Source organism: Acinetobacter sp. ANC 4169 (assembly GCF_002135355.1).
GTDB lineage: Bacteria > Pseudomonadota > Gammaproteobacteria > Pseudomonadales > Moraxellaceae > Acinetobacter.
On the sequence record NZ_NEGE01000020.1, the window covers coordinates 1 to 44,166 of the forward strand.

At 40.6% G+C, this 44,166-nt stretch carries 45 protein-coding genes and 1 rRNA gene; 22 read left to right on the forward strand and 24 right to left on the reverse strand.

Annotated features, from left to right (window positions below; all coding sequences use genetic code 11):
• Nucleotides 1–464: 464 nt before the first annotated feature.
• From B9T26_RS14145 to def, 3 genes are all read right to left on the reverse strand, one after another.
• On the reverse strand, nt 465–2,528 hold the full coding sequence (locus tag B9T26_RS14145) for a TonB-dependent copper receptor (RefSeq protein WP_086200302.1): 2,064 nt from the start codon (nt 2,526–2,528) through the stop codon (nt 465–467).
• 91 nt (nt 2,529–2,619) lie between these two features.
• Nucleotides 2,620–3,054 (reverse strand): DUF2946 family protein, encoded by a 435-nt coding sequence (locus B9T26_RS14150; RefSeq protein WP_086200303.1) that lies wholly within the window; start codon nt 3,052–3,054, stop codon nt 2,620–2,622.
• A 93-nt stretch (nt 3,055–3,147) separates the two neighbouring features.
• Nucleotides 3,148–3,678: a peptide deformylase gene (gene def, locus B9T26_RS14155; protein ID WP_086200304.1), complete on the reverse strand. Its 531-nt coding sequence runs from the start codon at nt 3,676–3,678 to the stop codon at nt 3,148–3,150.
• 119 nt (nt 3,679–3,797) lie between these two features.
• On the opposite strand from def, the gene B9T26_RS14160 reads away from it, so the two are divergent.
• The 3 genes from B9T26_RS14160 to B9T26_RS14170 all read left to right on the forward strand — a co-directional run bounded on the left by B9T26_RS14160 (nt 3,798) and on the right by B9T26_RS14170 (nt 6,794).
• Complete coding sequence (locus B9T26_RS14160; RefSeq protein WP_086200305.1) at nt 3,798–4,952, forward strand: LysM peptidoglycan-binding domain-containing protein; 1,155 nt, start codon at nt 3,798–3,800, stop codon at nt 4,950–4,952.
• A gap of 82 nt (nt 4,953–5,034) precedes the next feature.
• Nucleotides 5,035–6,180 (forward strand): DNA-processing protein DprA, encoded by a 1,146-nt coding sequence (dprA, locus tag B9T26_RS14165; protein ID WP_086200306.1) that lies wholly within the window; start codon nt 5,035–5,037, stop codon nt 6,178–6,180.
• A 44-nt stretch (nt 6,181–6,224) separates the two neighbouring features.
• Nucleotides 6,225–6,794 (forward strand): L-threonylcarbamoyladenylate synthase, encoded by a 570-nt coding sequence (locus tag B9T26_RS14170; protein ID WP_086176459.1) that lies wholly within the window; start codon nt 6,225–6,227, stop codon nt 6,792–6,794.
• Between the two features lie 421 nt (nt 6,795–7,215).
• Here B9T26_RS14170 and B9T26_RS14175 read toward each other — a convergent pair whose 3' ends face one another.
• Nucleotides 7,216–8,130: a DMT family transporter gene (locus B9T26_RS14175; protein WP_086200307.1), complete on the reverse strand. Its 915-nt coding sequence runs from the start codon at nt 8,128–8,130 to the stop codon at nt 7,216–7,218.
• A 186-nt stretch (nt 8,131–8,316) separates the two neighbouring features.
• Between B9T26_RS14175 and B9T26_RS14180 the strand changes: the two genes are divergently transcribed.
• The 5 genes from B9T26_RS14180 to B9T26_RS14200 all read left to right on the forward strand — a co-directional run bounded on the left by B9T26_RS14180 (nt 8,317) and on the right by B9T26_RS14200 (nt 11,885).
• On the forward strand, nt 8,317–9,069 hold the full coding sequence (locus B9T26_RS14180) for a helix-turn-helix transcriptional regulator (protein WP_086200308.1): 753 nt from the start codon (nt 8,317–8,319) through the stop codon (nt 9,067–9,069).
• A gap of 201 nt (nt 9,070–9,270) precedes the next feature.
• Nucleotides 9,271–9,831, forward strand: coding sequence for a hypothetical protein (locus tag B9T26_RS14185; RefSeq protein WP_086200309.1), 561 nt, complete (start codon nt 9,271–9,273; stop codon nt 9,829–9,831).
• A gap of 156 nt (nt 9,832–9,987) precedes the next feature.
• The gene (locus B9T26_RS14190) at nt 9,988–10,533 is read left to right on the forward strand and encodes a glutathione peroxidase (RefSeq protein ID WP_086200310.1); all 546 of its coding nucleotides are present in this window, start codon (nt 9,988–9,990) and stop codon (nt 10,531–10,533) included.
• Between the two features lie 248 nt (nt 10,534–10,781).
• Nucleotides 10,782–11,138: an RcnB family protein gene (locus B9T26_RS14195; RefSeq protein WP_086200311.1), complete on the forward strand. Its 357-nt coding sequence runs from the start codon at nt 10,782–10,784 to the stop codon at nt 11,136–11,138.
• A 144-nt stretch (nt 11,139–11,282) separates the two neighbouring features.
• Entirely contained in the window at nt 11,283–11,885 is a 603-nt protein-coding gene (locus B9T26_RS14200; RefSeq protein WP_086200312.1) for a hypothetical protein, read from the forward strand.
• Nucleotides 11,886–11,959: 74 nt separating this feature from the next.
• Here B9T26_RS14200 and adhP read toward each other — a convergent pair whose 3' ends face one another.
• Nucleotides 11,960–12,994: an alcohol dehydrogenase AdhP gene (gene adhP, locus B9T26_RS14205; protein ID WP_086200313.1), complete on the reverse strand. Its 1,035-nt coding sequence runs from the start codon at nt 12,992–12,994 to the stop codon at nt 11,960–11,962.
• A 232-nt stretch (nt 12,995–13,226) separates the two neighbouring features.
• On the opposite strand from adhP, the gene B9T26_RS14210 reads away from it, so the two are divergent.
• Nucleotides 13,227–14,231 carry a pirin family protein gene (locus B9T26_RS14210; RefSeq protein ID WP_086200314.1) on the forward strand — a complete coding sequence of 335 codons (1,005 nt, stop codon included), beginning with the start codon at nt 13,227–13,229 and terminating at the stop codon, nt 14,229–14,231.
• Nucleotides 14,232–14,267: 36 nt separating this feature from the next.
• Nucleotides 14,268–14,711, forward strand: coding sequence for an AAA family ATPase (locus tag B9T26_RS14215; RefSeq protein WP_086200315.1), 444 nt, complete (start codon nt 14,268–14,270; stop codon nt 14,709–14,711).
• Nucleotides 14,712–14,716: 5 nt separating this feature from the next.
• Here the strand turns inward: B9T26_RS14215 and B9T26_RS14220 are convergent, their stop codons facing one another.
• Entirely contained in the window at nt 14,717–15,022 is a 306-nt protein-coding gene (locus B9T26_RS14220; RefSeq protein ID WP_086200316.1) for a hypothetical protein, read from the reverse strand.
• A 287-nt stretch (nt 15,023–15,309) separates the two neighbouring features.
• On the opposite strand from B9T26_RS14220, the gene B9T26_RS14225 reads away from it, so the two are divergent.
• Entirely contained in the window at nt 15,310–16,254 is a 945-nt protein-coding gene (locus tag B9T26_RS14225) for a hypothetical protein (protein WP_086200317.1), read from the forward strand.
• Between the two features lie 101 nt (nt 16,255–16,355).
• Here the strand turns inward: B9T26_RS14225 and B9T26_RS14230 are convergent, their stop codons facing one another.
• From B9T26_RS14230 to B9T26_RS14280, 11 genes are all read right to left on the reverse strand, one after another.
• On the reverse strand, nt 16,356–17,267 hold the full coding sequence (locus B9T26_RS14230; RefSeq protein WP_086200318.1) for an Abi family protein: 912 nt from the start codon (nt 17,265–17,267) through the stop codon (nt 16,356–16,358).
• Nucleotides 17,268–17,480: 213 nt separating this feature from the next.
• Nucleotides 17,481–17,900 carry a F0F1 ATP synthase subunit epsilon gene (locus B9T26_RS14235; protein WP_086200319.1) on the reverse strand — a complete coding sequence of 140 codons (420 nt, stop codon included), beginning with the start codon at nt 17,898–17,900 and terminating at the stop codon, nt 17,481–17,483.
• Between the two features lie 26 nt (nt 17,901–17,926).
• Nucleotides 17,927–19,321, reverse strand: a complete 1,395-nt coding sequence (atpD, locus tag B9T26_RS14240; RefSeq protein WP_086176471.1) for a F0F1 ATP synthase subunit beta — start codon at nt 19,319–19,321, stop codon at nt 17,927–17,929.
• 29 nt (nt 19,322–19,350) lie between these two features.
• Nucleotides 19,351–20,220, reverse strand: coding sequence for a F0F1 ATP synthase subunit gamma (atpG, locus tag B9T26_RS14245; protein ID WP_086200320.1), 870 nt, complete (start codon nt 20,218–20,220; stop codon nt 19,351–19,353).
• Between the two features lie 88 nt (nt 20,221–20,308).
• Nucleotides 20,309–21,853: a F0F1 ATP synthase subunit alpha gene (atpA, locus tag B9T26_RS14250; protein WP_086200321.1), complete on the reverse strand. Its 1,545-nt coding sequence runs from the start codon at nt 21,851–21,853 to the stop codon at nt 20,309–20,311.
• A gap of 63 nt (nt 21,854–21,916) precedes the next feature.
• Nucleotides 21,917–22,453 (reverse strand): F0F1 ATP synthase subunit delta, encoded by a 537-nt coding sequence (locus B9T26_RS14255; RefSeq protein WP_086200322.1) that lies wholly within the window; start codon nt 22,451–22,453, stop codon nt 21,917–21,919.
• Between the two features lie 12 nt (nt 22,454–22,465).
• Complete coding sequence (locus B9T26_RS14260) at nt 22,466–22,936, reverse strand: F0F1 ATP synthase subunit B (RefSeq protein ID WP_086200323.1); 471 nt, start codon at nt 22,934–22,936, stop codon at nt 22,466–22,468.
• A gap of 38 nt (nt 22,937–22,974) precedes the next feature.
• The gene (gene atpE, locus B9T26_RS14265) at nt 22,975–23,220 is read right to left on the reverse strand and encodes a F0F1 ATP synthase subunit C (RefSeq protein WP_000424060.1); all 246 of its coding nucleotides are present in this window, start codon (nt 23,218–23,220) and stop codon (nt 22,975–22,977) included.
• 82 nt (nt 23,221–23,302) lie between these two features.
• Complete coding sequence (gene atpB / locus B9T26_RS14270) at nt 23,303–24,178, reverse strand: F0F1 ATP synthase subunit A (RefSeq protein ID WP_086176476.1); 876 nt, start codon at nt 24,176–24,178, stop codon at nt 23,303–23,305.
• A gap of 111 nt (nt 24,179–24,289) precedes the next feature.
• Nucleotides 24,290–24,682 carry an ATP synthase subunit I gene (locus tag B9T26_RS14275; protein WP_086176477.1) on the reverse strand — a complete coding sequence of 131 codons (393 nt, stop codon included), beginning with the start codon at nt 24,680–24,682 and terminating at the stop codon, nt 24,290–24,292.
• Between the two features lie 171 nt (nt 24,683–24,853).
• Nucleotides 24,854–25,693 (reverse strand): metal ABC transporter solute-binding protein, Zn/Mn family, encoded by an 840-nt coding sequence (locus B9T26_RS14280; protein ID WP_086200324.1) that lies wholly within the window; start codon nt 25,691–25,693, stop codon nt 24,854–24,856.
• Nucleotides 25,694–25,835: 142 nt separating this feature from the next.
• Between B9T26_RS14280 and B9T26_RS14285 the strand changes: the two genes are divergently transcribed.
• From B9T26_RS14285 to B9T26_RS14300, 4 genes are all read left to right on the forward strand, one after another.
• Nucleotides 25,836–26,333 (forward strand): transcriptional repressor, encoded by a 498-nt coding sequence (locus B9T26_RS14285; protein WP_086200325.1) that lies wholly within the window; start codon nt 25,836–25,838, stop codon nt 26,331–26,333.
• Nucleotides 26,306–27,097: a zinc ABC transporter ATP-binding protein ZnuC gene (gene znuC / locus B9T26_RS14290; RefSeq protein ID WP_086200326.1), complete on the forward strand. Its 792-nt coding sequence runs from the start codon at nt 26,306–26,308 to the stop codon at nt 27,095–27,097. Before B9T26_RS14285 ends, znuC begins: the two co-directional genes overlap by 28 nt.
• 3 nt (nt 27,098–27,100) lie before the next feature.
• Nucleotides 27,101–27,901, forward strand: coding sequence for a zinc ABC transporter permease subunit ZnuB (gene znuB / locus B9T26_RS14295; protein ID WP_086200327.1), 801 nt, complete (start codon nt 27,101–27,103; stop codon nt 27,899–27,901).
• Between the two features lie 269 nt (nt 27,902–28,170).
• Nucleotides 28,171–28,869 carry a hypothetical protein gene (locus B9T26_RS14300; RefSeq protein ID WP_086200328.1) on the forward strand — a complete coding sequence of 233 codons (699 nt, stop codon included), beginning with the start codon at nt 28,171–28,173 and terminating at the stop codon, nt 28,867–28,869.
• Between the two features lie 47 nt (nt 28,870–28,916).
• Here the strand turns inward: B9T26_RS14300 and B9T26_RS14305 are convergent, their stop codons facing one another.
• On the reverse strand, nt 28,917–29,537 hold the full coding sequence (locus tag B9T26_RS14305; RefSeq protein ID WP_086200329.1) for a LysE family transporter: 621 nt from the start codon (nt 29,535–29,537) through the stop codon (nt 28,917–28,919).
• Between the two features lie 163 nt (nt 29,538–29,700).
• Here B9T26_RS14305 and B9T26_RS14310 point away from each other — a divergent pair, with 163 nt between their 5' ends.
• Nucleotides 29,701–30,621: a Dyp-type peroxidase gene (locus B9T26_RS14310; protein ID WP_086200330.1), complete on the forward strand. Its 921-nt coding sequence runs from the start codon at nt 29,701–29,703 to the stop codon at nt 30,619–30,621.
• Nucleotides 30,622–30,649: 28 nt separating this feature from the next.
• Here the strand turns inward: B9T26_RS14310 and B9T26_RS14315 are convergent, their stop codons facing one another.
• From B9T26_RS14315 to B9T26_RS14330, 4 genes are read right to left on the reverse strand one after another with little or no spacing between them, the layout of a single operon-like run.
• Nucleotides 30,650–30,997, reverse strand: coding sequence for a hypothetical protein (locus tag B9T26_RS14315; protein ID WP_227518818.1), 348 nt, complete (start codon nt 30,995–30,997; stop codon nt 30,650–30,652).
• Nucleotides 30,998–31,007: 10 nt separating this feature from the next.
• Nucleotides 31,008–31,727 (reverse strand): toxin-antitoxin system YwqK family antitoxin, encoded by a 720-nt coding sequence (locus B9T26_RS14320; protein WP_086200332.1) that lies wholly within the window; start codon nt 31,725–31,727, stop codon nt 31,008–31,010.
• A 2-nt stretch (nt 31,728–31,729) separates the two neighbouring features.
• A complete protein-coding gene (locus tag B9T26_RS14325; protein ID WP_086200333.1) occupies nt 31,730–33,562 on the reverse strand; it encodes a LysM peptidoglycan-binding domain-containing protein in 1,833 nt (610 codons plus the stop codon).
• Between the two features lie 6 nt (nt 33,563–33,568).
• Nucleotides 33,569–36,478, reverse strand: coding sequence for a type VI secretion system Vgr family protein (locus tag B9T26_RS14330; protein ID WP_086200334.1), 2,910 nt, complete (start codon nt 36,476–36,478; stop codon nt 33,569–33,571).
• 265 nt (nt 36,479–36,743) lie between these two features.
• Between B9T26_RS14330 and B9T26_RS14335 the strand changes: the two genes are divergently transcribed.
• The 6 genes from B9T26_RS14335 (at nt 36,744) to B9T26_RS14360 (ending at nt 43,178) form a co-directional block, all read left to right on the forward strand.
• Nucleotides 36,744–38,117, forward strand: coding sequence for an ABC1 kinase family protein (locus B9T26_RS14335; RefSeq protein WP_086200335.1), 1,374 nt, complete (start codon nt 36,744–36,746; stop codon nt 38,115–38,117).
• A 233-nt stretch (nt 38,118–38,350) separates the two neighbouring features.
• A complete protein-coding gene (locus tag B9T26_RS14340; RefSeq protein WP_171263016.1) occupies nt 38,351–39,637 on the forward strand; it encodes an acyl-CoA dehydrogenase family protein in 1,287 nt (428 codons plus the stop codon).
• 24 nt (nt 39,638–39,661) lie between these two features.
• Nucleotides 39,662–40,861 (forward strand): acyl-CoA dehydrogenase family protein, encoded by a 1,200-nt coding sequence (locus B9T26_RS14345; protein ID WP_086200337.1) that lies wholly within the window; start codon nt 39,662–39,664, stop codon nt 40,859–40,861.
• Nucleotides 40,862–40,954: 93 nt separating this feature from the next.
• Nucleotides 40,955–41,440: a GNAT family N-acetyltransferase gene (locus B9T26_RS14350; protein ID WP_086200338.1), complete on the forward strand. Its 486-nt coding sequence runs from the start codon at nt 40,955–40,957 to the stop codon at nt 41,438–41,440.
• Nucleotides 41,441–41,833: 393 nt separating this feature from the next.
• Nucleotides 41,834–42,376 carry a type 1 glutamine amidotransferase domain-containing protein gene (locus tag B9T26_RS14355; RefSeq protein WP_086200339.1) on the forward strand — a complete coding sequence of 181 codons (543 nt, stop codon included), beginning with the start codon at nt 41,834–41,836 and terminating at the stop codon, nt 42,374–42,376.
• A gap of 310 nt (nt 42,377–42,686) precedes the next feature.
• Entirely contained in the window at nt 42,687–43,178 is a 492-nt protein-coding gene (locus tag B9T26_RS14360) for a lytic transglycosylase domain-containing protein (RefSeq protein ID WP_086200340.1), read from the forward strand.
• A 70-nt stretch (nt 43,179–43,248) separates the two neighbouring features.
• Here the strand turns inward: B9T26_RS14360 and B9T26_RS14365 are convergent, their stop codons facing one another.
• Both B9T26_RS14365 and rrf read right to left on the reverse strand, forming a co-directional pair.
• Nucleotides 43,249–43,824, reverse strand: a complete 576-nt coding sequence (locus tag B9T26_RS14365; RefSeq protein WP_086200341.1) for a DUF4256 domain-containing protein — start codon at nt 43,822–43,824, stop codon at nt 43,249–43,251.
• Between the two features lie 190 nt (nt 43,825–44,014).
• A 5S ribosomal RNA gene (rrf, locus tag B9T26_RS14370) occupies nt 44,015–44,129 on the reverse strand.
• Nucleotides 44,130–44,166: the final 37 nt, after the last annotated feature.

Below are 44,166 nucleotides of genomic sequence, written 5' to 3' on the forward strand. Positions count from 1 at the left end.
AGTAAAAATCCACACAAGTTGTTCTTCATAATCTCTTAATGATCTTCTTGCTGGTTCGTCACCAGCAAGCTAGGTCGGCTATATTACTCTTTATTTCTAAAGAGTCAACCGGTAATTCAAATTATTTTTAAACTTTCTTTCTAAAACCCAACCCAATCAATTTTAACTAAGTTGCTGTTTTATCATAAGTTTTAATCTTCATCACCGCCGATGGATGTGCATTCTACAGTATTTCAGGGTGCTTGCAACCCCTTTTTTAAATGAGTTGAATTGCTTGTTTATTTTATAAACCATACAATTTATAAGTAATTGTTTTATATTATTAAATTATTTTAAGAAAAATGTTCATTATTTTCTTTCGAAATATTAAAAATTATCAAATTATTGATATTTATATATTTTTAATATTTAAAACCGCAAAAAGCAGAGTCTAAACTCTGCTTTTTGCATTAAATCTAACCGAATTAGAATTTCATGCTGAGTCTAGCCCAATAATTACGGCCAATATTATTGAATTGCTCATCTGCGGCAAAACCAAAGCCAGCACTGCCTGCCTTGTTTAAATGTTCGCTATAGGTTTTATCAAACACATTGTCTACGCCCACAGACAAATCAACACCCTCACGAATATAGTAAGTACCATTCAAGGATAAGGTTGCAAAACCGCCACTTTCGCCCAAGTCATAACCCACGATGTTGCCCTGATCTAGACTGATACGGTTTTGTGCAGCCACTACTCGCCATAAAGCACCGAGTGTATATTTATCCTGAATATAACGAAGATTGACTCGACCCTCCAAAGGTGCAATTTGTGGCAAGGCTTTATCGTCGGTGATGTTTTTACCCCAGGCATACATCGCGCTGACATCGGCTTGCAGATGATCGGTAAATTGGTAACCCACTCCTGCTTCCGCACCGGCAATGGTGGCATCGACATTTTTAGCACCTGCAGTTTTGCCATGACTCATCATGCCTGGCATTGCATGAACGTGATAACTCATCAATACATAATCATTAATTAAGCCCGTATAAGCAGAAACCCAAGAATTGAGTGCGCCATGCTGATGCTGATATCCCATATCCAGCTGTAAGGTTTTTTCAGTATCGACGCCATTAAAGGCATTCACCGTACCGGGATTACCATGTGCAGTACTGAACAATTCCCAGTAATCCGGCATGCGCTCGACATAGCCTAAACCAATATAAGTTTTGGCATTATGCTCTGAATGCTGATTTTCCAAACGGATAAATGCGCTCGGCAATGTTTTATCCAGCTCTCGATTATAGCCTTTCTCTACAGATTCAGAACGTAAATCTTTGACATTGACCTGATCGAGACGAACCCCGCCTACCCATTTATTTTGCTCACTCAGTTGATAACTTAACTCACCAAAAGCGCCATAAGAGCGGAATTTCATATCCTTTGTACGCGCTTGATCTTGATATGGCGCCATTAAACTGCCGCTGCGCTTGGAGTGTTGGTTATTTTGACTATCAATACCACTAATCAACTGCAATTTATCCCATTGCTGAGTTACAGCCAGACGGGTATTTAAGGTTTCTCGCGCCACGTTGGAGGCCATAGGCATAGTCATCATGCCGTCCGGTTTAAATTCACGTAAACTAAAGTTGTCCATGACATGATCATTAAAGCTATAGTTCACCTGCGCTTCGATTTTCTTGATCACATCGGTGACATTTTTCTTTTCCACCCGCAGTCCCAGACTTTCACGGGCAAACTGCGAGCCATCCATCGAACGTCCAGCGTAGACTGCTTCGCCATCCGCCTTGCCGCCAGTCAGTTCCACCCAGGTGTTTTCATCCGGTGTCCAACCGAGTGCAACATCCGCATTCCAGCGTTTCCAATCGGAAGGAATAGTTTGACCTGCCCCATTTTGATAACTGTCTGAAACAGAACGATTAGCATTCAGACGGATATATTTCTGCTCATCCCCTACTGCGGCTTCAACATTATGATCAAGGCGACCATATGAGCCCATCAAGACACTGGCTTGACCACGGTAATTTTTATCTTCACTGAACTGTTCAGGACGGCGCTCAAAGATGACTGTGGCAGCTGAACCAGTATTGGCATATTGCACCGTTTGCGGTCCTTTAATCACCGAAATACGGTCATAGCTTTCCGGTGAAATATACGAAGTCGGTGAATCCATACGGTTTGGACAGGCACCGAGGTTTTCCGTACCATCGGTTAATATTTTAATTCGCGAACCGAACATGCCACGGAAAGTCACATCGCCATTGGTGCCGCCATTTTTAATCGAACTGAATCCCATAATGCTTTGCAGATAGTCTGCGCCATCACTGGCTGGAATCGGCTGGATAGGCTGTTTGGGATCGGCATGCACAATCAAACCATTGGCATCATTGCCCTGATGCGCAGTTGCAACAATGGGCGCTAAAGTTTGCACTGTTGCCATTTGCTGCTCAGCAAAGGCTGAAGCTGAATAACAGGCAACACAAATCGCAGCCGTAAGAGGCTGTAAATAAAATTTAGGCTGAGCCATTTTTTATCTCACTAATACATAAATACCGAGCTGCGGTTAAAGCAGCGCAAGGCTGGAGTCATCCAAGACCCAGACATTTCAAATGGTGGATTTATGCAAATAGTGGCGGGGCTCGCCCTTGAGGAATGAGAAAGAGCCGTTGTAAGACAAACCAGACATGACCAAAGGTCTTTTGGAATGCCAGTAAACGGACTTGAATACGGTCTAAAACTTCCTTGAGTTCAAGCTCAGGTGGCAACACCAGATTGCCATAGACTGTGCAGTACTGACATTGATGATTGGCATCATGATGGTCATGTTCTGCATGCTGTTGATGTTGATGATCTTGATGAAGCTGATGGTGAGCAGAATGAACTGTAGAAGCTTGAGTCGAAATTTGTGGTGTAGCGCTTTGCAATAATGCACGGGTAATAGTTTCACAGACCGGAGCAATCTGATATTGCTTCGGTAGCAAGGGCTGTAAAAATACAGCAATCTGTAAAAGCACTGCTGCAATTGACAGCAGCAAACCACCACGTAACAACACAGGCAAATCCTAAAATTTGTCGGAAGCAAGTATAACAAAGCCCAATCTAAATTGGGCTTTGTTTAAAACAATTTAATCCATAAATTTTAGGAATCAGCGTTTCACTGCCACTTTTTCTTTTTGGCGCTGACGCACCAATTTTTCTACTTTTTCACGTGCACGTTGACGTTTTAAAGGCGATAAATAATCGACAAATAATTTGCCATTTAAGTGATCCATTTCATGTTGAATACAAACAGCGAGAAGTTCGTCTACTTCCATCTCAAAGGATTGACCATCAAGGTTAATTGCCTCGATTTTTACACGTGACGGACGCTCAACTTTATCGTATATTTGAGGCACAGATAGACAGCCTTCTTCATAAGGCTGAGTTTCTTCAGTTAATGGAGTAACTTTGGGGTTAATAAATACCATGGGTTGATCTTTATTTTCAGATAAATCCATGACAATCAGCTGAATATGATGATCCACCTGTGTGGCAGCCAAACCGATACCTGGGGCTTCATACATGGTTTCAAACATATCGGCTGCGAGCTGACGAATTTCATCAGTGACTTCTTCGACTGGTTTAGCAATGGTACGAAGACGGGGATCCGGGAAACTTAAAATAGGTAATAAGGCCATACGGTGTCCTCACTTATGCCATTGATCAAAAAACAAAATGAAGGAATGCTTCATCAAAAAAATGTGTGTAATATCGTTATTATAACGCAACTACATACATAATTTTAGGAATTATGATAATGAAAAAGGTTTTGAAGGGCATGCCAACTTTTAGTGCCTTGGGGTTTAAAAAACAATTATTGGCACTTGCCGTATGTGTAAGTGTTGGAGCCGGAATGGTGAGTATTGCTGAAGCAGCACCTGTCCGCAACGTCAATCCACCTGCATTAAAAGCCGGAGCACCGCAAGTTTATGTGGTGAAAAAAGGCGATACTTTATGGGATATTTCCAAAAGATTTTTGAAAAATCCGGTGCGTTGGCCTGAAATTTGGGCCAGCAATAAGCATGTGAAAAATCCACACTGGATTTTTCCGGGCGACCGCCTGCTCATGTGTTCCTATAATGGCAAACCGCTGATTGGTAAAGATGAAGGTGATGGCTGTGAAGGCATTATCCGTCGTTATACTGGTGGCACCAAGTTACAACCTCAGGTTCGGGTGGAATCATTAAACAATGCCATTCCTGTGATTCCACTGGAATACATCAAGCAATGGCTAGAACGCAGCACTATTGTGGCACCTGAGTCAGTTACAGGTACGCCTTATATTGTAGGAACTGCTGACCAACGCGTTCTGGCTGCTCAAGGTCAAACCGTTTATGCACGTGGCAATGGCCTGGAAGTCGGTCAACGCTATGCCGTTTACCGTGAAGGTGAACCGTATATGTTTACCGATGCAAAAGGCAAAAAATATAATGCTGGTCTTGAATTGACTCAGGTTGCATCTGGTGTTGCGGTACGTGGCGAAAATGACATTACTACGCTTGAACTGACAGATACCTATAATGCTGAAGTTCGTCGTGGCGACCGTGTGCTACCTGAATATGATCCAATGCTGCCAACCTTGTTCTACCCGACCAATGCTGAAGATGTGGTTGCCGGTGGTCAGGTTGTTCGCGTGATGGGTTCAATTGGTACCGCTGCAAAACACAGCGTTGTCACCATTGACCGTGGTAGCTTGCAGGGTGTTCAAACCGGACAGGTATTGTCGGTAACCCAAAAAGGTGAAGTGGTTACTGATCCAAAAACCAAAGAACGCGTTCAGCTCCCTGGACAACGCATTGGTAATGTCATGGTATTCAAAAGCTTTGATAACTTAAGCTATGCTTATGTACTGGATAGCGAATTACCGATTAAAGTCGGTGCTGGAATTCAGCCGCCACTGATGGATGAATAATTCCTAAATCTAAAAATGAGGCTGAAATTCAGCCTCATTTTATTTTACCCCATTAAAAGAAGACATATTTAAAGGTCTCGTTATGCTCAACTCATTAAGCTCCTTGCAGCTGGATTACATTCGTCTGTGGTTTCTGGTGCAACACTCGATCACCAGCTTTTATAAAATCAAGCAACACTATACCCATCTAGCCGAGGCAACACAGCCTGATCAAATTGAGACGTGGCAAAAGCTTGGCATTCACAAAAACCATATTCAGCGCCTGCAAGATTTTCATCTTCCTGAATCACAGCTACAATTCCAGCATTGTATTGCCCTGATTCAAAAACATAGCGATTTTATCCTCACATTCGACCATCCTGACTACCCCACCCAACTGCTGCCTTATTCCAACAAGCCACCGATTCTGTTTGGTCAAGGAGATGCCCAAGCCCTGCTGCAACCACAAATTGCCATCGTTGGCAGTCGTAAACCCAGTAACCACGGACGCCAGGTCGCCTATGACTTTGCTTATTATCTTAGTGAAAAAGGCTTTTATATTAATAGTGGCTTGGCGCAAGGCATTGATGAAGCCGCCCATCAGGGGGCTTTGCAGCACAATCACACCATTGCGGTGATGGGAACCGGACTAGACCAGACCTATCCCAGTCAACATCAGCAATTACGCCAACAGATCCTTGACCATTCAGGCACCATCATTAGCGAATTTTTACCCGGAACCTCGCCTTTGCAGCAACATTTTCCACGGCGCAACCGTATTGTCAGTGCCTTAAGCCTCGGCGTCATTGTTGCAGAAGCGGCACTGAAAAGTGGTTCTTTAATCACGGCGAAATGGGCAGCCGAACAGGGTAAATCTATCTTTGCCATTCCCGGTCATATTTATAGTGAGCACCACCAAGGCTGCCACCAGCTGATCCGTGAAGGTGCCATTTTAGTGGATCATCCTGAACAGGTGATTGAAGATCTGGCTCTACCGACTCAATGGCAAACTCAACAGCATAGCGAACAAGCCCAAAAGCCCACGCCTTTGGATGCACAGCCCGCACTGCCAGCGCATTTAAGCATTCTGTATAACCAGTTGGACTGGATGGGACAACATCTGGATGAGCTGGTTATTCAACAACAGTTAGATATTGCCACACTAACCAGCCAACTGATGGAACTGGAGCTGCTTGGCTTGTGTACCCAACAGGCAGGGCTGTATCTACGTTGTCGTCCAGGCAAATAAGGTTCACAATAGCCCTTTAACAAATATGAAGGGAAAAAAATCTGATGATTACCACCTCTGTTGCCGAAGCTGCTCAATGTTTAAAACAAGGACATGTTTTAGCATATCCCACAGAGGCAGTTTGGGGCTTAGGCTGTGATCCTTTTAACGAACAAGCGTTCTTAGAAATTTTACGTTTAAAGCAACGTCCCATTGAAAAAGGGGTTATTTTACTGGCAGCGCAAATTGCGCAAGTAGAACATCTGTTAGAACCACTCACTGCAGAAATGCGTCAAAAGGTGATTGATTCCTGGAGTCATCGCTCTCCCACTGAACGCGCAACCACTTGGTTGTTACCGGCAGGCGATCATATTCCTGCATGGATTAAAGGCAACCATCCCAAAGTGGCGGTACGGGTAACCACACATCCTTTATGCGTCGCACTATGCAATGCTTTTAACGGTTTTATTGTCTCCACCAGTGCCAACCCTGCCGGGGAGAATCCTGCCCGCTCCTTGCAAGAAGCCAGCCAATATTTTTCCAGTCAGGTCAATTATTTGAATGGTGATTTGGGTCTAAGCAAAGAACCCAGCCGTATTATTGATGCTGAAACAGGTGAAGTGATCCGCGCTTAATGCGGGTCATTGCCATGTAATAAATAAGGGACTGAGCTGATTTTCAGGCAAAAAAAAGCTCAACCATATAGGGACGGTTGAGCATAAAAAGGATGTGTATAAATCACATCCAGAGGGTCTGTAAATCTGATTGCGAAAATTTAAATATTATGAAGAATAACTTAAATATTCACGATATAAGTATTATGTAATAACTCTTTCCTTTATACAAATATATTATTTATCTTAAAATACAGTTAAAAACTATGATGTGGTGAGTGTATTTTTATAAAAGTTTAAATTATCTCACTATTTTTTAATTATCTTTTAGCTAAACAATCATTTTAGATGCTTTTTGAAACCATCATCCAGACTTTATTTCCATAAAAAATGATTATTCAAAACCAGTTCACTTGTCTTTTTTTTAACCTATTGTTCACACTTATGCATTCAACTTGGCTGTTTTGATGATGCCCTCTTTTTTCTGGGCCAATAAAATTCCCGATAAAATGACCAGTCCGCCAATACTGTGGTAAATCGTCCATGCTTCACCTAACCAGAGCTTGGCAATAATGGCGGTACAGACCGGCATTAAATTCATGAAAATACTGGTACGGTTCGGTCCAAGCCATTGTACCGCCATCATCCACACTAAGGGCGCGATCAACGAAGGAAAAATACCGGCATACAGCACACTGCCCAGATTCTTTGAATTAATGCCATCCAAGCCCAGCCATAACACAAAGGGTAAATGGTAAAGCAAAGCAAAAATAATCTGCACATACAGGCTAATCAGCAAGGGAATCTGGAGTTGCCATTTTTTCAGGAAAACCCCATAAAACGCATAAAAGAAGACCGCCAACACCATCATGACATCGCCCAGATGTCCACCCGATTGCACTAAATGACTAAAATTTCCTTGCGCCATGACATAGAGCAAACCGATAAAAGATAAAATGCTGCCCACCACTGCAAAACGGTTGGGAATATCCTTTAGCATCAGCATGGAAACAAAAATGGTAAATACCGGAATAAAAGCATTGATAATGCCCATATTGGTGGCGGTGGTATAATGCGCTGCGCTATAACCTAGACCTTGATACAGCACCATTCCAAAAGCACCAAGAACGGCCAGCTGTTTCCAGTGTGCCAAAACCAGCTGCCGCTCACGCCAGACTTTGTGCAACATAAACGGGGTTAAGACCACAAAAGCCACCAGCCAGCGGTAAAAACTGATACTGACGGGTGAAATATAGTCGGCTACATAGCGGGTTACGGTAATGTTCATCGACCAGATTAAGACGGCCAGCAAGGGCAAAGCGATTGCCCACCAGACTGTTTTATTTTGCTGTGTCATGCCCTTTCCCGCGCCTGAATATCCAGTATTCATTTTTACCGAAGTCTGAAATAATTAGAATATCGAATTTCAGACATCAGTATTGAGCTACAGACACTGACTACCAGATTGTGACTATTCAAATGACGTTCCAAGTCTTTCAATGATCACTCTACCAATAAAAAAAATGCACACAAGGATATTCATATGCTGAAGCATATTGAGCACTATATAGAAGTGAATGATTTCTTTTATCAAAAAGATGAAATTGTGGCCCCACACAGTTCTTTATGGGGTGATTTTAATTTTAGCCTGAACGGTATTCTGAAATCTGAAATAGAAGGACAAAGGTATCTGTCGCCTCCCAACTATGGTCTGTGGCTTCCTCCACAAACCGCACATGCCTCGATCGCACTGGATGAACAAATTACACATTATGTCTGTATTCGTGTGCATCCTTGCCTCTGTGAGCATTTTGCTGCTTGCACCAAAACTTTAAGCATTCGCCCCTTTCTTCGGCATCTGGTACATGAAATCCTGGAACAAAAAAAGCAAGGCATAAGCACGCTGCATTATCGGAATTTATTACAGGTGTTATTCGATCAACTGAAAACTGCACCTGCCTATGAGCATTATTTACCGCAAACCCATCATGTTTTGTTGCAGCCCCTATTACAGCAATTGGCCAATCCAGCACTATTTCAGAAAAGCTTGCAACAACTCCTCAGAGACTCATCCATCAGCGAAAGACATTTACTGCGTTTAAGCCAGCAGGAATTACAATTGAGTTTATCTGAATGGCGCAATCGGGCTAAAATTTTGTATGCGATCACCCAGATTCGCCAAGGCAAAACAGTGAAAAAACTGGCCTATGAATTGGGATATCAGCACAGTTCCAGTTTTATTGAATTCTTTAAGCGTTATACCGAACAAACCCCTGCACAACTGCGCGATATTTAATCCTTCATGTTATTAAATAAATAACTCTTTTTGCAATTTGCAGCAGCTTAACAACAAAAACGCCCTAGTCACCAGTCAAGGTCCTATGCCATTTTGATCACAGCACTCTGTTGAATCGAGTCTAAACTATATTTTTAACGTTTTTAATGTTTGTTTTAATATTTAGATCTGATGTTTTCATTGGATCTATAAGGATGCGATATGAAAAAATCATTACTGGCTTCACTGTGTGTGGTGGCTCTGGCATTAACGGCCTGTGATAAAAAAACAAATGAGGCACCCGCATCATCAGCAACCAGCACAGCAACCACTCCCACCACCACTCCACCGGTCACAGCTAGCCTCAGCTCAAACAATACAGCTGATATTAAAAGTGATTTAGATCAAATCCAGATGCTCTCCAACAGGAACTCCCAAGAAGCTACGGATCTGCAAAATAAAGCCAATCAGGCAGCGCAAAAAGGTGACAAAGCTGCGTTAACTAGCACTGTGGCACAGATGAAAACCTATATTAATAAATTTAATCAAGAACTTGATGCCTTAAAACTGAAAAGTAGCGAAGTGAATGCTGTGCGTGACAAAATCAAAGAATCCAATAATTTAGGCATAGCACTGGCAGAAACCACTCTTGAAAGCTCACCGGATAAGCAAAAAGTGACTGAATTACAGAACCGTGCCGCTCAATTGCAGAAAGAATTGATGACTGAAATGCAGGCACTGCAAAACCAGGTCAAAACTGCCCCAGCCAAAACAGCCCCATAAGCTCTGCCGAATACCCCAAAACAGGTCGATTGACCTATTTTTTAATTCGGCTAAGAATGAATATTGATATCTTCATATCAATAAAGACTTGTCAGCATGCAGAATAAGCTTTAAAACAAAGCAGTAGTTCACATTCAAATATTTAAGGACTTTTTCATGAGCCAATCTGTTTATGACATTCCCGTCAAAACCATTGCCGGACAGGACACCACGTTAAATCAATATGCAGGCAAAGTATTGCTGTTGGTGAATGTGGCATCTAAATGCGGATTAACTCCACAATATGAAGGCCTACAAAAGCTGTATCAAGAAAAGAAAGACCAAGGACTGGAGATTTTAGGTTTTCCTGCCAATAACTTCTTGGCACAGGAACCGGGTTCTGATGAGGAAATTCAAGAGTTCTGCTCTTTAAATTATCAGGTTGATTTTCCGCTATTTGCTAAAATCTCAGTGGCCGGTGAAGATAAACACCCGCTTTACCAAACCTTGACCCAAGCCATTCCTGAACGTATTGGTGAAGGTCCCTGGTGGGAAGACCTGGTCGATTATGGCTTAACACCTAACCCTAAACCTGAAGTACTGTGGAACTTTGAAAAATTCCTGATTAATAAAAAAGGTGAAGTGATTGCCCGCTTTGCGCCAGACATCAAGGCAGATGATCCGCGTATTGTTGAGGCGATTAATGCTGAACTTGGCAAATAATTATTTATAACCCCTTATAACTCTGCATAATTTCGGTTTGCTGTAACAGTAATGTAAGTATTCAACTCTTATTGAATACTTACATTATTTAAATTAAATCAAAAACTTATACCAAAATTCATTAAAATAAAAAACCTTCATGATTTGCCCATGATTTTTATATTTCAACTACATTCCTTCCACTATTTATCAATGGCTTAGCACTATGATGAATTCATAAACCAACCGCCATGAATAAAAGGTGAAGTATGAATACTTTAGTAAAAGCAATCGTTTTATCATTATCTACTGCTTTGGTTGCTGCACCTGCAATGGCTGCTCCACAAGATCATCACGGTCAATCTCATCAGGTTCAAAATAACCATAAAGCACCTGTTCAGCAGCACTATAATGCTGTACATAAAAAAGCGGTAAATCCATCGCATGACTGGAGAGTGGGTCAAAAAGTACCAAGTCATTACTTTGGTCAAAGCTATAAAGTAGACCATAAAAAGTTTAAAAAATTGAGCAAACCCGGTAAAAACCAGCAATGGCTTAAAGTAAATGGCGACTATGTGTTAACCAATGTGGCGAGCCATAACATTATCAAAATCATTCGCGGTTAATGATTAGGGTCTATGAAAAAAGAGTGCTTCGGCACTCTTTTTTAATGCCTGCAAATAAATTTGTTATCGCTTTGCAACAATCAGTTTTTTCTACACATTTCAGCCTTATATTCATCTTTACTGAAATAAAGATCTAAATTGGTTATGAAAAAATTCATCCAAAATGTGGTTTCTCCTTTTGTGATGTTTAGTGCGGGCCTTTTATTGATTGGTTGTGAGCAAGCCAATACTCCTGACTCAACAGAAACCCAAACTTCACAATCAAGCGAAGTATCTGGACAGGACGCTCAGGAATTAACCACCGAATCAACAGCAACGCCAAAAGCCGAACTGAAAAGCGGCAACATGTTTTATATCGTTCGTGATGTGGCCGATATGCAGTTGAAAGCGGGTGATTATGTAGAACAGCTCAAACAAACCCAGACTGATTTACAAACTGCCATTGAGGATAAAGATCAGGCACAGCTTCAAGACAGTGCCGATACCTTGAAACAGCAACTGACCGGATTTAATCAGGCACTGGGTAGCCTGACTTTAAAAAGTCAGGAAATTGAGTCCATTCGTCAAGATTTGCTGCAGGCCAATCAGCAAGTACTCGCAACCCCCTTGCTCAATGGAGAAATCAACTTGGCTCAGGTCGATTTCAAGAAAATTGAAAAACAGATGGGTAATATCCAGCTGGAAATGGTCAAGCTTGCCAGCATGATGATTCCTGACAGTCAGGATAAAGATGCTCAAGAAAGCTAATCTCTACCCAAAGATAGATGCATCAGAGACAGACCACTTCAGTTGTGCTGAACTGGTCTGATTCTGTTGGAAGATTAAAGTTTCATATCAATCACAATACGACCGTCAATTTTGCCATGCTCCATGCGGTCAAAAATATCATTAATATTTTCTAGCGGTTCTACACTGATATGGGCTTTGACCTTGCCACGAGCAGCAATATCCAGTGCTTCTTTCAGGTCTAAACGTGTTCCGACGATCGAGCCACGTACGGTAATACCTTCCAGCACCATATTAAAAATAGACAAGTCGAATGTTCCAGGTGGCAAACCATTCAAGACCATAGTTCCGCCACGTCGGACGATGGCAACGGCTTGTTCAAAGGCTTTCGGAGAGACGGCGGTGACTAAAACTCCATGACAGCCCTCACCAGCAGTGGCTTTCAATACTTGTTCTTTCACATCGACTTTAAGCGCATTTAATCCAACATCTGCACCCAAGCTTTTTGCCAAATCAAGCTTAGTGTCATCTACATCAATCGCCACCACATTAAAGCCCATGGTTTTGGCATATTGAACGGCTACATGCCCTAGCCCACCAATACCGGAAATGGCCATCCAGTCCCCGGTTTTGGCTTCAGTCATTTTCAAGCCTTTATAGACCGTTACACCCGCGCATAGAATCGGGGCGATTTCCAGCAGATCGACACCTTCAGGAATGACCCCGACATAATCACCATCTGCCAGACAATATTCGGCAAAACTTCCATTGACTGAATAACCTGAATTTTGCTGTTTCTTGCACAGGGTTTCCCAACCTGCATAACAATGATCACAATGCCCACAAGCTGAATACAGCCATGGAACACCGACAATATCACCGACCTTTAAATGCTCAATGCCCTCACCTACTTCGATGACTTCACCTACACCTTCATGTCCAGGAATAAAAGGTAAAGTCGGTTTCACTGGCCAATCCCCATGCATGGCATGCAGATCGGTATGACAGACACCTGTAGCAATAATCTTCACTAGCACTTTGCCGGGACTAATTTTAGGAATTTCAACATCTTGTATTTGCAGCGGCTGACCAAATGCAGTCACCACTGCTGCTTTCATTGTTGTTGCCATATTTACTCTCTCCATATGACACATATTGAGATCGCTTTTTTAACAAGCTGGTTCTACTATAAGGAAGAATAAATAAACCCATAGTTGCGAATTTGTAGGAAATTCACTTATGTTGATGCACCTTACAGTTCAGCTATAGACCATTTTTCAGCCCAGCTTTAAAGTCATAAAATAAGTTGCTTATTCATCTATTGTTCATAAAAACAAAAAACTTGATTTCAGGATATCGCGCATGAATGACTTGCCCATACTCTCGATTGTTCCGGTTGAATTCCGTCTTGACCTGAAAGATCCGTTTATCTTTACTGCCCATCATATTGATCATTTTCCAGCAGCGAATGCCGAGATGGGGCCACAAACTGCGGCAAAAAATAAAGAATTCAATATGTACTATGGCGATGTCGTGCCCGGTTTTCCGGAACATCCGCATACCGGTTTTGAAACTATTACTCTGGTCGAGCAAGGCTATGTCGATCATTTCGACTCGCAGGGAAATGCTGGACGTTATGCGGCCGGTGATGTGCAATGGCTCAGTACCGGGAATGGTATTGAACACTGTGAAATGTTTCCTTTATTGCATGAAAATCAAGAGAATCCTTTTGAGCTGTTTCAGATCTGGTTTAATTCCTCCCCTGAACAAAAACAGCAAGATGCCAACTATAAAATGATGTGGCGTGAACATATCCCCCATGTGATTGAAAGCGATCTGGCAGGTCATAAATCAGATATTCGGGTCATTTCAGGCAGTTTTAAATCAACCGATGCGATTGCTCGCCCGCCACATTCCTGGGCCGCAGCCAGTGAAAATAAGGTGAATATTTATTTGATTACGTTAGAGCCACACGCAGAACTCACTATTCCTGCAAGCTCTGCGACTGCGACCCGGTTTGCCTATTTTTATCAGGGTAATAAATTGTGGATTGAAGATCAGGAAATTCAATTTAAACATCTGGTTGAGCTCAAACCGGATCAGGCAATCCAGTTAAAAGCAGGTGGACTGGAAGCACGGATTTTATGGCTGGAAGGTGAACCAATTGCTAAACCTGTTGCTATGCGTGGGCCTTTTGTCCTCAACACACAACAGGAACTAGATGATGCCTTCAAGCGCTATCGGGAAACCCATTTTGGTAGCTGGCCTTGGGATAGTGCTGCCCCAGTGTTTAAACGGACACAACCTCGCTTTGCCAGTTATGAAGGCGGCAAGCGAGAAGAATATCCTGAAACGGACGATTTATGATTTAATAAAACCTGACTTCAAGATGTAGCACCTATCATGCAACTGATTATTTTTACAGGCATTCAGGCTTCAGGTAAATCCAGCTTTTACCTGCTGAATCTGCACCATAGTCATTTGCGCATTAATCTGGATATGCTGAAAACCCGGCATCGGGAAAATATGATTTTTGAAGCAGGCCTCGCCTCTAAAACCAAGATGGTGATTGATAACACCAACCCGACTCAAGATGATCGTGCCCGATATATTCAACGCGCCAAAGCTGCTGGCTTTGAAGTGATTTGCTATTATTTTGAGACGGACTTGCACAGCACCTTAGAACGGAATAGCCTCCGGGTAGGTAAAGCCAATATTCCTGAAGTGGGTGTACGTGCCACCCATAAAAAGCTTGAAGTACCCAATTTGAATGAAGGTTTTGACGAAATTTTTAAGATAAGAATTATCGGCAATGGTGAGTTTTCCATGCTCCCCCTTTCCGAATAAATCGCTTAGTCTGCTTTTTGACTATTCTGCCACGTTTTAAATGCTGCCTGCATGGCTTGGCGCTCATAGGGTTTCACTGCCCGGCGCTCCATTTGTGAAAAATCGCCTTTATAGACCGAAGCCACCAGAGATTTTGCCAATTCCTGAATGCTGGCATGGCCGCGGTGTTCGTAGCCTTGGATTTCGTCTTGGCTTATTCTCAAGTCCCAGCAGGACACGACTGAACTCATATCCACAGCAATACTTAAGTAATAATGAGTGTCGTCGCGATAGAGTTCCCAAAAGTGCGGTTCATAGGCAATCAGGTTCATAAATTCTAAGCCAGCAAATGATTTGCTTTAGATTAAGAAAATGTCCGGATAAAATATATGCAACTTTAGATATTGTTGACCACCCATTTTCAAACATCCAAAAGCATTGAGAAAAAGAAACCTTGTTTAAGCAAAACTTTCATTAGATTTTTAAGCTAAACATTCTAATTAATAGTGAGTTTTCCATTTTCATAAAATATTTAATATTTTTATAGAAAAACATTAACCAGTTCTCATTTTTACGATAGGATGTACAAATAATAAATAGAAAGAAAACATTTTATATAATGAAAAAAATTGTTCTAGTGGTGGTCTGTTTAGTAACCCTGGCATATGGCGTATTCCATTTCATCATGCCTGAAAAAACTACACCCCGCTTAAATCAATTTTTTTCTCAACAAATAAAAGATGTTCAACTGATTCAAGACTGGCTCAAATACCGTCAACAGCAGCAATTGTTATTGGTTGATGTCATTCAACCGGTTAGCCAAAAACCGGCAGGCCCTTATGTTGAATACATCAAGCAACGAATTGAATTCAACCAGCAAAATATCCAACGTCTTAAGCTTAGTCACTATCGAAGCAAGGCATTTAAAGAAATTCAGCAACTTGAAATTCATGCTTTGCAGCAATGGAATAGTGTCCATCAAAGCAATATTGTGGATGCTTTTGAACAGCAACAACGCTTTCTAGAGCTTCCTATTACAGAGTTGGAACAACTTGATACTGAAGCACGTTATGTGCTTCAACAAAAAGAAATGAGCGTATTGCAACGACTTCAACAGTTGATCCAGCAAGACAGCGATTATGTTGCAGATATTGACCACAGCCTGCTTGGTGACTGGCTTGACTACCATTTGATGCAACATGAAATTCATCCCATCATTGTCGAATGGCAAAGTCCTTCCTCAACTGCACCACGTAGCCGTTCAGAAGCGTTTCAAGATTTACAACTGTATAAAAGTTTCTATCCAAATACAGATGAATATAAATACATTATGGCGCTTTCAACTCAGCTTTGGCATGTTGAATATCCCGCTTCATCCAATTTGGTCACAGCAAATCCTCGACCTATTTCATATGCTGACCAATCTGGAGAAGAAACTATCGTTCCGGAAGATGCACCCAAAGCTGAAAAATTAAAGCAACTGATTAAGCTACAAGATGACAAGGTGAGTGATCTGTTATTGGGTCAACTCAGACAGGCTTTCTTCAAAGATAACAAAAACTAGACTTTTGATTTAAGAAAATAGGTCAAACAGTTTTGATGAGATGTTTAAAGTGAATATTTTAAGGAATGGAGAATTTTCAATTATTCCCCCGATTTAATCATTTAAACATGAGAAGGCAAGATTAAACCTGCTGACTCTTCATACTTGAATGAGACCACTCTGTTGGTAGTATGCATATCTTGGACTAGCCCAGCAAAATCTTCAATTTTACGAATTTGAAAGATTTCTATTTTAGCTAAAAATCTTCTTAATTCATGATTGGTCAAACATAATTTTATACGGGAATCAAAACCCATCTTTACAATAAATAACTTCAGTTGAGGAGAAATCCAGTAAGCTAATTCCATAATATTTTTATATTTTTCTTCTAAGTATCCAAAAACTTCTTCAGAACAATTTACTTCAGATGCTCTCCATATAGGCTCGTTATGCGAGAGACGATTTCTGAAATTTCGAACTTCTTCTATCCTTCTACGAATTATATCCCTCTGATGAAACATTGGATTAGTACCTTCATACCTAGGAGGTTTAGTAAAAACTTTATAAAATCTACTTGGCCATAAAAAACTCTTATTACCACCATCATAAAACCCTTTGTCAAGTATATATTCCCAAGTAGAAAAATCCGTTTGAGCTATAATTTGATCTATATTTGGCTCTACATCTAATCCTTTATCCTTTAAGATCTTTTTTGCTTTCTTCTTTGCTGATTTTACATTCTCTTTAAATTTTCCAACCATCTCCGTATCTTTGAGATTACCATCCTGATCTAGTTCAGGTTTTGAGGGTAATGCATCAAACCATGGCGTTGCTGAGTAAGCCTGTAACCCTTGATTATTAATGGCATTACGTAATGCCACTTCAATAAGTTGAACTAATGGATAAAAGTTAGAAACAACATTTAAATGCCAAGCATAAGCGGCTAAAAGATCTTCAGACTCAATTCCTAATGATCTACTATAAGTAACTAATCGAGGATTAGAAATTAATTCGTGTACTTTAGAAAAATCCATATATTTGACAAAACCCTATGCATTCATTAATATGTATCTAACAGCTAGTATAAAGTTCTTCTCCCACAATCGGTGGTGCTAGGCGTTATACATCAAGCTAAAGTATTCAAAAAGGTTCTAGGTATTTATATCTAGAACCTTTTTTTGATTAAAAATTGATTATACATAAAAAAAACCACCCTTTCGGGTGGTTTTTCAATCTCGAACCGTCTCTTATTGAGCGCGGTTTTTGATTTTGCGGATCGTTTCCAACTGTGCAGCAGTTTCTGCAAGAGCAGCCAAAGCAGCAGCAGAGTCCAAGTCGCTCTTTTGATTTGCTAACAATTGTTCAGCATTTTTACGTGCTTCAACAATTGCAGCTTCATCCAAGTTTTCTGCACGGACTGCAGTATCTGCAAGAACCGTAACAACATGCGGTTGAACTTCTAAAACACCACCAGATACATAGATTAATTCTTCTGTACCGTTTTCAAGCAGAACGCGGATTGCGCCCGGCTTGAGCAAAGTTACTAGCGGAGCATGGCCAGGCATAATACCCAACTCACCGCCAGCACCTTTAGCAATTAGCATAGTTACAGTGCCTGAGTACAAAGACTCTTTAACACTTACAACGTCACATTGCATAGTTGACATGAGAATCTCCTAAATTAGGTAACTAATTAAAGTTTCTCAGCTTTAGCAATAACTTCGTCAATACCACCAACCATGTAGAACGCTTGTTCTGGAATGTGGTCGTATTCACCAGCTAGAAGACCTTTAAAGCCACGAATTGTTTCTTTAAGCGGTACAAGTTTACCAGGAGCACCAGTAAACACTTCAGCTACGTGGAACGGTTGAGAGAAGAAACGTTGGATCTTACGTGCACGGTATACAGTAAGTTTGTCTTCTTCTGCCAATTCGTCCATACCAAGAATCGCGATAATGTCTTTCAATTCTTTGTAACGTTGAAGAACGTTTTGAACTGAACGAGCAATTTCGTAATGCTCAGTACCAACTACAAGAGGATCTAGCTGACGTGAAGTAGAGTCAAGTGGATCGATCGCTGGGTAAATACCAGAAGATGCGATGTCACGGCTCAATACAACAGTCGCGTCCAAGTGAGCGAAGGTAGTAGCAGGCGATGGATCTGTTAAGTCATCGGCAGGTACGTATACCGCTTGGATTGACGTAATAGAACCAGACTTAGTAGATGTAATACGTTCTTGAAGAACACCCATCTCTTCTGCAAGAGTCGGTTGGTAACCTACTGCAGATGGCATACGACCTAGAAGTGCAGATACTTCGGTACCAGCCAATGTGTAACGGTAAATGTTGTCTACGAACAACAATACGTCACGGCCTTTACCGTTTTCATCTTTTTCGTCACGGAAGTATTCAGCCATGGTCAAACCAGTTAACGCTACGCGTAAACGGTTACCCGGTGGCTCATTCATCTGACCGTAGACCATTGCTACTTTGTCAAGAACGTTAGAATCTTTCATCTCGTGATAGAAGTCATTACCTTCACGAGTACGTTCACCAACACCAGCAAACACAGATAAACCTGAGTGAGCTTTAGCGATGTTGTTGATCAATTCCATCATGTTTACAGTTTTACCAACACCGGCACCACCGAACAGACCAACTTTACCACCTTTAGCAAACGGGCAAAGTAAGTCAATTACTTTAATACCAGTTTCTAAAAGGTCAGTAGAAGCTGCTTGTTCAGCATAAGAAGGTGCTTGACGGTGAATCGGCAAACGCGCTTCAGTCGCAACTGGACCAGCTTCGTCGATAGGGCGACCAAGAACGTCCATGATACGACCTAAACATGCTGTACCTACAGGTACAGAGATAGGTGCGCCAGTGTTAGTTACGTTAAGACCACGTTTAAGGCCTTCAGTAGAACCCATTGCGATGGTACGAACTACACCATCACCAAGTTGTTGCTGAACTTCTAAAGTAGTTTCAGTACCGTCAACTTGGAGAGCGTCATAGATCTTAGGAACGCTATTACGTTCAAACTCGACGTCGATAACCGCGCCGATGATCTGAATGATACGACCGCTACTCATTGCTGTCTCCTCAATTCAAACTAATAATGTTAAACGGCAGCGGCACCACCAACGATCTCAGAAATTTCCTGAGTAATCGCGGCTTGACGCAGCTTGTTATAAATAAGTTGTAGGCTCTTGATGAGGTCGCCTGCGTTGTCAGTTGCAGCTTTCATTGCAACCATACGAGCAGACTGCTCACACGCGATGTTTTCAATCACGCCTTGATAAACCATAGACTCGATGTAACGAACCAATAAGCCATTTAACAGCTCTTCAGCTTCTGGCTCATAGATGTAGTCCCAACCGTATTGACGGTTTAGACCATCGTTTTCTTCAGCAGCTGCTAAAGGAACAAGTTGTTCGATCTTTTGATTTTGAGTCATGGCGTTAACAAAGCCGTTTGACACTAGATAAATACGATCTAACTCGCCTTTATCATAAGCATCCAACATCACCTGTACAGAACCAGTTAACTGTTCAAGACTCGGCGCATCACCTACACTTGTAGTCGCACCCAGCACTTTACCGCCGTAGTTTTTAAAAAACGAAACCGCTTTTTGACCAATTAAAGCAAATTGAACTTCAATTGACTGCTCTTGTTGCTGTTGAACGTGTTTTACCACTTTCTTGAACAGGTTAATGTTCAAACCACCAGCAAGGCCACGATCTGAAGACACAATGATATAGCCAACGCGCTTAACAGGACGTTCAACCATATAACGGTGTTTGTATTCAGGGTTCGCTTGTACCAAATGAGCAATTACACGGTGCATATTTTCGGCATACGGACGGCCTTGAGCCATGCGCTCTTGCGCACGACGCATCTTAGAAGCTGCTACCATTTGCATCGCGCGAGTAATCTTTTGCGTGCTCTTGATACTAGCTACTTTGGCGCGAATTTCTTTTAAATTTGCCATACGCTTAACCTAGTATTCGAAAGCTCTTTCGAGCTTCCGAAGGTTGATCCGTGAACCAAACCAACACTAAATTCAACAAAGTTGAAACTTAGTAAGTTTGAGTCGCTTTAAAGCTTTCAATACCTGCTTTGAATGCTGCTTCGATATCTTTATCCCAAGCACCAGTCTCGTCAATTTTTTGCATTAACGCAGCTTGTTCTGAACGGAAGTAAGAAACTAACGCGGCATCAAATGCAACGATTTTCTTCACTTCTACGTCAGCCATGTAGCCTTCGTTAGATGCGTAAATTGAAACAGCTTGGTCAGCGATTGAATATGGAGCATATTGTTTTTGCTTCATTAACTCAGTTACGCGTTGACCGTGTTCAAGTTGCTTACGAGTTGCTTCGTCAAGGTCAGAAGCAAACTGAGCGAACGCTGCAAGTTCACGATATTGAGCCAAAGCGGTACGGATACCACCAGACAATTTTTTGATGATCTTAGTTTGAGCAGAACCACCAACACGAGATACAGAGATACCCGCGTTCACAGCAGGACGAATACCCGCGTTGAATAATGATGTTTCAAGGAAGATCTGACCATCAGTAATCGAAATTACGTTCGTTGGTACGAATGCAGATACGTCACCCGCTTGAGTTTCAATAATCGGCAATGCAGTTAATGAACCAGTTTGGCCTTTAACTTCACCGTTAGTGAATTTCTCAACGTAGTCAGCAGATACACGAGAAGCACGTTCAAGTAGACGACTATGAAGATAGAATACGTCACCTGGATACGCTTCACGACCTGGTGGACGGCGTAAAAGCAATGAAATTTGACGATACGCAACAGCTTGTTTAGACAAGTCATCATAAATGATAAGCGCGTCTTCACCACGGTCACGGAAGTATTCACCCATTGTACAGCCAGAGTACGGAGCTAGATACAGCATTGCTGCTGGATCAGCTGCAGCTGCTGCTACAACAGTTGTATACGCCATAGCGCCAGTTTCTTCCAGCTTGCGTACTACGTTAGCGATAGTCGATTGTTTTTGACCAATTGCTACGTATACACATTTAATGCCAGAGTTTTTCTGAGCGATGATCGCATCGATCGCCATTGCTGTTTTACCAGTTTGACGGTCACCAATGATCAACTCACGTTGACCACGGCCTACTGGGATCATTGTATCTACTGATTTATAACCAGTTTGTACAGGTTGATCCACTGATTGACGCCAAATTACGCCTGGTGCTACTTTTTCAACAGCATCAGTTAATTTTGCATCAATAGGGCCTTTACCATCAATCGGGTTACCCAAAGCATCTACTACACGGCCTAAAAGTTCTGGACCAACCGGAACTTCTAATACACGACCTGTGCAACGAGCTTTTTGACCTTCTTGAAGGCTTAAGTAGTTACCTAAAACAACGACGCCCACTGAATCCTGTTCTAGGTTCAGTGCCATACCAAATAAGCCGCCGTCGAATTCGATCATTTCACCGTACATTGCATCAGCAAGGCCGTGAATACGCACAATACCGTCGGAAACCATAACAATGGTCCCTTCGTTCTTAGCGGTCGCGCTGGTGTCCAGATCGCCGATACGCTGTTTAATGAGCGCACTGATCTCGGATGGATTCAGTTGTTGCATTGCGCTATACCTCAATCTTTTTAAAGTTCAGTCTTCTTTTACGCAGTAATTTTTTATCAATAATTACGCAAGAAGACGAGTCCGCATTTTTTCAAGCTTGTTAAGCGCAGAATCATCTATCACTTGGTCGCCTGCACGAATAACTACACCAGCAATTAGTTCTGGTTTAACTTCTACAGAAACATTTACCGCAGCGTTAAAGCGTTTTTTCAACGCATCTGCAAGTACTTGTTCTTGTGTAGAAGACAATGGGAATGCAGATTCAATCACTACATCCACAGTGTTGTTATTCTGTGATTTGAGCTGTTCGTATTCAGCTTCAATTTCAGGAAGAAGAGTCAAACGGTCATTTTCAGCAAGCAATGTCAAAAAGTTTGACACTGCTGCGGTTTGATCTTCACCTAAAACTTTGGCAAAAACACTTACCTGCTCTGCAGGAGTAAGCTCAGGGCGATTTAAGTAAGCTGAAAATGCTTCGTCTTGCACCGCAGCACTGAGCAAATTCAATGCATTTGACCAAAAGTCAGTTGCATTTTGCTCAGAAGCGTAAGCAAATGCTGCTTTAGCGTATGGGCGTGCCAACGTCAAGAGTTCAGCCATAATCCGCCTCTCTTAAAGTTTAGCAGCCAGCTGAGTCAGCATGGCATTGTGAGCTTCTGCGTCAACTTGCTGGGTCAGAATTTTTTCTGCACCAGTAACTGCAAGAGCAGCAACTTGTTGACGTAATTCTTCGCGGGCAGCATTGATTTCAGTATCAACAGCTTCTTTAGCCTGTTGACGAATACGCTCACCTTCAGCAGCTGCTTGAGTACGCGCTTCTTCTACCAGTTGCGCACCGCGACGGTTCGCTTGTTCGATCAATTGAGCCGCTTGTGCTTTAGCTGCATCTAATTCAGCTTTCACTTGAGCTTGCGCATCGGCAAGGTCAGCTTTCGCTTTTTCAGCAGCGTTTAAGCCATCAGCGATTTTACGCTGACGCTCACTAATCGCATTGATTAGTGGTGGCCATACAAACTTCATGCAGAATGCGACGAAAATCGCAAATGCAATCGCTTGGCCAATCAATGTGAGGTTGATATTCATTGCTATTCCTCAATGGTTTAATTTAGGAATTAAGCTGATTAACCTACAAATGGATTAGCGAAGATGAAGAACAAGCCAATACCAACACCGATCATAGGCACAGCATCAAGAAGACCCGCGATTAAGAACATACGAGTTTGAAGTTGTGGAGCCAATTCTGGTTGACGAGCTACAGCTTCAAGGAAACGGCCGCCTAAAAGACCAAAACCAATCGCAGTACCTAAAGCACCAAAAGCGATCAAGATAGCAGATGCAATTGCAACTAGACCTAAAGTGAGTTCCATGATAATTCCTCAGAGGTTAGGTATATACCAAATTAAAGTAAAAAATTAAGCCCAACCATCGGTTGATAGTCAGGCAATACCATTAATGTTTTTCGCTAGCCATACTCAAGTATACGATAGTCAGCATCATGAAAATGAATGCTTGTAACGTAATAACAAGAATGTGGAAGATCGCCCAAGGCACAGACAACGCCCACTGGATCCAGAACGGTAATAACGCGATCAGGATGAAGATTAACTCACCTGCATACATGTTACCGAAAAGTCGTAGAGCCAATGAAACTGGACGTGCAAGGAATGTTACGAGTTCCAGAATCAAGTTCACTGGAATGAGCAACGCTTTTGCAACTGGGTTACTTGGGTTAAATGGGTTGAGTGCTAACTCGCCGACGAAACCGCCGATGCCCTTTTCACGAATGCTATAGAACAAGATAAGTACAAATACAGACAATGACATACCAAGGGTAACGTTAGGGTCAGTAGATGGAACGATCTTGAAGTAAACGTGGTGCGGGTCCATACCAAATACGTTTGAACCAATAATTCCTGCAAGATGCGGGATGAAATCTACCGGAAGTAAATCCATCGCGTTCATGAGGAAAATCCACACAAAAATTGTGAGGGCTAAAGGCGCAATTAAGCGTGATTTGCCATGGAAAGTGTCGCGGACACTTGAGTCAACAAACTCGATGATCATTTCGATTGCAGACTGGAACTTGGTAGGAACACCAGCATTTGCAGCTTTCGCTACTAACCAGAACAACAAACAGAAAACCACACCGAGAGTGATAGACCAACCCATTGAATCCAAGTGAATAGCAGTGAACCCCATCTGTTGAGCTTCATCAGCAGTCTCAGCCAATTTCCAAGAACCATCAGGCATTTTGCCATAGGTTAAATTGGTCAAGTGATGCTTGATGTACTCGGTCGAAGTAAGGGCATGTTCTTCAGCAGCCATAAATCACACCTGGTCAATGTCAAATACTAAATAGAGAGAACGAACATCGCGTGCTGCCTGATATCTCGTTCTTCTCCTAAAAAACTTTTCAATTTTTTGTTGTGTTTAAACTCATTTCTGGAGTCGTGACGCCCAAAAAGGTGCGACCCACGTCATCGTCTGAACAAGTATAAATCCACAAAACAATGCCACCGCTGACAACGGTTTGACATTGCTTAAAATTAAAATGAAACCAACAATCACAATTGCAAATTTGCCCATTAAGCCTCTATACATGTTCGACAGAACCTGTTTTGAAGCTCGCGCACCTGCTGCTCGAAACGATTGCCAAGAAAAATAACAACTTGCAAGCCAACACACCAACGCACCAAGTGCGGCACTGTAGGCTGCAGTTGAGTCTTTCACGACCCACGCAATCAAGGCTGAAACAGGAATCATGCATGCTTGTAAAATGACTAAAGCTTTCGCTAATCGTCGATCAATCATGCGACTAGTTCGGCTCATTATTTATTCACTCACAGCATTCATGCTTGACAAATTTAGCTGATGATCGTTTTTAATCGCAGGCATTATAGAGTTACACCCCTGAACATGCAATCTTTTCCCGACCTAAGTCGGATTTTTTTCATTGCATAAATCGCTTTTGAACTCATCAATTGTTGCTTAATTTTTGCATCATTTTCGTGCGTTTTGTACACATTTATAGCTTTGATCGGCCAGTTTCTTCCACGCCAGCACAAAGTCCCCTTCCCTGCCCATGCTTTCATCGACCGCCTGAAAGGTAACCGGATTCAATTTTTGGTACTGGTTTTTGCTGGCATGACCTTCTGCCAAAAGGCACATATTGCGCGCTGGACGGCTGTCATTTAAGTATTTAATTTGGGCCAGTGTAGGTGCCACATGGGGATCATCAGTCAATGCACCGGCAAACTTCAGGTTTAAAGCACGTTCCAGATACTGATACGCATCATGATATGACCAGTAAGGTTTGGCTGTAGCCTGGCTATTGTATTGTTGTGCGCTGAGCAACATCTCTTGTGCAAAGCGTTTGGCATTGGCCCAGTAAGCGTCTTTATGTTCAGGGAATTGTTGAGAACGCAGTGCTGCTATAAAAAAGCCGATGCGCACCGCATTGTTGGGATCGAGCCAAACGTGGGTATCTACCGTATTGTTCAACGCCACACCACGGGTAGTACGCTGAGGCAGCGTTTGCACAATACCAGAATCTAAAATCGCAATCGCTTTGGGAGTATCGGACAACAGTTTATTCAATGGGGCTTCATGTGCCTTACCTAGCCAGATCACCAAAGAGGCATCCAGAATGGCTTTGCGATGCGCTGGAGTCAGGGTAATGTCATGTCCAGACTGATCTCCCAACAAAAGCACAGGCTTCTCCACGCCCTGAGTCACTTCCTGAGCAATCAGATAAATTGGATGCGTAGAAACCACCAGACTTTGTGTCCAGCCAAAGCTACTGAATAAGGCTAGCGCACAAAATGCAAAGAAACGGGACATAGAAGAAAATCACCAAATACTCAATAAGTGTTATAATATAACAAATCGACAAAAATACCTATGCCTGATCGAAACTGTAGGTGCTTCATGTTAAGATTTAATGTCCTTTGATTTTTATAAATTTCGTACTTGAGGTTTTGCTATGAGCTTATGTTCGCACGAACATCACAATGCATTACATGGCGTACATGACCATCATAATATAGCAACACGTCTTGCTGAAGCAGAAAGTCTCTGTACCTCTGCAGGTGCACGTTTAACCCCATTACGTAAAGAAGTGCTGGAACTGATTTTAAATGCCACTGGCCCCATGGGCGCCTATGACTTGCTGGCCAAAATCAAGAGCGAGTCTGACCGTCCTGCTGCACCGCCAACGGTGTATCGTACTTTGGACTTTTTACTGGAAAAAGGTTTAATCCATCGTTTAACTTCGATTAATGCCTATATACCCTGTTGTCATCCGCGCGAAGGACATCAAGCGGCATTTTTAATCTGTACGGCTTGCAAGAAAGTAAAAGAAGCCTCGGCTCAGGGTTTATTAACACAATTAGATGAACTTTCAGCCTCCGATCAATTTACTGCACATCACAGTATCATTGAAATTTCTGGGATATGTCAGCAGTGCCGCAACAAACAGTAACTACCAATCCTCTGATTGCTTTAGACAAAATCAGTGTTCGGATTGACGAACGTGACATCTTAAAGAATGTAGATTTCGCCTTGCATGAGCGAGAAATTGTCACGCTGATCGGTCCGAACGGTGCGGGCAAATCTACCCTGATTAAAGTGCTTTTGGGAATTGTGAAAGCCAATTCAGGTAAAATTCATAGCCATAAAAAACTCAAATTCTCTTATGTACCGCAAAAGTTTAATCCATCGCATAGCCTACCTTTACGGGTGCAGGATTTATTGGCCTTAGAACACTGCGATGCGGATATCAAAGCAGAAATTATTCGTGATACCGGTATTACCAAATTACAGGATTGTAAAGTTCAGCAGCTTTCAGGCGGTGAACGACAACGGGTGTTATTGGCACGCGCTTTACTGCGCCAGCCCGATGTACTGGTACTGGATGAACCGATGCAAGGCTTGGACATTCAGTCTGAAGCAGAATTGTATGAATATGTCAGAAGCTTGCCGATCAAGTATGGCTGTGCCGTGTTGATGGTATCGCATGACTTGCAATGGGTCATGCAAGGCACCCATCGCGTGGTGTGTCTGAACAAGCACATCTGCTGTAGCGGCTTGCCGGAAAGCGTGCAGCAGCATCCGGAATATCAGGCCATTTTTGGCACCAACCGCGTGTTTTATCAACATCATCATGACCATTGCGCACATGGTGATAGTGCGGCTCCGTGTCAGCACGATGCTCGTCCACATATTCACCCTGAACCGGAAGCTTAAGCCATGATGGAATGGTTACAACTCTTGTTACCTGCATGGACCATGGGAACGCTATTGGTGTTTCTGACTGCTCCGCTGGGCTGTTTGATGTTATGGCGACGGATGTCCTTTTTTGCCGATACCATGGCGCATGGCACTCTATTGGGTGTTGCTATTGCCGGAGCTTTGAGTTTGCCTTTGTGGTTAGGCGTGAGCTTTTTAGCTTTTTTATTGGTAGCCATTTTATGGGTATTGCATGATCCACGCTTGCCCAACGATGCCTTGCTGGCTTTATGTTCAGCAACCCTGCTCTGCTCAGGCTTGCTGTTTATTCAGCATATTCCAAGCTTAAGACCGGAACTGCTCAGTTACCTGTTTGGTGATCTGCTGCAAATTTCCTGGTCAGACTTGCCGATGTTTGCCATCGTCATTATTGCGGCTTTGGCGGTGTTGTATAAAAACTGGAAAGCACAGATTCAAATCGCGATTGATCCGGACATGGCAGTCAGTGAAGGTGTAAACGCAAAATGGCAACGCTTGGTGTTTATGCTGCTGCTGGCACTCTTTACCGTATTGGCTTTACGTGCCGTCGGTTCTTTGCTGATGGGTGCTTTACTGGTGATTCCTGCGTTAACAGCGCGGCTCTTAGCGAATTCACCTAAACAGATGGTGGTGTGGGCTTTTGTGATTGCACAATGTGGCATCAGTGTCGGTTTATGGTCCAGTGCAGGTTTAGATACTTCCACCGGTTTAACCATTGTACTGACCATGGCAATTTTGTTTGCTGTGATTTTTGCAGTGCAGAAAGTGAAGAAGATGGCTTAAATTTAGATTTCATAAAAAACTGCCCATAGGTAGTTTTTTATGAACTCAAAAATCGATATAAGCCTACAAATTTAAAAATAAAAAGTTACGATATGGATATTTCTGATTTTAAATTATTCGCACCCTATAACCTTTGGGCTACACAGAAACTGATAGCACATTTGGCTCAAGTATCTGATGAAGATTTTTTTAAAGATTGCCTTAGAATAAAATTTATTGATACACAAAGCTTCATCCAGCTCATACAAATGAATTAAAAGGAAATATGGATGCGTTTATTAATAATTCTTTTAGGATTAATCACTGCATTATGGGGCTTAACTCAATATCTTGTGCAAAGAAAATTAGATCAATTTGTACTATTACAACCAGTCAAACAAAACGATTTAATCGAATATGAAAAAATAAAAAAGTTAAATATTGGATTAACCAGTCTGCCAAATGATGATATAGAAGATGGCGTTCGTAATTTACTAAGATACTATTTGCGCAATAAAATCTCTGGGGCAAATGATGAAGGCCAACGTTTATGGGCAGCCTCTCTAGTACAACAATTACAAGATGCTAAAGCCAAAGGAAATTGTGAGGCTATTGCATATTATGACGAGCAGCTAGCAGACAGTAAAACAATTCAGTCACTATTAACACCGATGACACAGCAACAAGCGGCACATGCTATTTCATACATTATTACCCATAAAAAAGAAAATAACAGTACTTGCCCTTATGGGACTTGCACTGTTCAACAACCTAAAGAATGGGAAATTGTAGAAAGAAGGATGATTGAAGAATTTGGACCTGATGTAAGATTATTCAATCAAGGACTGAATGAAAAAAACAAAAATAAACAATGTGATTTAAAAATTCGTCTTTTTGAGAATATCTTAGCTTTACCACTAAAACAGCGTGCTGCAGTTCTGCATTGGTTCTTTGTCAACTCAACGGCAAATAGAGTTGCAATATTTTAAATAAAATATTGCGTAAATAACCATTAAAGAAGGCTCGATTTTTAAAGTTACTGATGCACCAGACTCAGTAATCCCGCGGCACAGCTAAACAACACGGCAAAAGTCCGGTTCATATATTTTTGCTGTTTCGGCGATTTTAATAAACGTAAAACCTTGGCGGCAAATCCGGTATAGCCCGCCATCACGATCAGATCAATGGTGATCATGGTTGCAGCCATCACCACATACTGAATCCACTGCGGTTTAGACAGGTCCAAAAACTGAGGTAATACCGCAAGTAAAAACACAATCGCTTTTGGATTACTCATATTGACTAAAAAGCCATGCAAAACCAGTTTAGGAATCGATTTATTCGGTTGTTCCTGCTGAATCTCAATCGACTGAGTCGGTGCTTTCCATTGCAAATAAGCCAAATACAATAAATAACCCACACCAAACCATTTCACCAGCAGAAAAGCCCAAGGTGTCGTTGCAAAAAGCACCCCTACCCCAGCAGCCACAATTCCGATTTGTAGCAATAATGCGAGTTGTAAACCTAAAGCATTCCAGTAGCCACGGCGGAAGCCATAATTCAAACCACTGGACATGGATGCAATCGCCCCTGCACCCGGTGAAATACTGATGACCCAACAAGCCAGCATATACGCCAGCCAAACCTGGTAAGACATAAAATACAAGGAGATAAAAAGACCGGCTCATTATATGACTTTTCACACTTATAAAGCGTTAAAAATCCACGATCAAAATAAAACTTTGGACTATTCACCCAAGCAGTGATGAGGCACAATAAAGCCAGCCACGTATTTTATAAAAAATTGTTAGGAGCCATGTATGACTGCCCAATCTGTAATTTTACCGTTACCTTCAGATCATGCCCGGTTTATTGTTTTACGTTTAAAAGATTTAACGATTGAAGAGTTAAAAGAAAAACTTGAAGATTTATTTACTACACGTGATCGTTTAATCACCCAGCATCCCAATGCCCAGATTAAAATAGGGGTAGCTTTTGGTCCTGAACTTTGGGCAAAAATCTATAATCAAATTCCTGCTGGCTTTAAACAGTTAGAACCGATCCAAGGTTCATTTCAAATGCCTGTTGTTCCAGCCGATCTTCTGATTCATATTGCCAGTGCTCGTGCCGACATTTGCTTTGCTTTAAGTCAATCTTTCTTTGAAGGGATTCAAGATAAAGTTGAAGTGCTGGATGAACGGGTATGTTTCCGTTATTTCGATGGGCGTGACATTACCGGTTTTATCGATGGTACTGAAAATCCGCAATTCCCGGATGACCGTGCCGAAGTTGCTTTACTGGGTGAAGATGCCGGCATTTTTGCAGATGGCTCTTTTGTCTTTGCGCAGCGCTATGCACATAACCTGGAAAAATGGAAAAAATTAAAAGTAGATGCGCAAGAAAATGTAATGGGTCGAACCAAGTTAGAGTCTATTGAACTGGATGATGAAGTTAAACCTGAAAATGCCCATATTGCTCGTGTTGTAATTGAGGATGAAGAAGGCGAAGAAATGGAAATTTTACGTCATTCTCTTCCTTATGGTGAAGGTCGGGGTGACCAAGGTTTATTCTTTATTGCCTATACCAAAAACTTAAGCATTATCGATCATATGTTGGAACATATGTTTGGCACAGCTGGTGACGGTATTCATGACCGCTTGCTTCACTTTGTAACACCAATGGATGGGGCTTATTACTTTGCGCCGAGTGAAGAGTTATTGGAAGAGGTTTTGGAAGGGTAAAATAAAAAAGCCGACGAGAGTCGGCCTTTTATTTGTATAGTATTTTATCAACTATACAAATGACATCAGTATAGTGATAAATAGAATCTGCTGAATATAAGTCTTTACAAATAATTTTAGCAGGTTTTTTATATACAATCTTAAACTTTCTATCCATATAATTTAATTGAATCTTTTTTATATTTTTTAAATTTAGGTCTTCATCTGGAATATAAATATTTTGAGGATTTTTTAAACTTATTACATCATATTTTATAGTTTTATTTTGTTCATTCTCAAATTTTTCAACTTGAATTTGACCTATATAACTATTTTGCTCCAAAGCAAATACTTTTGAACAAAATAAAAAAGAAATTAAAATCAATTTTAAATTCATAATAATCAGCTCAATTAAATTTTTTAGAATTTATTAAATTCCCATCTAAATCCCACTCTTTCCAAACACCAATTTTTTTTCCTTCCCTGTAATTACCATCATAAATAAAAACTTCTGGTTTTATTGTATATTTTTCATAACAACGACCATTTTCTTTACCTAAGTGATAATAGCATTCACCTAATAAAATTCCGTTTTCACTCCAATTTTTAAAGAAACCATCAAGTTGGCCATTTTTATAAGTCATTTCTTCTTTTAGATTTCCATTTTCATACCAAGTTTTCCAAATCCCATTCTCTATATTATTACTATAATTTGTTATCGCTAATTTATTACCTGATTCATACCAAATTATTCTTTTACCTTCTCGAGGAGAATATTTTTGATGATTACTTTCATTAAATACATAATTCTTTTTACCATCTACAAGCCAATAAGGATCCGTCTGCTTTGCTCCAGAGATATAGAAGTCCTGCACTAGATATTTACTATTTCCCTTCTGCTTTAAAAGCTCTCTATAATATTTAGCCTCATTTTTATTTGTTATAATTTGACCGCTATCTTCTGCATCAGTCATATAAAGAATTATCTGAGGCTGTTTATTTTTTTTGGCTGCGTCTTTGTAATTATTAGTATTCTCAGAAACACTTTTAGTTTCTCCTGAACAACCTAGTAACCCAATAAACAAAAAAATAAAAAATATCTTGCATCTAAAAAAATTAAATTGCATTCTTACCTCGTTCCATTTCCAGTTTTTACTGTTTTCAGCCCTAAAAGATTGTAAACCTCATCTACAGACATTTTTTTTTCTAATTTTTGAGTTTTAGCAAATTCATAATATGCTTTAGGCACATAGAACCTAAATGATGCAATATTCTTATCTACAATAGTAATTTGATCATCTTGATTGCCGCCGATCATAATAAATCTTCCATTTTCTTTATCCAAGCTATATACAAATGCTACATGTCCAACCCCATTAGTAGCATCTGCACTAGCTCCTTTAGAAGTTGGTATTGTTGCTAATGCACCAAAGATAGGAGCCGGAATCTTTACAAAATTTTTATTATCCCTTCTAAAGCTAAGGGCGCTAGCTGGCTGATATGATTTAGCAAATTTAGCCTCTTGCAAACAATAATTGGCAAATGATGCACACCAAGCCTGTTTACTGCCAACCATAGTATTCAGCTTATTACCTGTTAATTGATGATAATTATCAATTTTAGTTATAGTGCTTTCTTTTTTTCCATACCATTGTTTTATTTCTCTCAATACAATAGGCATCCATGGCGCCTCCTTATTATTTAAAGGTAATATTGCTAGAGCTTCTCCTTTTCCATTTTTTGATCTTTTTATATCAACTACTTGAGATAAAATTTCCGTATCCTTCGAAGCTAAATGGGTATTCGATGTACTAGACTGATTAGAACTCTCAGCAACATTAAATGTTTGATTGGTATTAGGAATATTTACATTTTCCCCTATTCTAATTAATATTTTATCTTTTATTTGCGGATTTGCCTTTAAAAAATCGTTTTCAGAAATTTTAAATGTTTTACAAATTTTATAGACAGAATCATTTTGTCTCACTTTATATGTTTTTAATATGCTATATGAGTTATTCGATAGGTCCTGATGAGCATAATCCCCTATAGTTAAAATTTGACCAGGAAAAACTTGATTTGGGTTTTTCAATCGATTCCATGTCTCAATTTCATGAGTTGTTACACGAAACCTTTTTGCAATTTTTGTTAAGTTATCACCGCTTGCAACTGTATATTTAAATACTTTATTATCTGATGTAGCACTTATACCATTCTGTGATATCAACTTAGTAGTATATCGAATAGAGCGATTAATGAGAGTAACAGCTTGAGATTCCAGTGAAGTTATAACCTCTCCAATTACCTGATCTACCCCATTAACAAATGTAGAAAAGATAATTTTTTCACCTACTATTATGTGAGGAATTAAAGGTAAATTACCTAGACTGTTTGTTTTTAGCTCCTTTCTTTCCCCTCCAATTGTAACTGTAATTTTTTGTTTAGATAAAGGTTGAGTACCATCTGTAACATTTACAACCGTTGTATTAACTAATTTTTCTTTCTGTGTATTTAACTGTCCATTAAATCCTTCTTTTTCTTGCATAGCATCCATTAATTTTTCTAATTGACTCTCATCTAAATTGGATATTAATGTTGCCCGCTGAATGGATGTTTCTCTTACTAGAAAATTAATATACTCTTCTGTGTTATTCTCATTAGGAGGAGCATAAATATATATTGCATCTTTTAAACTATATTGATTATATTTTCTTCTTAAAAGTGCTTTTTTCTCAGCTCTACCTGTAGAATAACTTTCAAAAATTACAAATTTTCCACTTTTCGTATCACCTATACCTATTTGCCCATGATATTTCCCATTAGATTTTGGTCTCATATTACCTGGATTATTAAAACGCCAGGCTATAGTTCCTCCACTTCTTAGTAAAATACTTCCATTATCTGATACATACTGAACAGTTAAATTCGACTTATCATGTATTGCTTTTATAAATTTAGACATATGAACCTACTTATTATTCATTATTAATTTTACAAAATCTAAATCTATAAAATTAAAATCTTCATCAGTCTCATGAAATTTTGGATATAAATTAAAAGAATTAATTTCACAAAAATCATCTATATTATTTTCATTTTTAATTTTTTGTATATCAATTTTCCAGTTATCATTCCCAACAACTAATTCAATATTATCTGCACTTTCACTATATACCCTTGGTAATTTAGATTGATTTATAATTCCACTATACAACAACTCTCCACTTTCCTTATTAATCATTTTATATTTTTGATTCAAAATACCCATTAAATCAAAATTTATATCATTACCAAATGGAGCAAATCGAATACTATATTTATTTCTATCTAAATGAGGCAAATCATATTTTTCTATATTTATAATGGAGCCACTATTAAACATATGCTGCCCCGCCTTACTTTCAAACTTGCCACCCGTAGTCGTAAAAACCCCTTCTCCATTAATCTTTAACTGTGAACCACCCGCTGTCAGTACAATCTCTTTCGGGCTGGTCAACTCAATCTTATCTTCGGTAGAAATCAGCTTGATCACCTTACGGGCAATCGCTTCAATGGCATCATCCTGTGCTTGAAGTTCGACTTTGCCTTTCGCCGCATATGCACTAAATCCCTTTTGCGCTGCAAATAAACTGATCTTGTCTTGAGCATGGGCAATGAATGATGTTTGCGTGGAGAAATTAATCGCATCGCCAGCAGTTTGACTGATCTGCCCATCCGCTGAAAAGTGTAAATTTTCATTCGTTACACAGGCTATGGAGTTGGGGGCTGCCAGAATCATTAAAGCCTGTTTAAAAGCATTGGCTTTAGCTTCATCGATGTGTTCCATATGCTCAAGGAAATGCTTTAAATTATCTAAAACAGTGAGTGAGTCTGTTTGCTGATTTTTCGCTACATCACTCAAGATTTTTGAATGATTGAAACTATTTTCAAGCTGACGTTTGGCCTGATGGACATCCAAATGATGACCTGTCGCGGTATTTTGTTTGTGTGTGGAAATGAGCAAACCATCACCCGCCCGAACCGCTCCCCATTGATCCGTCCTTAACTCAAAACCTTCACCGCGGCCCTCACTGGTTTCGGCAGCTTTTGGATGGCTGAGATGACCCAAATTCAGCTGACTTGCCCCATGACTACTCTGCAATTGGGTACTGATCTGTCCAGTGGTGTCATCAAAACGGAGTTGGTTAAAACCCGAACCAGCCACTTCCTGCGAACGTATACCACTGAGCTTTTTGGTATCCGGTAACTGGCCTTGAATATCAAACATGGTCTGATGGCGTTCCGCTTCATGAATCCGCCCTACCACAAAAGGCCGGTCAACATCACCTTCAAAGAAGTCAATCACCACGATTTCACCAATGCGCGGATGAAAACGCGCGCCATAACCTTCACCTGCCCATGGGGTGAGTACGTCTACCCAAGCAGAATCACTGTCATTGTCATTGCTTCCGGCTCCGCCATCATGTCCATGATCCTCATTACGGGTAAACATAAAGCGAACCTTAATCCGGCCCCACTGATCGACATAAATGCTTTCACCTTCCGGACCGACCACTTTGGCACGTTGCGGATAGGCCGCAGGCCGATGTATCAGGGGGTTGTATTCAGGAACCACGACAACATTGCGTCGCACCAGATAAAGCTCATTCGCCTGTCGTTCATCTCCCTGATGTTGCCAACGGCTTAAACTCAATARAGYGTCCAGCTGGCGCAGCATGTCTTTAGGTAAATTATTCTGGTTATAAAAAGATTTACCTAAAATCAAGAATTCTTTATCTGCACCTGAATGCTGGTCAATTTCAGGATGACCAAATAATTCAAACCAGTAGCCTACATGGGCATCACGCACGCTACTTTGCGCAGTGAAATATTTGGCCTGCAAATCCTGATATTGGCTCAGTTGCCGATTCAGTTTTTCTAATTGCTGACTGCCTGCAGTGGTCGCCTGATCCACACCRGTTAAATCCGCTGTCCACGCTGGGCTAATACTCCATACCTGTTCCAGACTTAAGCTTGCGTTGTCGTGCAAATCACTATGCTGATGATTGCTTAACTGGTAATTGGCCTGATCTTGAGACAGGTAATGTGCTTGCCAACGCTGCACCTGAACGACGGTCGACTGCAAAYRACGTTCGGCAATAAAACTGGTGATGCTATCAAAAGCTTCTGTGGCATGACTGCGATGAAAGCGCACCGATCTTCTTTTTAAGGCATTCAACTGATGATTTTCATCAATTAAGCATAATTTTTGCGCTTGTATTGCTGCTACTGAGCTGGCAACGACATGCTCGGCTTCATCAATCAGCCAATTGATGCCTTCACTGCGCCACAGTCGGGTTAAAAACTCATAGTCTGTTTCATTGGCCTGCATCACAAAAGGACGCACATCATATTCTCTGTTTAGGCCTTGCATATTTAAACTGAGGCTGGCTGCAAACAAGCTACTTTTCGCTTGCCATTCCTTAAACAGAATTTCGCTGATATCCCGTACACTTTTGTTGATAAATACGCGGCTGTTACGGCGCTTGTGCCACAGTGCAGTTGCATCTTCAATGCTCAGTTTATACAGGGTAAATGCACCATCACTTTGGCCTTGACTGGCGGCAGTAATTACCCCAGTCATCCGGGACAATTCACCTGAATCCGTCACCTGATCCACAGCCACCTGTCCGCCAATAAATTGTTTTAGCGGAATATGGGCATGGGTCGACAGGCACATCAGTTCAGCTTTTAAGCCCTGATTGATGCGATGTTGCCCTTCAATGCGTTGTATAAAGACCTGGGAATTCAGCAATTCATTGGAAAACTGGATGTGCAGGGCGCGCTTTTGCAAACTCAAGCCCATACTGTCCATCAGCGTATGGATATTTTTAAACATCATGATTTATTATTTTTATAGGATTATTTTAATTTGAAACGCATTCTAGAAAATGTTGTTTTTTTAGTCCAGTAGGTTTTTTGTTAATTCAGTCAAATAAGCCAGCGATTCAAGTGATAGAATCCCCTGCTTAAGCAGATTTAGACCAAATATTAAACATATTTACTCTTCATTCAGCATGTTGAACTTTTTTAATACGTGAATAAACGGTAATATCCGCTACAATTAAATATTCTGCGACTTGCTGATTAAAGGATTTTGTTTAATGTCAGATCAGAACGATAAGCTTAAACAACTCAAAACCTCTTCCATGGATCGACGCTTATCTATCGCTAAAGCCTCCTTACTCGCAGGAACGCGTTGGGCTGCTTCTAGTGCAACCACCATATTTTCAAGCGAAGCAGAAAAAGAAAAGAAACGTAAAAAAGCCATGAAAGAACAAGCTGATTATCTTGTTTCTGAAATTGGAAAATTAAAAGGCTCGATTGTGAAAATCGGGCAAATGATGGCTCTGTATGGCGAGCATTTCTTACCCGAAGAAATCACTCAAGCCCTCAATACCTTAAATAACCAAACGGTTGCACTTGCATGGCCTGCAATCAAAACACATTTGGAACAGCAGTTAGGCAATAAACTGCATGACTTAACTATAGACCATGAACCTTTGGGTACTGCCTCTTTGGCGCAAGTACATCGTGCCACACGCAATTCAGACGGTTTGGAAATTGTATTAAAAATCCAGTATCCGGGTGTGGCAGATGCGATTGATTCAGATATGAGCTTGTTTAAAAATATGCTCAAACTGACCCGTATGGTGCCGCAAACCCGTGAATTTGATCAGTGGTTTGATGAAGTTCGTGAAATGATGCATCGTGAAGTCAATTATAAGATTGAAGCCGCTACCACTCGCCGCTTTGCCGAACGTTTAAAAGATGATCCTCGTTATATCGTCCCGCAAATTGTGGATGAGTATTGTACCGATCAAGTGCTGTGCATGACTTTTGAACGTGGAGTACCAATCAATAGCCCGGTGATGCTGTCTCTTCCTCAAGAACGCCGCAATCAGTTAGGCGAAGCCTCGCTTGAGATTGCCGTTCGTGAGATCTTTGAATGGGGCGAAATGCAAACCGATCCAAACTTTGGCAATTATCTGGTGCGTCTGGGCGATGGTGCTGAAAACGAAGATAAAATTGTGTTGCTCGATTTTGGCGCGATTCGCCAATTCGATGAACGCTTACTCAAGGTAGCACGAAATCTGATTCAGGCCGGATATAATCATAATATTGACCAAATGGTCGATGCCATGACCGGCTATGAATTCTTTGATTCAATCCCGCAAAGCATCAAGCCAGATATGGCAAAAGTGTTTTTATTAGCTACAGAAGCCTTTAGCACCCTTATAAACAATCCAGACTTGCCTGAAGGTGTGATGGATGACAATCAACGCTATGACTGGAAAAAAAGCCAGTTACATAGTCGGGTCATGCAACGTGCTTCCAAATCGATGGCATCACGTTATTTCAGTGTTCCACCGAAAGAATTTATGTTTATTAGTCGTAAATTCATCGGTGCTTATACCTTCATGACCGTGATTGATGCAAAAACCAATGTACGAAAAATGGTGGCAAAGTTTTTATAATATATGCTGACTAGAATGCGTTTATGTCATTCTAGTCAATTTTCACTTTTCAATCTGCGCTTTCAATTTTACAAAATAAATAATATTCAAATAGTTAATTAAATTTAAAATTAATTTTAACCATTTATCCAAGTCAATTTTAATTGTCAGCGATGACATAGTCATTTTCATATTCGCATGTCAGCATAAAAATATACAGAATCGAAAATCGATGGACGACAAAAATGACCAATATGGTAAACAAGGCTCAAGGACTTGGGCTATCAATCATTACTAGAATTGCGGGTAGCGATGTACTTGACCAATTCAAACTGCGTAAATTTCTGGAAAAATCGCTATATCAAAGTTCAAAAATGGGTTTTAAAACCTTAACTAAGACCCAAAAAGCATTTAAAGCCGATTCTCATGTCAGCAAACAACGTCTTCCCAATCAACATAAATCTTTATTTGATTTAAGTTTGACTGAAGAACAGCAAATGAGCTGCGATGCCATGGATCAATTTGCATCAGAGGTGCTTTATCCACTCGCATCTGAAGCAGACAATAAAGAACAATTTCCAGCCACACTTTGGCAACATGCTGCTGACTTAGGTCTTAACTATTACGCTCTTCCTGAAGCATTCGGTGGTGTAGCCGCTGAAAAGAATATCTTAAGCAATATTTTAATCGCAGAACATTTAGCCAAAGGTGATTTCAGCTTAACCGCAGGACTTCTTTCAACCGTCAGTGTGATTAATGCCATTACCCAATGGGGTTCCGAACAAGTTCAGGCTACCTATTTATCCAGCTTTGCAGATGATGCCGAGATACATGCTACCTTTGCCATCCAGGAAGCTACTCCTGCCTTTAACCCTCTGAAACTAAAAACCAAAGCCAGTTCCGCTGATGGACAATATTGTATTAATGGTGAAAAAACTTTAGTGATTTTGGGTGAAACTGCCGATTTATTTCTGGTTAATGCTGAACTCAATGGCTCAGCAGAAGTGTTTATTGTTAAACGTGATAGCACTATTACTGCTCAAAAAAGTACGGCCATGGGTTTAAAAGCAACCGAAACGGTTAGCTTAAAATTCAACAATACCCCTGCTGAACTGTTGGGCGATGATGACTTTGATTATCTGGCATTTTTAGACCTGGGTAACTTGATGTGGTGTGCTATGGCGGTCGGCACTTGTGAGGCAGTCAAAGCCTACTGCATTCAATATGCCAATGAACGTACTGCGTTTGGTGAACCTATTTCCCATCGCCAAAGTATTGCCTTCATGATTGCAGATATGGCGATTGAGATTGATGCCATGCGCATGCTGGTTTTAAATGCTGCCAGTCTGGCAGAAGCAGGAAAACCATTTCATCGCGAGGCCTATTTAGCACGTCTGCTCTGTGCAGAAAAATCCATGAAAATTGGTACCGATGGCGTACAGGTTCTAGGTGGTCATGGATTTACCAAGGAACATCCTGTTGAGCGCTGGTACCGTGATTTACGTGCCACAGCGATTTTACATTCAGGCTTACATGCTTAATCTATCAGGTAAGGAATTATAAAAATGAATTTACAAAATCCTAAAAAATTTAAGATGTTGATAGATCAGGCTCATGAATCGGCTTTAAATGTACTTCGCCCGATTTCACGTAAATATGATAAGGCCGAACACAGCTATCCCAAGGAACTCGACATGTTCGCCTCACTCATTGATGGCATGAATGATGGCGGTGAAGGGATTAATGCAGGTGCTGCGGTTGGCAAACGTGGCAACACAGAGACAGGCAATAAAAATGGCGTCAACATGTCCACCGTACTCGGCGTAATCGAGATGTGCTATGGAGATACCGGCTTATTGCTCAGCATGCCGCGCCAAGGATTGGGGAATTCTGCCATTGCTGCTGTCGCCAATGATGAACAGCTAGAACGCTTTAAAGGCACATGGGCAGCCATGGCCATTACTGAACCCGGTTGCGGCTCCGATTCGGCAGCCATTCGAAGCACTGCGATTAAAGATGGTCATGATTACATCCTCAATGGGGAAAAGATTTTCGTAACCTCTGGTGAGCGTGCCGATGCTGTGGTGGTCTGGGCAACATTAGATAAAAAACTCGGCCGTGCTGCCATTAAATCCTTTGTGGTTCCTAAAGGAACACCAGGAATGAAAGTGGAACGTCTGGAACACAAACTGGGGATCAAAGCATCCGATACGGCTGTCATCAGCTTTATCGACTGCCGCGTACCTGCGGAAAATCTGCTGGGTCATGCTGAAATTGATGTGGCCAAAGGTTTCGCTGGCGTTATGGAAACTTTTGACAATACTCGCCCACTGGTCGCAGCTATGGCAGTAGGATGTGCCAAAGCATCTTTAGAGAGAATAAAACAGATCTTTGAAGATCAATTAGATCATAATTATGCAACACCCTATTTGCAGACCTCACATATTGCAGCTCAGATTTACCGTATGGAGGCAGAATGGGAAGCGGCACGTTTACTCACCATGAAGGCTGCCTGGATGGCAGATAATAAAAAGCCGAACTCACGCGAAGCTTCAATTTCTAAAGCCAAGGCCGGTCGCATCTGTAATGAAATTACTTTGAAATGCGTAGAATTAGCAGCCAGTGTAGGTTATAACGAAAATGAATTGTTGGAAAAATGGGCACGCGACTCAAAAATTCTTGATATTTTTGAAGGGACTCAACAAATTCAACAACTGATTATTGCACGACGTGAATTAGGTAAGAGTTCAAGTGAATTAAAATAGGTTTTAAGCATTTTTAATGCATAAACACCTTACAAGAGATGGATTTTTTGTTATAAGAATCCATCTCTTTTTTAATTCATTCATTTTAACTTTATGTACCAAATTAGGCCTATTCAAGCTCAAGACAATGCTGAAATTGCAGCGATCATCCGCGAAGTTTCCAAAGAATTTGGACTTGCTCCTGAATCCGGTTTTGCTGTGGCTGATCCAATTTTAGATAATTTGTACGCAGTTTATGATCAACCAAATGCACAGTATTGGGTAATAGAAAATCAACAAGGTAAAATTTTGGGTGGTGGCGGTTTATCGCCCTTAAAAGGTGAACCAACAATTTTAGAAATTCAAAAAATGTATTTTTTACCTGAAGTCCGCGGCTTAGGCTTTGCCAAACAACTTTTAGAAAAAGCCTTTCAGTTTACACTCCTGCAAGGTTTTCAGTCTTGTTATCTGGAAACGACCAAGGAACTTTGGCAAGCAGTAAAACTGTATGAAAAATTAGGTTTTCAATATTTAGATCAACCTAAGGGCAACACCGGACATAGCCATGCCTGTGAAATCTGGATGGAAAAGCGACTGTAATTAATCATATTTTTTACATTTTTATTTGTTGGAGCTCCTATTCATTTAACTGATCAGAGTTGCTTTGACTTAATATAAATGCTTTGGTGTCTACTTTTACTTACACTGAAAGTATTCATTAACCTCTACAGCATAGCCAATTATCAATTTATGCTAAAAGCATCAGGAAACAGGAAGTTTCCATAATAAAAAGAATAAACGATGTAAGCAGGAAGCATAAAACAAAGACAGAAGTCATTCACAGTCACTAGATAAAATAAGCCCCATCCAGATATGGGGCTTATTTTTGTCGGCATTCTTTCAAACCTTAACAAGAATAAGCTAAAAATTGTACAGCTTGATTTAGGCACTTTGTTAATGTCAAAGTTTAATCTGTGATTTAGGATCATTAACATGACTAAAAAAGCACTATTTATTACTTCCAATATCGGTGTTGAACAAGACGAACTGATCAAACCGCTTGAATTTCTACAATCCAAAGGCATTGAAGTGATTCATGCGGCAGAAGAACAAAAGGAAGTACAAACAGTTAAGCATGGTAATGAACCTGCGGCTTCTTATATTCCTCAAACTAGCTTGGCTAAAGTATCAGCGGAAGATTATGATATTTTGGTAATTCCCGGAGGAACCGTAAATGCTGATATTCTCCGATTAAATGAAGACGCACATAAAATCATTCAATACTTCACTGACAATCACAAGCCGGTTGCAGCTATTTGCCATGGACCTTGGGTGTTAATCAATGCACAGCGAATTAAAGATAAAAATGTAACCTCTTATAAAAGTATCAAGTTAGATCTGGAAAATGCGGGTGCCAATTGGTTTGATGAAGAAGTACATCGTTGCAATACCAATAATTGGCCTTTGATCACCTCACGATGTCCAGACGATATTCCTGCATTTAACCAGGCAATTTTGCAGGAACTAGATCATTAAAAATATCTTTTAATAAATGTCTTTAAATAAATATGTTTAAATGAAAAGTCCCATTAAAATAATGGGACAATAGATTCAGAGTTTAAGCAATTGAATTATTTAATATAAATTGAGATTCTGAAAATAACCATAAAATTTCTCTAATTCAGTAAAATAACAACTATTGACTCCCCTTTTTCAGCCCACTAGCATAGCCGCTATAAAATTTTACTTTGGGTTTTGCACTTTGTTTTTTACACAGCCTCTCTCATATTTATCATCTAAAAATTCAAACCATCATTTATGTACATTTAAATCTGTAGCTATCATTATGACTACTTTAGCTTTTGCTGGATGTTCATCTAGCCACTCAGTTGCTAAACGGTCTGCAAAATTATCAACAGGTATTCAAAAAGCCTATTCAGTGGCACCTGATACTGCAAACCGTGTTTCACCGATGATTATTCAAAGTGCAGACAAATACAATGTTGATCCAATCTTATTGGCTGCTATGATTCGACAAGAATCCAGCTATAGAAACTCTGTGATTTCACCAGCTGGCGCTGTCGGCTTGACTCAAGTCATTCCACGTTATTGGCAACAATCTTGTCCAGGTAATCTTTTTGAAGAAAATAATAATATCAATTGCGGGACTTATATTTTAGCCACATACAACAGCAAAGCTGGAAGTTGGCCAAAGGCTTTAGCTTACTACAATGTAGGTCCTGCGGGTTATAACTCCAGCCACAAGATGAAAAAACAAGGAAAAAAGTATGCAGAGCAAGTTAAGCAACATCATGAAACCCTAAAAGGTGCCTTATAAATTTAACTTAAAATCTCTTATCATCTATTAATAGATGATAGGAGATTTTTTTTTGCTTGATATGTTGTTTTCAGACTTTTAATAACGTCCGAAAACCACGAGCAGCATAATATGATTCAGCTCCATTATGATAAATAAAAACCCGACCATAACGCTTATCACCAAATATAGCCCCACCTTTTTCACGGATATTTTCTGGTGTGAATAACCAGCTTGAAGTTTTCATATCAATTGAATCTATCGCCTGAAGCTCATAATAATCATGTTCTGTTAGCAATTCGACACCCATGTGTGAAATCATGTCTAGCACAGAGTTTTCAGGCTTATTGGCTTTTCTAGAATCTAATGCTTCTCGATCATAACAACAACTTCTTCGACCAACTGGACTCTCTATACTACAATCCATAAAAATATAATGATCAGAGATATGATCATGCATTACCACATCGGGTTCACCGCCTGTTCGCTCCATTTCATGAAGTGACCATACTTTATTAGGGCTTGCTTTCAGTTTGATTTGAATTTTCAACCATTGCATAGCTTTATGCCTCTGCATATTTTGTTCAAATCTCTCTTTTAAAATATTTAAAAAATTTGCAAATTGTTGTTCATTCAATAATTTGTCTTTTGGCTTATCTTCTTTCATTTTAAACCTCTTCTATTTTTATTTTAAAATATTGTGCATTATTTCTTTCATCAATAACAAGTTTCAAAATAATATGAAATTGTACCTATAAAGTATTTTTTGATTTTTTATTTTCCCATTTTCCCCACACAAAAAAACACCCCCAACTCTCATAGCAATGCTATTCGGGTTGGGGGTGTCTGGAATAATGAGCTGGCGATGACTTACTCTCACATGGGTAATCCCACACTACCATCAGCGCTAAGAGGTTTCACTTCTGAGTTCGGGAAGGGATCAGGTGGTTCACTCTTGCTATTGTCGCCAGCACAACTGTTTATGGACTTGTTCGGGTCTTATTTACAT

Excerpts from the sequence above, each read along its gene's own strand:
- B9T26_RS14145 (WP_086200302.1), bottom strand. The coding sequence starts at position 2,528 with ATGGCTCAGCCTAAATTTTATTTACAGCCTCTTACGGCTGCGATTTGT.
- def (WP_086200304.1), bottom strand. The coding sequence starts at position 3,678 with ATGGCCTTATTACCTATTTTAAGTTTCCCGGATCCCCGTCTTCGTACC.
- B9T26_RS14160 (WP_086200305.1), top strand. The coding sequence starts at position 3,798 with ATGAAAAAGGTTTTGAAGGGCATGCCAACTTTTAGTGCCTTGGGGTTT.
- dprA (WP_086200306.1), top strand. The coding sequence starts at position 5,035 with ATGCTCAACTCATTAAGCTCCTTGCAGCTGGATTACATTCGTCTGTGG.
- B9T26_RS14170 (WP_086176459.1), top strand. The coding sequence starts at position 6,225 with ATGATTACCACCTCTGTTGCCGAAGCTGCTCAATGTTTAAAACAAGGA.
- B9T26_RS14175 (WP_086200307.1), bottom strand. The coding sequence starts at position 8,130 with ATGACACAGCAAAATAAAACAGTCTGGTGGGCAATCGCTTTGCCCTTG.
- B9T26_RS14180 (WP_086200308.1), top strand. The coding sequence starts at position 8,317 with ATGCTGAAGCATATTGAGCACTATATAGAAGTGAATGATTTCTTTTAT.
- B9T26_RS14185 (WP_086200309.1), top strand. The coding sequence starts at position 9,271 with ATGAAAAAATCATTACTGGCTTCACTGTGTGTGGTGGCTCTGGCATTA.
- B9T26_RS14190 (WP_086200310.1), top strand. The coding sequence starts at position 9,988 with ATGAGCCAATCTGTTTATGACATTCCCGTCAAAACCATTGCCGGACAG.
- B9T26_RS14195 (WP_086200311.1), top strand. The coding sequence starts at position 10,782 with ATGAATACTTTAGTAAAAGCAATCGTTTTATCATTATCTACTGCTTTG.
- B9T26_RS14200 (WP_086200312.1), top strand. The coding sequence starts at position 11,283 with ATGAAAAAATTCATCCAAAATGTGGTTTCTCCTTTTGTGATGTTTAGT.
- adhP (WP_086200313.1), bottom strand. The coding sequence starts at position 12,994 with ATGGCAACAACAATGAAAGCAGCAGTGGTGACTGCATTTGGTCAGCCG.
- B9T26_RS14210 (WP_086200314.1), top strand. The coding sequence starts at position 13,227 with ATGAATGACTTGCCCATACTCTCGATTGTTCCGGTTGAATTCCGTCTT.
- B9T26_RS14215 (WP_086200315.1), top strand. The coding sequence starts at position 14,268 with ATGCAACTGATTATTTTTACAGGCATTCAGGCTTCAGGTAAATCCAGC.
- B9T26_RS14220 (WP_086200316.1), bottom strand. The coding sequence starts at position 15,022 with ATGAACCTGATTGCCTATGAACCGCACTTTTGGGAACTCTATCGCGAC.
- B9T26_RS14225 (WP_086200317.1), top strand. The coding sequence starts at position 15,310 with ATGAAAAAAATTGTTCTAGTGGTGGTCTGTTTAGTAACCCTGGCATAT.
- B9T26_RS14230 (WP_086200318.1), bottom strand. The coding sequence starts at position 17,267 with ATGGATTTTTCTAAAGTACACGAATTAATTTCTAATCCTCGATTAGTT.
- B9T26_RS14235 (WP_086200319.1), bottom strand. The coding sequence starts at position 17,900 with ATGTCAACTATGCAATGTGACGTTGTAAGTGTTAAAGAGTCTTTGTAC.
- atpD (WP_086176471.1), bottom strand. The coding sequence starts at position 19,321 with ATGAGTAGCGGTCGTATCATTCAGATCATCGGCGCGGTTATCGACGTC.
- atpG (WP_086200320.1), bottom strand. The coding sequence starts at position 20,220 with ATGGCAAATTTAAAAGAAATTCGCGCCAAAGTAGCTAGTATCAAGAGC.
- atpA (WP_086200321.1), bottom strand. The coding sequence starts at position 21,853 with ATGCAACAACTGAATCCATCCGAGATCAGTGCGCTCATTAAACAGCGT.
- B9T26_RS14255 (WP_086200322.1), bottom strand. The coding sequence starts at position 22,453 with ATGGCTGAACTCTTGACGTTGGCACGCCCATACGCTAAAGCAGCATTT.
- B9T26_RS14260 (WP_086200323.1), bottom strand. The coding sequence starts at position 22,936 with ATGAATATCAACCTCACATTGATTGGCCAAGCGATTGCATTTGCGATT.
- atpE (WP_000424060.1), bottom strand. The coding sequence starts at position 23,220 with ATGGAACTCACTTTAGGTCTAGTTGCAATTGCATCTGCTATCTTGATC.
- atpB (WP_086176476.1), bottom strand. The coding sequence starts at position 24,178 with ATGGCTGCTGAAGAACATGCCCTTACTTCGACCGAGTACATCAAGCAT.
- B9T26_RS14275 (WP_086176477.1), bottom strand. The coding sequence starts at position 24,682 with ATGAGCCGAACTAGTCGCATGATTGATCGACGATTAGCGAAAGCTTTA.
- B9T26_RS14280 (WP_086200324.1), bottom strand. The coding sequence starts at position 25,693 with ATGTCCCGTTTCTTTGCATTTTGTGCGCTAGCCTTATTCAGTAGCTTT.
- B9T26_RS14285 (WP_086200325.1), top strand. The coding sequence starts at position 25,836 with ATGAGCTTATGTTCGCACGAACATCACAATGCATTACATGGCGTACAT.
- znuC (WP_086200326.1), top strand. The coding sequence starts at position 26,306 with ATGTCAGCAGTGCCGCAACAAACAGTAACTACCAATCCTCTGATTGCT.
- znuB (WP_086200327.1), top strand. The coding sequence starts at position 27,101 with ATGATGGAATGGTTACAACTCTTGTTACCTGCATGGACCATGGGAACG.
- B9T26_RS14300 (WP_086200328.1), top strand. The coding sequence starts at position 28,171 with ATGCGTTTATTAATAATTCTTTTAGGATTAATCACTGCATTATGGGGC.
- B9T26_RS14305 (WP_086200329.1), bottom strand. The coding sequence starts at position 29,537 with ATGTCTTACCAGGTTTGGCTGGCGTATATGCTGGCTTGTTGGGTCATC.
- B9T26_RS14310 (WP_086200330.1), top strand. The coding sequence starts at position 29,701 with ATGACTGCCCAATCTGTAATTTTACCGTTACCTTCAGATCATGCCCGG.
- B9T26_RS14315 (WP_227518818.1), bottom strand. The coding sequence starts at position 30,997 with ATGAATTTAAAATTGATTTTAATTTCTTTTTTATTTTGTTCAAAAGTA.
- B9T26_RS14320 (WP_086200332.1), bottom strand. The coding sequence starts at position 31,727 with ATGCAATTTAATTTTTTTAGATGCAAGATATTTTTTATTTTTTTGTTT.
- B9T26_RS14325 (WP_086200333.1), bottom strand. The coding sequence starts at position 33,562 with ATGTCTAAATTTATAAAAGCAATACATGATAAGTCGAATTTAACTGTT.
- B9T26_RS14335 (WP_086200335.1), top strand. The coding sequence starts at position 36,744 with ATGTCAGATCAGAACGATAAGCTTAAACAACTCAAAACCTCTTCCATG.
- B9T26_RS14340 (WP_171263016.1), top strand. The coding sequence starts at position 38,351 with ATGGTAAACAAGGCTCAAGGACTTGGGCTATCAATCATTACTAGAATT.
- B9T26_RS14345 (WP_086200337.1), top strand. The coding sequence starts at position 39,662 with ATGAATTTACAAAATCCTAAAAAATTTAAGATGTTGATAGATCAGGCT.
- B9T26_RS14350 (WP_086200338.1), top strand. The coding sequence starts at position 40,955 with ATGTACCAAATTAGGCCTATTCAAGCTCAAGACAATGCTGAAATTGCA.
- B9T26_RS14355 (WP_086200339.1), top strand. The coding sequence starts at position 41,834 with ATGACTAAAAAAGCACTATTTATTACTTCCAATATCGGTGTTGAACAA.
- B9T26_RS14360 (WP_086200340.1), top strand. The coding sequence starts at position 42,687 with ATGACTACTTTAGCTTTTGCTGGATGTTCATCTAGCCACTCAGTTGCT.
- B9T26_RS14365 (WP_086200341.1), bottom strand. The coding sequence starts at position 43,824 with ATGAAAGAAGATAAGCCAAAAGACAAATTATTGAATGAACAACAATTT.